47 protein-coding genes, 1 other RNA gene, 8 pseudogenes and 1 riboswitch are annotated in these 52,484 nt (G+C 48.4%); of the genes and pseudogenes, 30 read left to right on the top strand and 26 right to left on the bottom strand.

Annotation, left to right across the window (positions count from 1 at the left end; translation table 11 throughout):
- Positions 1-231 (bottom strand): annotated as a pseudogene (locus ABF86_RS01255) (IS481 family transposase); the annotation flags it as partial.
- Positions 232-425: 194 nt separating this feature from the next.
- On the opposite strand from ABF86_RS01255, the gene ABF86_RS01250 reads away from it, so the two are divergent.
- The 15 genes from ABF86_RS01250 (at position 426) to ABF86_RS01185 (ending at position 14,245) form a co-directional block, all read left to right on the top strand.
- Positions 426-728 (top strand): H-NS histone family protein, encoded by a 303-nt coding sequence (locus tag ABF86_RS01250; protein ID WP_011635008.1) that lies wholly within the window; start codon positions 426-428, stop codon positions 726-728.
- 33 nt (positions 729-761) lie between these two features.
- A complete protein-coding gene (locus tag ABF86_RS01245; RefSeq protein WP_011635007.1) occupies positions 762-1,841 on the top strand; it encodes a glycosyltransferase in 1,080 nt (359 codons plus the stop codon).
- 4 nt (positions 1,842-1,845) lie between these two features.
- A complete protein-coding gene (locus tag ABF86_RS01240; protein ID WP_074685260.1) occupies positions 1,846-2,406 on the top strand; it encodes a hypothetical protein in 561 nt (186 codons plus the stop codon).
- Between the two features lie 3 nt (positions 2,407-2,409).
- Positions 2,410-2,994 (top strand): hypothetical protein, encoded by a 585-nt coding sequence (locus tag ABF86_RS12515; protein ID WP_204987551.1) that lies wholly within the window; start codon positions 2,410-2,412, stop codon positions 2,992-2,994.
- Positions 2,955-3,395, top strand: coding sequence for a hypothetical protein (locus ABF86_RS12510; RefSeq protein ID WP_204987550.1), 441 nt, complete (start codon positions 2,955-2,957; stop codon positions 3,393-3,395). Before ABF86_RS12515 ends, ABF86_RS12510 begins: the two co-directional genes overlap by 40 nt.
- Before the next feature lie 2 nt (positions 3,396-3,397).
- A complete protein-coding gene (locus ABF86_RS01230; protein ID WP_074685258.1) occupies positions 3,398-4,705 on the top strand; it encodes a glycosyltransferase in 1,308 nt (435 codons plus the stop codon).
- A 32-nt stretch (positions 4,706-4,737) separates the two neighbouring features.
- Positions 4,738-5,823 (top strand): glycosyltransferase, encoded by a 1,086-nt coding sequence (locus ABF86_RS01225; protein WP_074685256.1) that lies wholly within the window; start codon positions 4,738-4,740, stop codon positions 5,821-5,823.
- A gap of 7 nt (positions 5,824-5,830) precedes the next feature.
- Positions 5,831-7,303 (top strand): glycosyltransferase, encoded by a 1,473-nt coding sequence (locus ABF86_RS01220; protein ID WP_240142180.1) that lies wholly within the window; start codon positions 5,831-5,833, stop codon positions 7,301-7,303.
- Positions 7,304-8,122: an SDR family NAD(P)-dependent oxidoreductase gene (locus tag ABF86_RS01215; RefSeq protein ID WP_011635003.1), complete on the top strand. Its 819-nt coding sequence runs from the start codon at positions 7,304-7,306 to the stop codon at positions 8,120-8,122.
- Positions 8,112-9,641 carry an LTA synthase family protein gene (locus tag ABF86_RS01210; RefSeq protein ID WP_074685252.1) on the top strand — a complete coding sequence of 510 codons (1,530 nt, stop codon included), beginning with the start codon at positions 8,112-8,114 and terminating at the stop codon, positions 9,639-9,641. Before ABF86_RS01215 ends, ABF86_RS01210 begins: the two co-directional genes overlap by 11 nt.
- A 180-nt stretch (positions 9,642-9,821) precedes the next feature.
- Positions 9,822-10,001: non-coding RNA, 6S RNA (ssrS, locus tag ABF86_RS01205), on the top strand.
- Between the two features lie 45 nt (positions 10,002-10,046).
- Positions 10,047-10,502, top strand: coding sequence for an EVE domain-containing protein (locus ABF86_RS01200; RefSeq protein ID WP_074685250.1), 456 nt, complete (start codon positions 10,047-10,049; stop codon positions 10,500-10,502).
- A gap of 77 nt (positions 10,503-10,579) precedes the next feature.
- Positions 10,580-11,380 (top strand): sulfite exporter TauE/SafE family protein, encoded by an 801-nt coding sequence (locus ABF86_RS01195; RefSeq protein WP_074685248.1) that lies wholly within the window; start codon positions 10,580-10,582, stop codon positions 11,378-11,380.
- A gap of 34 nt (positions 11,381-11,414) precedes the next feature.
- Positions 11,415-12,761, top strand: coding sequence for a DUF3422 domain-containing protein (locus ABF86_RS01190; protein WP_074455792.1), 1,347 nt, complete (start codon positions 11,415-11,417; stop codon positions 12,759-12,761).
- Positions 12,762-12,787: 26 nt separating this feature from the next.
- A complete protein-coding gene (locus tag ABF86_RS01185) occupies positions 12,788-14,245 on the top strand; it encodes a catalase (protein ID WP_074685246.1) in 1,458 nt (485 codons plus the stop codon).
- Positions 14,246-14,291: 46 nt separating this feature from the next.
- On the opposite strand, the gene ABF86_RS01180 is transcribed toward ABF86_RS01185, so the two are convergent.
- From ABF86_RS01180 to ABF86_RS01165, 4 genes are read right to left on the bottom strand one after another with little or no spacing between them, the layout of a single operon-like run.
- Positions 14,292-14,666, bottom strand: coding sequence for a DUF202 domain-containing protein (locus ABF86_RS01180; protein ID WP_011634998.1), 375 nt, complete (start codon positions 14,664-14,666; stop codon positions 14,292-14,294).
- A gap of 49 nt (positions 14,667-14,715) precedes the next feature.
- The gene (locus ABF86_RS01175) at positions 14,716-15,417 is read right to left on the bottom strand and encodes an RNA ligase family protein (protein WP_074685244.1); all 702 of its coding nucleotides are present in this window, start codon (positions 15,415-15,417) and stop codon (positions 14,716-14,718) included.
- A gap of 2 nt (positions 15,418-15,419) precedes the next feature.
- Complete coding sequence (locus ABF86_RS01170; protein WP_074685242.1) at positions 15,420-15,950, bottom strand: hypothetical protein; 531 nt, start codon at positions 15,948-15,950, stop codon at positions 15,420-15,422.
- A gap of 3 nt (positions 15,951-15,953) precedes the next feature.
- A complete protein-coding gene (locus ABF86_RS01165) occupies positions 15,954-17,237 on the bottom strand; it encodes a DUF3696 domain-containing protein (protein ID WP_074455797.1) in 1,284 nt (427 codons plus the stop codon).
- 167 nt (positions 17,238-17,404) lie between these two features.
- Between ABF86_RS01165 and ABF86_RS01160 the strand changes: the two genes are divergently transcribed.
- Positions 17,405-18,061 carry an epoxyqueuosine reductase QueH gene (locus ABF86_RS01160; RefSeq protein ID WP_074685240.1) on the top strand — a complete coding sequence of 219 codons (657 nt, stop codon included), beginning with the start codon at positions 17,405-17,407 and terminating at the stop codon, positions 18,059-18,061.
- An 88-nt stretch (positions 18,062-18,149) separates the two neighbouring features.
- On the opposite strand, the pseudogene ABF86_RS01155 reads toward ABF86_RS01160, so the two are convergent.
- Positions 18,150-18,344: pseudogene (locus ABF86_RS01155) on the bottom strand (IS5/IS1182 family transposase); the annotation flags it as partial.
- A 340-nt stretch (positions 18,345-18,684) separates the two neighbouring features.
- Between ABF86_RS01155 and ABF86_RS01150 the strand changes: the two are divergent.
- From ABF86_RS01150 to ABF86_RS01140, 3 genes are read left to right on the top strand one after another with little or no spacing between them, the layout of a single operon-like run.
- The gene (locus ABF86_RS01150; RefSeq protein WP_160803422.1) at positions 18,685-18,849 is read left to right on the top strand and encodes a hypothetical protein; all 165 of its coding nucleotides are present in this window, start codon (positions 18,685-18,687) and stop codon (positions 18,847-18,849) included.
- The gene (locus tag ABF86_RS01145) at positions 18,846-19,025 is read left to right on the top strand and encodes a hypothetical protein (protein ID WP_143032857.1); all 180 of its coding nucleotides are present in this window, start codon (positions 18,846-18,848) and stop codon (positions 19,023-19,025) included. Before ABF86_RS01150 ends, ABF86_RS01145 begins: the two co-directional genes overlap by 4 nt.
- Positions 19,026-19,078: 53 nt before the next feature.
- Positions 19,079-21,184 carry a TonB-dependent siderophore receptor gene (locus ABF86_RS01140; protein ID WP_074685238.1) on the top strand — a complete coding sequence of 702 codons (2,106 nt, stop codon included), beginning with the start codon at positions 19,079-19,081 and terminating at the stop codon, positions 21,182-21,184.
- A 58-nt stretch (positions 21,185-21,242) separates the two neighbouring features.
- On the opposite strand, the pseudogene ABF86_RS01135 reads toward ABF86_RS01140, so the two are convergent.
- From ABF86_RS01135 to aroC, 6 genes and pseudogenes are all read right to left on the bottom strand, one after another.
- A pseudogene (locus ABF86_RS01135) lies at positions 21,243-21,472 on the bottom strand (IS5/IS1182 family transposase); the annotation flags it as partial.
- A 123-nt stretch (positions 21,473-21,595) separates the two neighbouring features.
- A complete protein-coding gene (locus tag ABF86_RS01130; protein WP_074685236.1) occupies positions 21,596-21,877 on the bottom strand; it encodes a transposase in 282 nt (93 codons plus the stop codon).
- A 193-nt stretch (positions 21,878-22,070) separates the two neighbouring features.
- Positions 22,071-22,397, bottom strand: a complete 327-nt coding sequence (locus tag ABF86_RS01125) for a hypothetical protein (protein WP_074685234.1) — start codon at positions 22,395-22,397, stop codon at positions 22,071-22,073.
- 57 nt (positions 22,398-22,454) lie between these two features.
- Positions 22,455-23,228 (bottom strand): complement resistance protein TraT, encoded by a 774-nt coding sequence (locus ABF86_RS01120; protein WP_074685232.1) that lies wholly within the window; start codon positions 23,226-23,228, stop codon positions 22,455-22,457.
- Between the two features lie 120 nt (positions 23,229-23,348).
- On the bottom strand, positions 23,349-23,702 hold the full coding sequence (locus tag ABF86_RS01115; protein ID WP_074685230.1) for a hypothetical protein: 354 nt from the start codon (positions 23,700-23,702) through the stop codon (positions 23,349-23,351).
- A 214-nt stretch (positions 23,703-23,916) separates the two neighbouring features.
- On the bottom strand, positions 23,917-25,089 hold the full coding sequence (gene aroC / locus ABF86_RS01110; RefSeq protein WP_011634988.1) for a chorismate synthase: 1,173 nt from the start codon (positions 25,087-25,089) through the stop codon (positions 23,917-23,919).
- Between the two features lie 173 nt (positions 25,090-25,262).
- On the opposite strand from aroC, the gene hemF reads away from it, so the two are divergent.
- The 7 genes from hemF (at position 25,263) to ABF86_RS01075 (ending at position 33,385) form a co-directional block, all read left to right on the top strand.
- Positions 25,263-26,168: an oxygen-dependent coproporphyrinogen oxidase gene (hemF, locus tag ABF86_RS01105; RefSeq protein ID WP_074685262.1), complete on the top strand. Its 906-nt coding sequence runs from the start codon at positions 25,263-25,265 to the stop codon at positions 26,166-26,168.
- Positions 26,169-26,713: 545 nt separating this feature from the next.
- A riboswitch (glycine riboswitch) is annotated at positions 26,714-26,812 on the top strand.
- A gap of 93 nt (positions 26,813-26,905) precedes the next feature.
- Entirely contained in the window at positions 26,906-27,997 is a 1,092-nt protein-coding gene (gene gcvT, locus ABF86_RS01100) for a glycine cleavage system aminomethyltransferase GcvT (RefSeq protein ID WP_074455800.1), read from the top strand.
- A gap of 70 nt (positions 27,998-28,067) precedes the next feature.
- Positions 28,068-28,457, top strand: coding sequence for a glycine cleavage system protein GcvH (gcvH, locus tag ABF86_RS01095; RefSeq protein WP_011634985.1), 390 nt, complete (start codon positions 28,068-28,070; stop codon positions 28,455-28,457).
- A 209-nt stretch (positions 28,458-28,666) separates the two neighbouring features.
- A complete protein-coding gene (gcvPA, locus tag ABF86_RS01090) occupies positions 28,667-30,022 on the top strand; it encodes an aminomethyl-transferring glycine dehydrogenase subunit GcvPA (RefSeq protein WP_011634984.1) in 1,356 nt (451 codons plus the stop codon).
- A 74-nt stretch (positions 30,023-30,096) separates the two neighbouring features.
- On the top strand, positions 30,097-31,548 hold the full coding sequence (gene gcvPB, locus ABF86_RS01085; RefSeq protein ID WP_011634983.1) for an aminomethyl-transferring glycine dehydrogenase subunit GcvPB: 1,452 nt from the start codon (positions 30,097-30,099) through the stop codon (positions 31,546-31,548).
- Between the two features lie 31 nt (positions 31,549-31,579).
- The gene (locus tag ABF86_RS01080; protein ID WP_011634982.1) at positions 31,580-32,515 is read left to right on the top strand and encodes a carbohydrate kinase family protein; all 936 of its coding nucleotides are present in this window, start codon (positions 31,580-31,582) and stop codon (positions 32,513-32,515) included.
- A 198-nt stretch (positions 32,516-32,713) separates the two neighbouring features.
- Positions 32,714-33,385: a lysophospholipid acyltransferase family protein gene (locus ABF86_RS01075; protein WP_240142179.1), complete on the top strand. Its 672-nt coding sequence runs from the start codon at positions 32,714-32,716 to the stop codon at positions 33,383-33,385.
- Here the strand turns inward: ABF86_RS01075 and ABF86_RS01070 are convergent.
- The 7 genes and pseudogenes from ABF86_RS01070 to ABF86_RS13060 all read right to left on the bottom strand — a co-directional run.
- Positions 33,339-34,139, bottom strand: coding sequence for a symmetrical bis(5'-nucleosyl)-tetraphosphatase (locus tag ABF86_RS01070; protein WP_011634980.1), 801 nt, complete (start codon positions 34,137-34,139; stop codon positions 33,339-33,341). The genes ABF86_RS01075 and ABF86_RS01070 overlap by 47 nt on opposite strands.
- Positions 34,140-34,334: 195 nt before the next feature.
- Positions 34,335-37,448: a multidrug efflux RND transporter permease subunit gene (locus ABF86_RS01065; protein WP_074685228.1), complete on the bottom strand. Its 3,114-nt coding sequence runs from the start codon at positions 37,446-37,448 to the stop codon at positions 34,335-34,337.
- 3 nt (positions 37,449-37,451) lie between these two features.
- Positions 37,452-38,636: an efflux RND transporter periplasmic adaptor subunit gene (locus ABF86_RS01060; protein ID WP_041353551.1), complete on the bottom strand. Its 1,185-nt coding sequence runs from the start codon at positions 38,634-38,636 to the stop codon at positions 37,452-37,454.
- A gap of 43 nt (positions 38,637-38,679) precedes the next feature.
- Positions 38,680-40,161 carry an efflux transporter outer membrane subunit gene (locus tag ABF86_RS01055; protein WP_074685226.1) on the bottom strand — a complete coding sequence of 494 codons (1,482 nt, stop codon included), beginning with the start codon at positions 40,159-40,161 and terminating at the stop codon, positions 38,680-38,682.
- A 26-nt stretch (positions 40,162-40,187) separates the two neighbouring features.
- A pseudogene (locus ABF86_RS01050) lies at positions 40,188-40,669 on the bottom strand (IS5 family transposase); the annotation flags it as partial.
- Positions 40,650-40,972, bottom strand: a pseudogene (locus ABF86_RS12505) (Fic family protein); the annotation flags it as partial. The pseudogenes ABF86_RS01050 and ABF86_RS12505, both read right to left, overlap by 20 nt.
- A 12-nt stretch (positions 40,973-40,984) precedes the next feature.
- Positions 40,985-41,209 (bottom strand): annotated as a pseudogene (locus ABF86_RS13060) (N-6 DNA methylase); the annotation flags it as partial.
- A 252-nt stretch (positions 41,210-41,461) separates the two neighbouring features.
- Between ABF86_RS13060 and ABF86_RS01035 the strand changes: the two are divergent.
- Positions 41,462-42,970 carry a helicase HerA-like domain-containing protein gene (locus ABF86_RS01035; RefSeq protein WP_074685222.1) on the top strand — a complete coding sequence of 503 codons (1,509 nt, stop codon included), beginning with the start codon at positions 41,462-41,464 and terminating at the stop codon, positions 42,968-42,970.
- Between the two features lie 213 nt (positions 42,971-43,183).
- Here the strand turns inward: ABF86_RS01035 and dapB are convergent, their stop codons facing one another.
- Both dapB and ABF86_RS01025 read right to left on the bottom strand, forming a co-directional pair.
- The gene (dapB, locus tag ABF86_RS01030; RefSeq protein WP_074685220.1) at positions 43,184-43,990 is read right to left on the bottom strand and encodes a 4-hydroxy-tetrahydrodipicolinate reductase; all 807 of its coding nucleotides are present in this window, start codon (positions 43,988-43,990) and stop codon (positions 43,184-43,186) included.
- Positions 43,987-44,469 carry an outer membrane protein assembly factor BamE gene (locus ABF86_RS01025; RefSeq protein ID WP_011634971.1) on the bottom strand — a complete coding sequence of 161 codons (483 nt, stop codon included), beginning with the start codon at positions 44,467-44,469 and terminating at the stop codon, positions 43,987-43,989. Before ABF86_RS01025 ends, dapB begins: the two co-directional genes overlap by 4 nt.
- A 210-nt stretch (positions 44,470-44,679) precedes the next feature.
- Between ABF86_RS01025 and fur the strand changes: the two genes are divergently transcribed.
- A complete protein-coding gene (fur, locus tag ABF86_RS01020; RefSeq protein WP_011634970.1) occupies positions 44,680-45,129 on the top strand; it encodes a ferric iron uptake transcriptional regulator in 450 nt (149 codons plus the stop codon).
- A 72-nt stretch (positions 45,130-45,201) separates the two neighbouring features.
- Positions 45,202-45,768 (top strand): hypothetical protein, encoded by a 567-nt coding sequence (locus tag ABF86_RS01015; RefSeq protein ID WP_011634969.1) that lies wholly within the window; start codon positions 45,202-45,204, stop codon positions 45,766-45,768.
- 77 nt (positions 45,769-45,845) lie between these two features.
- On the opposite strand, the pseudogene ABF86_RS01010 reads toward ABF86_RS01015, so the two are convergent.
- The 4 genes and pseudogenes from ABF86_RS01010 to ABF86_RS00995 all read right to left on the bottom strand — a co-directional run.
- Positions 45,846-46,553 (bottom strand): annotated as a pseudogene (locus ABF86_RS01010) (ABC transporter ATP-binding protein); the annotation flags it as partial.
- A gap of 7 nt (positions 46,554-46,560) precedes the next feature.
- Entirely contained in the window at positions 46,561-47,760 is a 1,200-nt protein-coding gene (locus tag ABF86_RS01005; protein ID WP_011634967.1) for an ABC transporter permease, read from the bottom strand.
- A complete protein-coding gene (locus tag ABF86_RS01000) occupies positions 47,757-48,908 on the bottom strand; it encodes an efflux RND transporter periplasmic adaptor subunit (RefSeq protein WP_011634966.1) in 1,152 nt (383 codons plus the stop codon). The genes ABF86_RS01005 and ABF86_RS01000 overlap by 4 nt, the downstream gene beginning before the upstream one ends.
- A complete protein-coding gene (locus ABF86_RS00995; RefSeq protein WP_011634965.1) occupies positions 48,905-49,513 on the bottom strand; it encodes a TetR/AcrR family transcriptional regulator in 609 nt (202 codons plus the stop codon). Before ABF86_RS00995 ends, ABF86_RS01000 begins: the two co-directional genes overlap by 4 nt.
- 192 nt (positions 49,514-49,705) lie before the next feature.
- Here ABF86_RS00995 and ABF86_RS00990 point away from each other — a divergent pair, with 192 nt between their 5' ends.
- Positions 49,706-51,892 (top strand): TonB-dependent receptor, encoded by a 2,187-nt coding sequence (locus tag ABF86_RS00990; RefSeq protein ID WP_011634964.1) that lies wholly within the window; start codon positions 49,706-49,708, stop codon positions 51,890-51,892.
- A 165-nt stretch (positions 51,893-52,057) separates the two neighbouring features.
- On the opposite strand, the pseudogene ABF86_RS00985 reads toward ABF86_RS00990, so the two are convergent.
- Positions 52,058-52,468: pseudogene (locus ABF86_RS00985) on the bottom strand (integrase core domain-containing protein); the annotation flags it as partial.
- Positions 52,469-52,484: the final 16 nt, after the last annotated feature.

Genomic DNA, 52,484 nt, shown 5'->3' with positions numbered 1-52,484 from the left:
TTTGCGAAACGCCACAACAGCGGCTTCTTCTTCCAGACTTAAAACAGTCGAGTGCGACTCTTTGGGGCCCATCGGTGCATCGTGGGTGAATTCCCGCTTCCGCCACTTCGCTACCGTTTTTGGATTAATCCCATGCCGCTTGGCCAGAACATTCAGACTCTCTTGACTATTTTGTATCGCTCGACGCACCGCCGCTGTCGTGCGGGCGCTTCCGTGTAATATCTGTCCCATAAATCATCCCTCCGTAGCTGGTTATATGTTACACCAGCACACCGTGGGACTAAACATCTAAGAATGGTAGTGAGGCAGTTCAGGATGGCTGGACTGGTTGGTATGAGGGTAGGCAAAAGAACATTTCTTTCAGATCTTATCTGTAGTAGTGTTTTTGTGCCGATATGATGATGGAGTAAAGTGATGGAAGTCAAATGAATAATCTGGAGGAAGTTCAGGGTATTGATGAACAGATTGCAGCGCTGCAAGCTAGGAAAAAGGAGCTGCTCGAAAATAAGCGTAAAGAGGTGCTTAAAGAAATCAAACGGGCTATTCAGATTTACGGTTTTACCGTGAATGAATTGGGCTTGTCGGGTAGCAGCAAAAAACGTCAGCCGAGGTATGCCAATCCGAATGATCCAGATCAAACCTGGGGTGGTGGCGCCAGGCCAAAGTGGTTGAAGGAATATATGGCCAGAGGCGGCAAGCTGGAAGATTGTCTGATCAAGAAAAATTGAGTGCTTCATGCATGAATTGCGGTGAAGTGGCGGATGGATAAATCTGGATCAGCTTTTCTGCCCCGCATTCTTTTTTTTAATGTGAACGGTTCCGGTATGGGGCATTTGAACCGTTGTCTCGCCTATGCTCGTCAGTTGCGTGAACAGGTTTGTCCTGTTTTCTTTTCTTTGAGTTCTGCTATTGAAATCATCGAAGAGATGGGATTCAAAGCAGATTATTTTGTTTCACACAATTGGTCTCGTGCAAGTTCGTCAGAATGGAATCGTGAGCTGTGTCTTCGCCTTGGCCTGATGCTGGAGCGTGTTCGTCCAGCAGCTGTTGTTTTTGATGGTACTTGGCCCTATCAGGGATTTATTCACGCTTGTAGAGAATACGGTAAAGCAAAAATTATCTGGTCGTATCGGGGGTTACACCAGGCCGATAAGATTAAGCCATTTTTGTATCCAGACATGTTTAGCATGATTATTCGGCCGGGCGAGGTGGGTGATGAATTCAGTTTTGAGGATGGTGATTTTGGCTGTCCACAAGTGCGTGTCCCGCCAGTTTGTGTATTAAAAGATGATGAGCTGCTGGATAAAGTGCAGGCCAGAGAAGCCATGGGGTTAAGCGAGAATGGACGCTACGCCTTATTTTCCCTGGGTGCCGGTAACATCAACGATGTTGAAGGTGTTGGGGTCGGTTTGATACAGCAGTTACAGAATGCGGGTTTTGAAGTTATTTGGGCGAATAATCCCATATCGGTTAAGGATGTTGTACTGCCGGAGGGTGTGCGGCCGGTTTCAGCATATCCTCTGGTTCGCTATTTACGCGCTTTCGATGTATTTATCGGGGCATCGGGTTATAACACGTGCTGCGAGATTGTTCAGGCTCAAGTACCTGCACTGTTGGTGCCGAATACAGATACGAAGCTGGATGATCAGAATCGGCGTGCGTATTTGGTGGCCAGGCATGCACCTATTATTGTTTCCAGGTGTGGAAACGAAAGTGAGAGGGAGGCTTCCGTTAGGGAGCTGCTGCAACTGGCAGGTATGCATATAGATCGCAAGTACTTGGTTCCAATGAATGGTGCTGCACTCGCGGCGGATACGATTCTTGCATTGGCGAATCGTTAAGATTATGTATGCGCTCATTGAAGAAACCCGGAGATTGAGACGCCAGTTGGCGGAGCTGGCTGATAACCCGGAATGGGCATTACTGGTGCGCTACGAACTATTGCCACAAAAGCCTTCCCCGGTGTGGCACCGGCGATTTAGCCAGCGAATGGGGCGATTGCTGCGCGTATCGGGATTGAGCCGTTCTTACTATCTTCGGCAGCGGTGGCGTACGGATTTGAAATATACAGGCGATTTGTCAGATGCCCGGACTTTGTTGATATGGGCCGAGGGCGCTGATCCTCAGCAAATACGCGAGTATTGCAATGGGTTTCAGCACTTGCTGACGGGGCGTGAAGATTTGTCGCCAGTATTAGTGACAGATGTAACCGATTTTGCTTTTTATTCACGCTTGGGGTGGCTGGTGGAATACCTCTCAGAACTGAGTGGTGAAGGAGCATCTTATCGGGAAAGAAAACGCCGTCACCTGGCCTGGCGGTATCGGGATGCTTTAGTAGTACCAGTAGCTGCGGGGTTATTGAATCCGCAGGAATGGCAGGAAATACTACATTTGAATTTTGGATAATGAATGCTTGGTAAAAATCGCTATCTGATGCTGACGGTGGATACGGAGGCTCTTCCCAGGCGAGCTTCGCAGGATCACGTCAAACGGTTGATGTGGGGTGAGCATGAGAATGGTACGGCAGGGATCCGTGAAATGGCGGCCATCGGTGATGAATTCGGTGCTAAACATATCTATTTCGTAGATTTGTGTGGGGCCTATTCCTATCTGGGCGAAACTCTGGAGGTGGTTCGTTGGCTGGATGCGATGGGGCAGGATGTGCAGCTGCATACGCATCCGGAATACTTGCCCAAGAGTTTCTGGGATGAGTATGGCTATGACAGCAAACCCCAGTACATGAATCAGTACCGGGATGATGCACGCGCGGAATTCGTGATACAGCATTTTGGGGGGCTGATTTTTCCAAGATTACCAGCAAGCCTGTACTGGCTCACCGGGCTGGTTCTTTTCGCTGGAATGCTCATGCAATCCGCGCCTTACACTCGGCGGGTATCCCGTTGTCCTTTAATAACTCCATGTGTGCTGTACGTGCTGGACAGTGTGTGTATAGCGTGCCGACCAATCAGCCATTTGCCTGGTCCAATGGTGTGATTGAAATTCCCATGACGGAGAAGGCCATTTTCCCCAAGGTGGGCAAGGATCAGTGGTGGGCGCGCTTGACGTACCCCGAATCCAGCTATTTTCATTTCAGCCCTTGGTGGGGGCGGTTATTGTTCAATATGTTCAGTAATAACCCGGATTTTGCTGTGTTGCTATTACATTCCTGGTCTTTATTGTATTGGGATGAAAATGGTCACGGGGTGTACAAGGATGATGCGCGCATTGAAGGGTACCGCAAACTATTGAAACGATTGAGTAAGGACTACGAAATTATCACTACGGCAGACTTTCTGGATTTGTATGCGCGTGGGATAATCACGACACCTGATGAGGTGGATTTGTCTTTAGCAGAATGGCTGCCGCCGCTATCTGTAAAAAAGAAAGCTGGTTAGGCATGACGCCAAACTTGTTGCAATCCTGTGTTGTTGAGCCCTGGTTGGCATTCAGTCGGCAAGTAACTTGTCGCTCCCTTGGTTGGCGGTTACATGCGGCGGCAGCCCGGCCGAGTTATGCAGCGGAGCAAGGTAGTCTATTGTATGTTGCTGCCAGTGCCAGGCCTTATCACATCAGCGGTTATACCACCCGTACCCACGAGGTGATGCGTGCGCTGCGTGATGTTGGTGTTCGGGTCCATGCATACACAAGGCCAGGTTATCCGTGGGATCGTAAGGATCGTCTGTGTGATGCGATGGGCAATGAGATAGTGATAGACGATATACGTTATGGCCATGCAACAACCCCCGCGAATAATCGACCCGTGCTGCTGTACGCTCTGCAAGGTGCAAAAACAGTGGTAAAACTGGCCAGGCAGCATCGGGTGGCTGTGATTCATGCTGCCTCCAATCATGTCAGTGCTTTGCCGGCATTACTGGCTGCCCGGCAATTGGGTATTCCCTTTCACTACGAAATGCGCGGATTGTGGGAGCTGACTCGTATATCACGCCAACCTGATTTTAAGGGTTCGCAGGCTTATCGGCAGGGATTGGCACTGGAGGAGCTGGTGGCCTGTCATGCGGATCAGCTTTTTGTTATTTCAGAGCAACTTGGCCACTATGTTCAGAAAAACTGGGATGTTTCACCGGAGCGAATCAGGTTGTTACCTAATTGTGTGGATCCGAAAAAATTTCAGATGGCTGATCCGGTATTGGTGGAGCCGGATACGATTGGTTATGCCGGTTCGTTGATCGGCTATGAGGGCCTGGATATCTTGCTGGAAGCCACAGCCGATCTGCTGAAACAGGGTAGAGCGATCCAGGTGCGCATCGCTGGCGATGGTGAGGCGCGCCAGGATCTGGAAGTGCTGGCGCAACGCTTGAGACTGAGACAGCAGGTGCAATTTCTTGGTCGTATGTCACCCGATAAAGTAAGGGAGATGATTGCCCGCTGTGCCTTGGTCTGTATCCCGCGCAAACCTTACGAGGTGTGTGAAATCGTGCCACCGATCAAGCTGGTGGAAGCGCTGGCCATGGGTAAACCGGTGATTGTGCCGGATTTGCCGGTATTTCGGGATGAAATGGGGGCTGATCTGACGGGTTGGTTTTTCCGATCGGGTGATGTAAAAGATTTGGCGCGAGTGATCCATGAAGCCTTGGCCCGGCCGGATCACTTGAAAAAATTGGGTGTGCGAGCGCGTGACTACGCTGTATCGCAGCGCAACTGGGAGAGATTTATGCCTCTCATTGTTGCATCGCTACCGAGGTGATTGTTGTTGAATAACTTCAGGATTGAAGCATCATGATTGGCCGTGTCATTCGCGGGATTGGTTCGCTTTATTACAATCATCCGGTGGCGCCAGAGGATGCTGAACTGGAGGGGCCTTTCGCAAAACTCAAGATTGCGCTGGTAGCAGATCATTTCACGACAGACTGTCTCTCCGTGGAATGCCGGGTGATGAGTCTGACGCCATCAAATTATCAGGAAATACTTGATACCTGGCAGCCTGATCTGGTGTTTGTAGAATCCGCCTTTCATGGTGCGAAGGGTAGCTGGCGTTATGAGTTGGCAAAGCAGCCGCGTTGGTTGCGATTGAAACAGCCACAAGCTATTTTTAAACTGGTGGAACATGCCCGTTCCCGGGGTATCCCTACGGTATTCTGGAACAAGGATGATGGTGCTTTCTTCGATGCCTTCATCCATGTGGCCAGTGCGTTTGATTTTGTGTTTACAACAGATGAAGCATGCCTTGCGCGCTATCGCCGTGCATTGCCGGCGGGGGTGCCCGTAAATGTACTGATGATGCCGTATCAGCCACGCCTCCATGCTTTCGATGGTTTTCATTTTAATCATCATACAGCGTGTTTTATGGGTAGTTATTACCGTCGTATCCTGAATGAGCGCCGCCGTTTTCTGGACATGATGTTCGGTGCAACAGAGCAAGCCGGGATGAAGATGCATATATTCGATCGTAATCATGGCCGGTTATCAAGTTTTATGGAATTCCGTTTTCCAAGGTATAAACATCTGGAGCTGCATCCTCATGTGATTCATAGTGAGACAGCCCGTGTTTATAAGAGCCATGTGATCTCGCTGAATGTGAATTCAGTAACCGATTCAGATACCATGGTGTCGCGCCGCCTGCTGGAGATTCTGGCTTGTGGTGGAATTGCAGTCACCAACCCCAGTGGATCGATTGATCGGTATTTTCGCGATTTTTGTCATGTAGTCAGTACGCTGGAACAGGCATGTGAGCTGTTTACACGTCTGCGCCATGGCCCATCGACAGATGACATGGCGCGTGCGGAAGCAGGTGCACGCTATGTACGCAAACATCATACCTGGGCGCATCGGCTGGGTGAGCTTGGCAGTGTCGTGAAGTTTTAGGATGCTGATGCTGACTGTGCTTTCCTATGCAGCCCAGGCTGTTTTCTTTCTGGTGGTGGTTTGTTTTATCTTGTATGTACTGCTGGAATTGCGCGTACTGGGGATTTCACGTCGGGTTGAGCGTCACAAACTGACGGAGCTGGTTTCCCAATTACCTGGTATGTTGGCATTGCCCGTCTGGCCACGGGTCAGCGTGCTGCTGCCTATCTACAATGAAGCAGCAGTGATAGTGCGTCTGATTGATGCAGTTTGTCGGCTGCAATATCCAACTTCCTCTCTTGAAATTCTGGTGCTGGATGATTCAACAGATAATACTTCAACGCTTGCCCAGGCACGGATTGACTATCATGCGGATTTAGGAGTTTCGATTCGTTACGTCCGGCGTGCGAGCAATGAGGGCTACAAGGCAGGCAATCTGCTCAATGGTATTCGCCAGTCATCCGGTGAGTTTTATGTAATTTTTGATGCTGATTTTATACCCCAGGAAGATTTTCTGCTCAGGACTGTTCCTTATTTTCAGGATCCACAGTTGGGGTTTTTGCAAACCGGGATCGGCTATGAAAATCGTGACGCTTCTTTTTTGACCCGCTTTCAGGCCATGGAAATGGGGCACCAGCAGTATGTTACGGTGGGTTTGAGCGAAGATGGAGACATGGCTTCTCTTTCCGGCAGTTCCTGTGTGTGGCGCAGAGCCTGTGTTGAATCCCTGGGAGGATGGAATGCATCCACAGTGACCGAGGATGTGGATTTAGGCTATCGGGCTCAGTTTGGAAACTGGAAATATGCTTATATGCGTGACGTGGTGTCAATGTCGGTGTTGCCTGAAACGACCAGTGCCTTCCGGGTTCAGCGGAAGCGCTGGGGCAGGGGATTGATTCACGGCGCTTTCAAGCACGCGCGGCAGATGTTCCGGCAACGTATGCCATTGATGCAACGTTTGCATGCGATCGCCATGATGTTTTCATCACTGTTGCTGGCATCCATTTATATATTGCTGCTGTTGTGTTTACCACTGAGTTATCTGGTTGATTTTGAAGGATTGGGAATCCATTGGGTAGCTTGGCTTTTTTTTGGTTTTGTAGCGATATGGGGGCTGAATAATGTATTTGCCGCACGTAAGGGAGCTCACATTGGGGAACAACGGGGTATTTTGCGCACTTTGTGGGAAACCTATCTTTACGTTGCTATGTTTTTGCCCATGGCGTGGTATTACTTTGCTGGTGGAATGCGTGCGTTGTTTGGAGTGCATGGTGATTTTCATCGTACGCTCAAGGGGGGAAGCAAAAAAAGTGTTATCAGACCACCCGTCCATAAAATTTTGTGGATGGGAGATGGGTTTTCATTTGGTTATTCTGCAATAACTTTGTGGGTGGCAATCCAGAAGGCAAATTACTTTCTGATTCCGATCAGCGTGACGGCTTGTCTGGGTTTTGGCATGATGCTGGTTGGTTTTTGGCAAGAAGAACGTTCAATCAAATAAATGACTGAGATTAAAAATGATACCGGGATGCCGCAGGAATTCAGGAGAACAATTAACCTGGAGCAGTGTGATAAACGGGTATTGATTACGGGAGCGACCAGTGCAATTGGCGCTGCTCTGGCACAGACCTATGCTCGCCCTGGTGTTGTTTTGTATCTGCACGGCCGCCGACAGGATCGTCTGATTCAGGTTGCAGCTGATTGCGCCGCATGTGGTGCCCAGGTGATTACGCAATCACTGGATTTGTGTGATTTGTCAGCTTTGCATGACTGGCTGAAGAATCTGGGTGCACTGGATGTGGTGATCATTAATGCTGGCATGAATACGCATGTTGGCAGCCAAGGCGAACCCGAACCTTGGGGTGAGGTGGAAGCTTTGCTAGATGTGAATCTGAAAGCTTCCATGCTGATTGCTCAATCTGTTTTGCCTGCGATGCGGGAGCGTGGTACGGGTCAGATCGCGTTCATGAGCTCCCTGGCGGGATATTTCGGGTTGCCCATGATCCCTGCCTACAGCGCCAGCAAGGCGGGCATCAAGGCTTATGGAGAAGCGTTGCGTGGCTGGTTGTCCCCCGAGGGTATTCATATCAATGTCATTATGCCCGGATATGTGGAATCCTCCATGTGCGATGCCATGCCGGGGCCTAAACCCTGGGTATGGTCACCGCAACAGGCGGCTTTGGCAATTCAGCGTGGGCTGGCGCGTGACCAGGCACGCATCAGCTTCCCGTTTCCATTGAACTGGGGTACCTGGTGGCTGGCCGTGCTGCCGGCAGCGTTATCGCACCGGATTGTACGCTGGCTGGGCTATGGTGCCTGAGTCGGAATTTATTTCGATATTAGCGGCTTTGCTGACGGGCCTGATGTTGTCGGTGGGGATAGAACAATTCATGATACCCCGTCCGCCATTGCGGCGACACTGGGCTGCCTGGGCATTACATGGCGGCTTGTGGTTATTGGCTTATGCTCTGATAGTTTTGCTGCTGGGGCGCCCCTGGTTTTCAGCGGCGGTGGTATCGGCATTCCTGCTGATGCTGGTACTGGTGAACAATGCCAAGGTTAATGCACTGTATGAGCCTTTTGTTTTCCAGGATTACGAATATTTCACTGATGCGATTCGTCACCCGCGTCTCTATATCCCGTTTCTGGGCTGGGGCAAGTTTCTCGGTTCAGCTACTGGTTTTGTTCTGGCCGTGGCTATCGGATTCTGGGGTGAATCAACCCCGGCTCAGCGATGGATGTTGTCCGGGCAATTGGGGGCAATTGTTGTAATTTTTTTTCTTGGCTTGTTGCTCTTGCTGGCGGGAAGGCAGAAGAAACTTCCGGTCAGCTTTAATCCGGAGCGGGATGTCTGTGCACTGGGTCTGCTGGCAAGTCTTTGGCGTTATGCTGAAGAGGAGCGCGCACCTTTGGCTGCGGTATCTCCTTTTGGTTTTCATGTGCACAGAAAATCCGATAATGACTTGCCGCATCTGGTAGCAGTTCAGAGCGAATCTTTCTTTGATCCGAGGTCACTTTATCCGGGAATTTTTTCTGGAATGCTTGCCGAATTTGATCGCCTTAAGGGTGATGCTATGGCCTATGGAAAATTGAAGGTTCCCGCCTGGGGAGCCAATACGGTACGTACCGAGTTTGCCTTTCTTTCCGGAATTGGCGATGACAAGCTGGGCGTTCATCGTTTTAACCCTTATCGAGCGATTGCGGCTGCCAGTGATGTGTCATCACTGGCAGCATATCTGAAATGTCTGGGTTATCGCACAATTTGTATACATCCTTATCCGGCAAGTTTTTATCGGCGCAATCGAGTGTATCCGCGCCTGGATTTTGACGAATTTATGGATATACGTACCTTTGACAGGATGCAGCGCTATGGCCCTTATATTAGCGACGCTGCCGTGACTGCAAAGATCATGGATGTGCTGACAAAGGCTCGGGAGCCGGTGTTCATTTTTGCCATCACTATGGAAAATCATGGACCACTACATCTTGAGCGCGTGGCGCCTTCCGATATCAACGAGTTGTATTCCGTGCCGCCGCCACCTGGTTGCGACGATTTGACGATCTACCTGCGCCATATACGTAACGCTGATCGAATGGTCGCCGACTTGCGCCGAGGGTTAGAACAATGCGAGCACCCGGCTAGTTTGTGTTGGTATGGCGATCATGTCCCAATCATGCCCGTTGTATATAAAATCTTCGGCAAACCTGGCCGAGATGTGGAGTACGTATGCTGGAGCAACCAGCACAAGATGCAATCCCGGCACCATAATCTTGATGCAAATGATTTGGCGGTGCATTGGCTTCGGGCAATTGACCTTATCAAATCCGATCATCACTGATCTGATAATTTTCAATTTATGTTTTTCACTGCTATCTGTAGATAAGGTGGAAGAAGCATGATTTTGACATGCCGGGATTTAAGCGTAAAATCAAGTTATTGAAGTTTAATTGTACGGGATGGACAAATTCTGAAAACAAAATTAAATGATTTGTTTATACCGGAGCAGTTGCAACAAGTTTATTCCCTGCGGTGTTTGTTAAGGCTTGCGTTCTTTGAACCAATTCTTTGTATCTGGCTGCTAGCCAATGGTTGCTGTTGTGCGCACTCTGTTTACAGAGCGCGCCTGATGCGGCCGGCGGGCGGCCACTCTTGAACCTGTGGTTCAAGATAGCAGCCTGACGGCACTCGCGGGGATCCTCTTAGTCAGAAGTTTTGATTCTCTTTAAGTTTTATCTGTAAAAGCATGCGTTTCTGGCTGATGAAATCCGAACCATCGGAAATGAGTATCGATGGATTAGCTGCGAGACCGGAACAAACCGTTGCCTGGGATGGCGTACGCAATTATCAGGCACGTAATTTCATGCGTAACCAGATGCAGGTGGGTGATCTGGTTCTTTTCTATCACTCAAGCTGCCCCGAGCCGGGGATTGCTGGTGTTGCGGAAGTTTCCCGGCTTGCCTACCCTGATGAAACACAGTTCGATCCCGTCAGTAAATATTTCGATCCGAAAGCTACACGCGAAAATCCGCGCTGGTTCAATGTTGAAATCCGGTTTGTCAGAAAAACCCGGCTGCTTTCCCTAAAAGAGTTAAGAAGCTACCCTGAACTGGCAGGGATGCGCATCCTGCAAAAGGGCAATCGGCTGTCCATTACCCCTGTTGATCCGGCGGAATGGAAGTTCATCGAGGCAAAGCTGTGAGCAGTGATGCTGCCGTATATTTGCCTGTTCCCAACATTTCTAGGCTTGCTTAAAACTACCGACGAGGTATCCCTGGCATGGAAGCATGGCTGGTTTACCTGCTGACAGGTGGAATAGTCGGTTTTCTTGCCGGGTTGCTGGGTATTGGCGGTGGCCTGGTGATGGTGCCGGTGCTGGCTTCCATTTTCATATCTTTGGGCTTCCCGGATGACCGTGTTTTGCACATGGCGCTGGGAACGACAACAGCAATTATTACCCTGACCTCAATTTCCAGTTTGCGTGCACATCATGCCCATGGTGCAGTGAACTGGTGGGTTGTGCGCTACATTTCTCCCGGAATTGTCGCTGGCGCACTGGCCGGTTCAACTTTAGCCAGCCATCTTTCAAGCCAAATATTGAGTATTATTCTCGTCTTGTTTATCAGTTTTGCAGCCACACGGATGTGGTTTAACCTCAAACCAGGAAAAAATTATACGTTGCCGGGAAAAATCGGCATGTTTGCTGCAGGCGGTGTAATTGGCGCAATATCCGGCCTGGTGTCTATCGGGGGCGGGATGCTGACGGTACCTTTTCTTGTGGCTTGTCAGATAAGGTTACATCATGCCATTGGAACGGCTGCTGCAGTCGGGTTTCCAGTAGCGTTAGCCAGTGCGGCAGGTTATGCTGCCAATGGTTTGTTGCAAAATCAGCAACTGCCGGATTATTCATTAGGATATATTTATCTGCCCGCGCTGATTATAGTGGCGCTGACGAGTATAGTAACTGCGCCGCTGGGAGCCAGAACAGCATATATTCTTCCGGCAGCATCACTCCGGAAAATTTTTGCAGGTCTGCTTTATTTGCTGGGGGTTAAACTTTTACTGGATTTCTGGAATTAACAGATTTTCAATCATCAGAAAATTTTTTCAGATTATGACTGACACTTTGTTGAAAAGCGGGCTAACGGATATTCCGGAATATTTCGAGCGGAAGATGCTGCATGATGAACTGAATGCAGATGTCTATGAGCTGGTTAATATTCCGTTGCAGCTTTCTCATCTGGTCTTGCTCTCTGATAGGCAGTGGGTGAACAGGGAGCGCGGGCTGGTTATTGAGTTGTGCAAACATTTCGATATCCGGATTCTCAATGGCGCTTTTGATCAATTAAGTGTTGAGTTGGGTGATTTTCATCTGCGCTGGGAACGGCATACAGAATACTCTACCTATACGTTCTACAGGGAAGGCCCGTTTGATGAGCCCTTTGCCCAGCCAGCCATTGCGTATGTTCCGCAGGAATGGCTGGCGAAATTACCTGGAGAATTGCTGGTTGCAACGCATATTGTGTTGGAAGATCGCAGGCGCCCCGGCCGCAGTATGAGTGAACTGGCTACCTTGTTTTCATCCAATACCGTCATCGGCTCTAAAGTCTCGGCAGGCAGCGCCAGTGTCTGGAGTGATAACCAGATCCATCCGGACGGGTTTACCCGTTTTCTGGTGCACGATGATAACTTGCGCAGTCGCCAGGTTGGCAGGCTGGTACAGCGGTTGCTGGAGATTGAAACTTATCGCATGCTTACCATCTTGCCATTGTCCATGACGCGCGAAATCATTCCTCAGTTGGAGCAATACGGAGACCAGCTGATAGAGTTGATGACGACCAACGCCACACCCAATTCGATTGAGGATGAACAGCAGTCGTTGGTGAAGCTGACTGCGCTGGCCACAGAAATCGAAAGAATATCAGCTCAATCCAGTCATCGTTTCAGTGCATCACATACCTATCACATCATCATGCAGCAGCGGATTACCGAGCTGCGTGAGGAACGAATTGAAGGCCTGCAAATGCTGTATGAATTCAGAAAGCAGCGGGTCACCTCTGCCATGAGCACCTTTGATCTGGTGCGATCTAAACTTGATACGCTGTCATTGCGTGTGGAGCGGGCCACTTCCATGCTGCGTACACGGGTGGATATTTCGATGGAATCACAGATTCGTGATTTGCTCAAATCGATGGATGCCCGGGCCTACCTGCAACTGCGGCTGCAGGAAACTGTGGAAGGACTGTCAGTGGTTGTGTTGAGCTACTATCTGCTTGGCATCACGGGATATGGTCTGCGAGCCGCCAAAGCAGCAGGATTGGATATTGACATAGAGCTGATGACCGGTATTGCGATTCCAATTGTCTTGACAATCGTGTTTTTTGCTATCCGGAGATTTCGCCGGATAGTGAGTAAAGCTACCTCAAGATCTGCTTCCAGTAGCGGAAAAAAAGGTGCCTGATGTAAAACTTACGGAAGGAGAGAAAAATGGATGATAGCAAAAGGAAATTGACGACCAGTGCCGGTGCACCGGTGCCGGATAATCAGAATGTCATGACTGCCGGGCCGCGTGGCCCGATGTTACTGCAGGATGTCTGGTTTCTGGAAAAACTTGCGCATTTTGATCGTGAAGTGATTCCCGAGCGCCGGATGCATGCCAAGGGCTCCGGTGCTTACGGCACCTTCACCGTGACACACGATATTACCCGTTACACGCAGGCAAAAATCTTTTCGCAAATCGGTAAAAAAACTGAATTGTTCGTCCGCTTTTCCACGGTGGCGGGGGAGCGTGGCGCTGCTGATGCAGAGCGGGATATTCGCGGTTTTGCCATCAAGTTCTATACTGAAGAAGGCAATTGGGATTTAGTGGGGAACAATACACCAGTATTTTTTCTGCGTGATCCGCTGAAGTTTCCGGATCTCAACCATGCCGTGAAACGGGATCCTCGTACTAATCTGCGCAGTGCACGCAATAACTGGGATTTTTGGACATTACTGCCGGAAGCTCTGCACCAGATTACCATTGTCATGAGCGATCGCGGTATTCCTGCGACGTATCGGCATATGCATGGTTTTGGCAGCCATACTTTCAGCTTCCTCAATGCCCAGCGAGAACGATACTGGGTGAAGTTTCATTTCAGAACACAGCAGGGTATCAAGAATCTGACTGATGCCGAGGCGGAAACACTGATTGGCGAGGATCGGGAAAGTCATCAGCGTGATCTGTACGAAAGCATTGAACGCGGCGAATTTCCACGCTGGACCTTATTTGTGCAAATCATGCCGGAAAGTGATGTGGCCGATCTTTCTTATAACCCGTTTGATCTGACCAAAGTCTGGCCACACAAGGATTACCCATTGATTGAGGTTGGTGTGATGGAGTTGAATCGTAATCCGGAAAATTATTTTGCCGAAGTTGAACAAGCGGCATTCAATCCGGCGAATGTCATACCAGGAATCAGTTTTTCACCAGACAAAATGTTGCAGGGACGACTGTTTTCCTATGGTGATGCGCAGCGCTATCGCTTGGGTGTCAATCATCACCAGATTCCGGTCAATGCACCACGTTGCCCTTTTCATAACTACCATCGTGATGGCACTATGCGCGTTGATGGTAATCACGACAGTACGCTGGGATATGAACCGAACAGTTATCAGGAGTGGCAGCAACAGCCCGGGTATGCAGAACCCCCTCTGGCACTAGAAGGCTCAGCCGCTCACTGGAATCATCGTGAGGATGGAGATTATTATACCCAGCCGGGTAATCTGTTCCGGCTCATGAGCCCCGCGCAACAGCAGATACTGTTCGACAATACTGCGCGTGCTATCGGTGAAGCCTCCCGTGAAAGCCAGCTCCGGCATATTATCCATTGTCTGAATGCAGATAGAGCTTATGCTGAAGGAATTGCCAGGGCGTTGGAAATTCCAATGGGTGAAGTGGGGTAGATCTGAAATAGATTTACGATTGGCGCTGCGAGGATGCTCGTGCTGCTCAATATAAATGCCACAGCCAGAGCGCCAATGCCAGTATCAGTCCGAGTAGGGCGACTGCCAGATTCACCAGAAGCCCCCATTTCGCCGTATAACCCGGCGGGAACTCATCCGGCGTAAGCGTTTGAAGGACAATTGCATACTGGCGGGCAGCATGGGCGGAGGTAATTGCACCCAGAACAATGAAAGCCAGGCCCAGCCATAACATACCTGTCAGCTGGCCTGGGCTGATAATTCCTGGTGAAATGGCGAGCGTAAGCTTGCCTGCGCGTTCCACCACGAAACCAAACGCAATCAGTGACAGGCTGGTACGGTTCCAGGCAAGTAAAGTGCGCTCAGCAGCAAATAATACTCTTGGGTCTTTCAGATTTGACATGATTTTCTCCCCGGTAGCTTGATTCTGTTACCGGTTATCACATAGCTATTCATGATGTGTATTTCGCTGATCCGGTATTCACCAGGTTCCATTCGATTGCCCGGCTGCGCCAGTGATCTTCGATTGTCTGGACAAATTCCCGGTTGACCAGTTTGGCCCGGTTTTCACACCAAAGGGGCGAATCACAGCGAATGACAATACCTTCAACTTTACCGTTACGGTAGCGGCTTTCTGCATCATTCAGTAATTGAATCAGCTGATCGAGTGTTACTTTTGTGCGTTTCAGCAATGGCACAGTAGTGAGATTCAACTGTCGAGCCAATTGATTGCGTCGTTCAACGCTCCAGAATTTTCCTGCTTCTCGATCATAAACATCAAACAGCAGGAACCAGTCCGACAGCTTGTTGTAATCGAGTGAATGCCGGGCCGCACACCATTCCCCAAACAGGATCAGTTTCGGTGTCAGAGTTTGTCTGAGAGCTTCTCCATGCTGACCAAGCCAGCTGTTCAGACGAGAAAATTGGCCGGCGAAAGGTTGTGGCAGATATTGACCTCGGTTTTGCGCGCGCAGCTCACCATGTTCATCCAGAGAAATACCCAGATTAGCACCATCCAGTTTTTCCTCAATCAGCACTTCATCCTGCAGCAGCATGGCAATTTCGGAATCGGATAACAGCTTGTCATCTCTCGGCTGGCCTTTTCCCAACCAAAGCAGGTGAGGGGTATTAGGGAAACGGAAGAATTCGGTCATGGTTATCTCCTGTTGGCCTTTTCCGCGTGTTTGGCGCGAGACCAGTCTTCAATGATAGGTTCCAGTGATAACCCCGCTTGTAGCAATGCTTGTTCCCAGTCATGCCAATCGGTATCACCGGCGAAGGCGATAGCGCTTTCTCCATAGTGCTTCATAGCTTCCAGTGCGGCGGCGACCATTTTTCGATCAGCCAGATCGTGTACCACTAAATCCAGCGGTGCTTGTAATATGGCATGGCCGTCAGCATTGTATTGAATCTCCACATTATCCACGGCCAAAGTGCTCCATTTATGGATGACAACCTGAATCCCGTAATCGTTGAATCCGAGCTTGTTGTCATATTCTTCCTTGATCTTTCCGGCTGAATCCAGCACCAGCCTTGCCGGGCTATTTTCAAATTCAACTAGCCATTGCCATACCTGGAACTGCAGTGCGGGGTCTTCCGGTGTTGTGTCGATATCTTTCGGCATAACGGGATTCACCACACTGGCAAGGATCAAGATATTGGTATCGACCACATATCGTTGCTTCACTGATTAATTTTGTTCTTGCTGGCGGGCAAGCATTAGCCGGGCTTGTTCGCGTGTTTCGCCCAGTGCGTCGCCAAAGAAGTGTTGTGGCCAATTGTTTACTCGGCCAAATTCATCCACTTTTAGTTTCCGTAATATTGCGTTATCTGCCACTCTTTCCACAAACAACATGGCAATCTGTTCTGCCGATGTTTCTTTCCGTGCAATCAGTGTTTGCATTCGACGAAACAGATGTTCTGAGTGTGTTTCCACGATGAATTGAATATGGCGTGACCGACTCAGCCTTACAAAGAATTCTGCTAGCACTGATTGTGCCAGCGGGTGCAGGTGGACTTCAGGCTCTTCCAGAATCACGGTGCTACCTGGAGGTGCAAAATAACCTGCAGTCAGCACAGGCAGGATTAGCGGGATGCCAATGCCGACATCGCGCAGATTGGCGGCAATGCCATCCTTATGCACTATAATTTCGTAACGGGACGAACGGCCAAGCTGTTTGATGGTCAGTTTTTCTGCCACTTTCATCCGTGCCAGCCAGTAAGAAATCCCATCCAGAATTTCATTCTGTTTCCCATCTTTGCTCAATGCACCGGACAGTAGGACATCGATAGTGCGATAGCCATCACTTCCAATTTGGCCGGGTGTGGTTTTGTTCCAGACGTAATCCCGTTCTGGTTTGCGCCGGAACGGGCCAAGATAGCAGATATTTTCCAGCTCACGCCGGATGACAAGGCTCAGATCTTCAGCGATAGCACCATTGCTGCCCAGTGTGGCGATCGCCTCGGCAGGAAGTGCAATGGAGCGTTCAGGTGCGAGATTCCTGTCTTTAGCGCATGGCCGGGTTTCATCAGCAATAAAGATGGCATAGTTTTCTTTTTCCCTCCGTACCGCACGAAAACGGTGCGCGCCGGTGGAGAGTGCCAGCTCTTGAATGACGGCGGCACCCACTGCAGTTTGTCGATAGCTGCAGGAAAATCGCCCTTCGTTTACCCGTGACTGTTCATATGCCTCAAAAGCAAATGTAATTGAAAATTCGCGTGGAGATTGTGTGCCACGTTTCAATACATCATCGAAGCTGCCAAAATTAAACAAATCATTAGTTTCATCGCCCCCCAGGTTGAGGTGAATCAAGCGATCCGGGGACTGCACCGTTTGCTTCAATAGCAGCAGACTCTGAATAAGTGAAGATTTTCCGGATGAATTGGTGCCCAGTAATACAGTCACCGGTTTTAGTGCGATCGTCCCGGTATCTTCCCAGGCTTTGAAATTGATTAACCTTAAAGAAGTGAACATAGATTGGATTTATTTCCTGTCGTCATATTCTGTTGATTCTATCGGATCCTGCAAAGCCTGTTTATGGTACTGTTTTTGAAGTTTATAAAACTGTCGAGTGATTCAGTAAAGTATTAGCCGGGTCTATAATGCAACAATTGAATAACAGCGTACAGGTGAATTGAAAAATGGAACGTAGAAAACTGGAATTGCCGGAAAATGGTAAAAAATTGCTGCTGCATTCCTGCTGTGCACCCTGTTCGGGTGAGGTGATGGAGGCCATCATGGCTTCCGGGATTGATTTTTCCATCTTTTTTTATAATCCAAACATCCATCCGCGCAAAGAATACGATTTACGCAAGGATGAGAATATCCGTTTTGCGGAAGAGCATAGCATCCCGTTTATCGATGTTGATTACGACAGGGATGAGTGGTTCAAGCGAGCAAAAGGTATGGAAATGGAACCGGAGCGGGGCATCCGCTGCACTATGTGTTTTGACATGCGGTTTGTACGCACAGCGCTGTATGCCTATGAAAATGGATTTGATGTTATTTCCAGTTCACTGGGTATTTCCCGCTGGAAGAATATGGAGCAGATTAACGACAGCGGCGTAAGGGCCGCTGCGCAGTATCCCGGCGTTACCTACTGGACTTATAACTGGCGCAAGCAAGGAGGCTCCGCACGCATGCTGGAAATTAGTAAACGGGAGAAATTTTACATGCAGGAATACTGTGGCTGTGCTTATTCACTGCGCGATACTAATAGCTGGCGGGAAAAAAATGGCAGGGAACGCATCCGGATTGGAGAGAAATATTATGGGAACACGGCTAAACCGGGTGAATAGATTTGTATTCTGGGCCGGGATGACGAAAGATTTCTTATGTGCTCACTCTATGTTGCTATCTCAGCAATCGTTCTTTGTAAGAACCTGTTTATGCTCTTCTGGGCGATAGCGTTAAAAGTGCCAGGTGGATAAATTGCAGGCTGGTATTGAGTTTGTGCTCGCAGCGCTTCCATAATCGCCGGCATTTTCCCAGCCATTAAAAAGTTCGTTTCATAATCCAACGCTTGGGAATGGCCGCAAAAGTGTGCAGTTCATTTCTCCTGGCGATCTGCGCCGTGATCACCTCATCACCCCAACCTTCTCACACTTCCTGAGACTTTGAACAGATTCTTAAAACAACTTAGGATAATTCAATACGGGTAACTGATAAAAACTTGTATTATTGTATTTTAATAAATACAATAAGAATCATTCTTACTATTGATTGCAAAAACTACTGCTGGTAAGTAATAGCCTATCTGCCAGACGGTTAATTTATGAGAGCGATACATTTATTTCTCTTCGCTGGCAGCAGAGGTCTGAATGGTTTTCCAGGTATTCTTCCGCATTAACAATTCTATAGCTCGCCAGCCCGTCTTGGGCAAGCCAGCCAACTTTTACCCGATATATCGGGAATATTGGCTATGAGCAATATCAATTATAGTATTCCAAGTATCGTTGCGTCCCAACTGGATTGCGCAGTGCTGTCGCGAAGTGGCGGATATTCTGCTTCGCGTGAATCTGACTCATATGGCGCAAGAGGCAACATACTCATCACCACGCCAAGGCTATTTGGTCAATCCGCATGAAATCGTACGTTGCGCCAGGAGCGGAGAGTTATATCCGTCGAAAACCACTCATCACCGGTTCCCATTTGCAACATATCGGTGTCGATGTTACAGGGCGAGACAATCATATCTGCTTTGTCTGTACCCGCCATGTGTTTAATCCCCAACATGAAACCATGTACGGCAACAACTGGTAAGCAATATTTAGACTATGAATAAGGATTTAACGTGAAGAGAGCTATTGGTAATTATGAAAATTAATTTATGCTCAGTAATCGCTGCATCTTTATTGATATTCTGGATTCAGCTGGCGGAAGCTGAAACTGAAACTGAAGCCGATCAAGCTGAGGCAGGACAAAAACTCCCCGCTGTAACGGTGACTGGCGAACGGATAGGAAGTTTCAACTCCGATTTTGTCCAGGTTGGAACATTTCGGGATATGGCACCAATCGATGTACCACAGACCAGTAATGTGATCACACGAGAAGTGCTTGACGCACAGGCCACAACCGGCATATTTGGTGCATTACGTAATACGGCGGGGGTTACACGTTCGCAATTAAACGGTTCGACTTACGACAATATTGCGATTCGCGGCATTCTTGTGGAAAACCGCAGTAATTATCGGCTCAACGGATCTTTGCCGATCATTAACCTGATTGATATCCCGATGGAGAACAAGGAGCGTGTTGAAGTACTCAAAGGCGCTTCATCACTATATTATGGTTTCGTCCCACCATCCGGTATCGTCAACCTGGTAACTAAACGCGCGAGTAAGGATCCTGTTTCAAACGTTTCGTTGATGGTGAATATGTATGGTGGCGCCAATTCGCATATTGATCTGGGGCGGCGCTTCGGCAGCGAACAACAGTTCGGGGCACGCATCAATCTTCTTGCCGGGCGCGAGGATATCGGCATCCGCAACTTTTCCGGTCACCGCGCCCTTGTTTCGGGCGCTTTTGACTGGCGGGTCACGGATAAACTTTCCCTTAAATTGGATGTAGAGCATTACCGTAAGGAGGTTTCTGAACAGGCAGCAATTCGAGCTCCTGCAGCAATCAACGGCGTCATAACCTTACCACCTGTTCCGGATGCCCGCCGCAATCTCGCTGGAAAATGGCAGAAGTATGATGCCGAGGCAACTAACCTGCTGCTTCGTGCAGATTATGCCATAAGCGACAATTGGGGATTGCTATTCGAGATCGGTAGGGCGGAAACCAGGCGGGATCGCAATTTCTCCCAGTTTCAGGATTACAATCTTGTTACCGGCGCGGGTACCTTGCGTACCTTCTTCAACCGTGGCCAAAATTGGGATAATCAGAACATTCGCACCGAAGTATTTGGACGATTTCCTGGTCAATTCATTACCCATGAGGTTTCTGTGGGGTTTACCGGCAACGAACGTAGACAGAATCCTCGCACTTCATCCACATTCGATACCGCGCAGAATCTATACAATCCCATTGATATTGCACGTCAATCTCCTACCACTCCATTTAGTGCAAACCGATCAAAAATAACGGATTTAGGCTTGTATATATCCGATCGGATCTTGATTGGTAGCAAGTTGCAAATCATGCTGGGGGCACGCGGTAGTTTCTATAAGAGTGTTGCCAAGACTACTCATTATAAGGCCGACAGGATTAATCCGTCGTTATCCTTGATGTATAAGCCCATTCCCAACGTATCAATGTACGCAAGCTATATTGAAGGCGTAGAGGAAAGCGGACAAGCGCCCGCCAATCGCGCCAATAACGGGGAAATCCTGGCGCCAGCAGTATCAAAGCAAAAGGAAGTGGGTGTCAAGGCACTTGTCGCGCAAGGTATATTGCTCCAAGTTGCATACTTTGACATCAAACGCGCTTCGACAACCGTAGATGCGGCCAATCGTTTCGTTCTTAACGGCATGGCCCAATACAGCGGCTTTGAGTTATCAGCCTCTGGCGAGGTGACGAAACAATTGTCGCTCATCGGATCCGCGCTGTTTATGGAATCGGAACAATTGAACAAAGCCAATGCCGAGACATTTGGCAAAATACCGGATAACACACCGAAACGTACTGCCAGCCTCTTCGCAGAATACCGTCCGACCAGCATACCTGGATTAGCGCTCAGCAGTGGCGTGTATTACGTAGGGAGGCGGCCCGTGAACAGTGCCAATCAGGCCTTTGTAGATGATTATGCAATACTTTCTCTGGGCGCACGTTACACGACCCGCATTGCAGGCAAGCGCGCCACGATTCAGGCAGTCGTGGATAACGTAACCAACAGTAATTATTGGAGTACTGCAGGTAACGGATTACTAGGCGTTGGCGCACCTGTTATGTTCAAAATTGCGTCTCGGGTCGAATTCTGATTGCCAGGCGCAAGAGAGTGTATTCAGGAGGCCAGACAAAATGTATCCATCGGCATCTTCTTTTGAGTAGTAGAGCCAGGAAGGCCAGGTGGATAAATTGCAGGTTGGTATTGAGTTTACGCTCACAGTTCTTCCATAATCGCCGGCATTTTTCCTGCCATTAAAAAGTTCGTTTCACAATCCAACGCCTGGGAATGGCAGGAAAAATGTGCGGTTCATTTCTCCTGGCGATCTGCACCGTGAGATCACCTCACCCAAACACAATCTGACTGCCTCAGTAAATGGTTGGGCTGTGTAGCTAGCTAGACGGCAAGCATACTTAATACGCGGGACAGTCGGGATGCTACTGGCGTCAATGCAGCAATATGTCTCGTTTGATTCCGGACATTTTATTACCCGTATGCAGCTCTTTTATATCTGATTTTTTAATGCGCACTCCAACGCACTCATGCCACCGACGTCAGGTTTTTTCCATTTGGAGAAATATGCGCAAACCATTTCCCGTTTGGGGTAGTCACCGAGAAGCACTCGCCATTGGCAGTCCGTTTTAAGCATGTACACCACTGTGTAAAATACATCGAACAGGTCAACAATGCGCGGTTTGGTGACGCAGATTGGTGACTTTGCGAACTCTTTCCAGGATCGGCTGAATGGCAGCAAATTGGATAGAGCGCCTGGATAACTTTTTCTCATAACCTGTTCAATATCTCACTGAAGGGCGCATTACGGCGTTGAAATTGAACTCAAAATGCTCACATACTTCAAGTATGCTCCGCTTTCTCGTTCAATTTTGCCTTGCACTGCATCCCTTGATCGAGATCTTGAACAGGTTCTCATGCCCCAACATGATCACTAATTTTATAAGATCACAAACAGGTTCTAAAATCTATTTTCTGCCAGAGCTGCTTTTCTGGCGCATTTTTCTATCCAGTTTCTGCATTTGCTCAGGCGTGAGCACCGCTTGCAAGTTGGTATGGGTTTCTTCCTGAATTGCCTGTAATTTCATCTTCTCCTCGTTGAACACTGCTTCAACTTTCTTTTTCTCATTGTTGAGAATAGTTTCAACCTGGGAGCGCTGCGTGTCACTGAGCCCCAGCTCTTTTGCCATACGATTGACCACTGAATGGCTGTCAGCGGGCTGTGTTGCCAATATAGTTGTGGATGATAACAAAGCCACTGAAGCGAGCGTGATGATCATGGTGTTTATGGTCATTGTGGATCCCCTTTGATGAGTCGCTCCCAGATGTTGTGCCAGGCGGCAGGCAGAATGTCAGAATAATCCGGAAATAGTGCGTGCCAGGCCATTCGTTAATTCAGGTGCGGCTTCTTCATATTCAAGATTGGCCTTGTTGGCGATGCTGACGACGCGGGTGCGATACTTGTTCATTTCGCTGACTTTGGAAGAAGTCTGTCTTTTAGAGCCTCCAACCCCCTGTTTCAGATCCTGTTGACGATCTTCGCGCACGATGATGCCATCTTCAGCACGCTCAGCGATCTCAACATCGGTGATGGCCATAAAGGTAACATCTTTTACTGCAGCCCCGGCGATGGTATCCACCAGGCCAAATGCCGCCGCGCCGGCGAGCCCACCAATCCCGGCGCCGCTCCAGCCACTAATAGCTGCGCCAGTTGCCGAGCCTACTGCAGCGCCCATTGCTGCACTGCCCAGCCCACCATAACCCGCTCTCAAAGCGGATTCGGCTGCGGTCGGGCTGGCTTTCTCAACGCTTAGCACGTTGACTTGCAACCAGTAATGCGCCGCTTTCGGGTTTTCTGTAATGCGGTAACCTTTGCTTTGTAATGAATTGATGACAGACGGGGAAATATCGAAATTGGTTTTGTCAGAAGCATTGCGAATGTTCAGGTAGACAACTTTTTGCCCTGGCTCAACTGGATCCAGAAAAATAGTGTCACTCATCTTGGTTTGCACATCCAAATCCTTTTTTGCAATGGATGTATGAACTGCAGCACAACCGCCCAATGTCAAAGAGAGAACTATGATCCCGGCCAGAGCCCGGGCTGGTTTACTGATGGAATAACCCATTTCACCTCCTGGTATTTAGTTTTAGTATTTGTGTGAAAAATTAAAGATCAAACGAATAAACTGTTTTTATATAGCTGAGATATGTGATTGCCGCTTGCATATACTTTGCAATTGAACAATTTACCAGCCGTAATAAAAGGGAAGGTAGCGATTAAGGCCGTAATAGCCGCCATAATAGGGTCGGGCGTATCCTCCAAAGTAGCTTCCGTAACCGTAATTTCCACCTGTCGTACACCCAGGTCCGACGCAAGCCGGTGTATGGCTGGGCGCGATGCTGGATTTGCCCTTTAGTGTGGCCTCTTTCAATGCGGAGGTCAGTTCTGCATCGCTGGGAACACTAAATGGCTTATTGAGAATTTCAGTGTTGAATTGTCGTTGAATTTCACTGATGTCCTGCGCCCATCCTGCAGTACTGCTGGTCAAGAGAAACAGCAATCCCGCGTAAACAGCAAAATTTGATCGTCTTGTGCCCACTCTGCTATCTCCTTACATAAAGTTGTCCTTAAAACGGAACCTGTTTCAGGTTCTTAAACGATTCTGACTTTCTGGCATATCGAATATGGATTTTTCAAGTACGAATTATGCAGTTGTTGTTGCTTGATCAGTGGTTTTTTTAGTTCTCAACGACGAGCTGATGTGAGAGAGGCAGAGTTGAGAATTACCTGTTTTTCTGGGGTAAATAATCTATTTACGAATTTTCATCCGGTTCCGGATCTTCAGCCCGGCGTACGTCGGGTTGTGTTGTTACCGGATTTGTCGGGTTGATGATATTTCCGGGAACTTTGGGAGTGGTACAAACCACATCTTCATTCTGTCCTCGATGACGCAGGGCATGATCCATCAAGACGATAGCCAGCATCGCTTCCACGATAGGTGTTGCCCGGATGCCGACGCAGGGGTCGTGTCTGCCGTGGGTTTCAACAATCACGGGATTGCCGGCCTTGTCGATAGAACGTCGCCCGAGCCGGATGCTCGAGGTGGGCTTGATCGCTACGCTGACGGTAATCGGCTGGCTGCTGGAAATACCTCCCAGAATTCCACCGGCATTGTTGCTCAGAAATCCTTCGGGTGTGATTTCATCCGAGTGTTCTGTTCCTTTTTGCGTCACACTATTGAATCCTGCACCGATTTCTACCCCCTTGGCTGCGTTGATACTCATCATGGCGTAAGCAATATCAGCATCCAGCCGGTCGTAAACCGGTTCACCCCAGCCAACGGGCACACCTTCCGCTATTACATTGATCCGGGCACCCGCTGAATCGCCTGATTTGCGCAAGGCATCCATAAATGCTTCCAGTTTGGGAACGTAGTCATCATCCGCGACAAAAAAAGGATTCTGGTTGATGACTTCCCAGTTTTTAAAGGGAATGGCGATTGGGCCAAGCTGCGCCATATAGCCCCGAATGACAATGCCATAGCGTTCATGCAGCCATTTTTTGGCAATAGCGCCAGCTGCTACCCGCACAGCCGTTTCCCGTGCGGATGAACGACCGCCACCACGATAATCGCGAATGCCGTATTTTTGCCAGTAGGTGTAATCTGCATGGCCAGGACGGAACACATCCATGATCTTACTGTAATCCTTGCTGCGCTGATCTTCATTACGAATCAGCAGAGCAATTGGTGTCCCCGTTGTGATGTTGTCAAATACGCCCGAGAGTATTTCCACCCGATCTCCCTCATGCCGTTGGGTGACATGTCGGGAAGTGCCAGGTTTGCGTCGATCGAGCTCCAGCTGAATATCCATGGCAGATAACACTAGCCCCGGGGGGCATCCGTCCACGATACAGCCGATCGCCGGGCCGTGGGATTCACCAAATGAAGTGACGCAAAACAGCTTTCCGATGGTATTGCCAGACATTACAGATCCTTGGTTAAACGAGGAAATCATGGAGTCTAACACAAGCCAAAACGGAGAGATGGGATGACAATTGAGTGGTGGCGTGGTATCAGCGTGCTAATTTGAATGTGTGAAGGTAGAATTGCCCGAAAAGGCCGATTGACGAATATCAGCATCACATATTGGGAGAGGATATGGACTTTGCACAAGTCAAGGATTATCTGGTTAATTTACAGAATAATATTGTGGCCGGATTGGAGCAGGCTGATGGTGGTTCATTTCGTCGCGATTCATGGGATCGCCCGGAAGGTGGGGGAGGAACCAGTTGTGTGATCGAAGAAGGCAATGTATTGGAGCGCGGTGGTGTCAATTTTTCCCATGTATATGGGAAAGGTTTGCCTGCCTCGGCTACAGCAGCCCGGCCAGAACTTGCAGGCAGGGCGTTTGAAGCAGCAGGGGTTTCACTGGTGCTGCATCCGCGCAATCCCTATGCACCGACTGTTCACATGAATGTCCGTTTTTTTGCCGCCATCAAAGAAGGAGCCGAACCAGTCTGGTGGTTTGGCGGGGGTATGGATCTTACGCCTTACTATGGTTTCGAAGAGGATGCTATTCATTTCCATCAGATCTGCAAGCATGCACTTCAGCCTTCGGGTAGTGAATATTACCCACGTTTCAAGAAATGGTGTGATGAATACTTTTACCTGAAACACCGCAAAGAGCCGCGTGGAATAGGTGGTGTATTTTTTGACGACCTCAACCAGCCGGATTTTGTCACCTGTTTCAACCTGACCAAAAGTGTAGGGGATCAGTTTCTGGCGGCGTATGTCCCCATCCTGCAAAAACGCTGCAATCTTCCTTATGGCGAACGTGAACGGGATTTTCAAGCCTATCGCCGCGGTCGTTATGTGGAATTTAACCTGGTATGGGATCGCGGAACGCTGTTTGGCCTACAGTCAGGGGGGCGTACCGAATCTATCCTGATGTCACTGCCGCCTATCGTCAAATGGCGTTACGATTGGTCACCCGCAGCGGGTAGCCCGGAAGCAAAGCTCTATACTGATTTCCTGATTGGCAAGGACTGGCTGCCGCTTGATTGATGAGACAACTTCAAAAATAGCAGATCTGAGTACAAGCTGGATTTGTTATTGATGTGCGCTTGGCACGAGCGCACTCTTTGAATCTCCTCGGACGGTTAGGCTGTTTGGGAGAGAAATTTCTGTTCAGCTTGTTGTCAGCAACAGGCTGATTGTGTTTGCTGTCTGTTATCACCTGTTCAGTCCCGGATAATTGCATAGACAAAATTTGTTATCCGCTGCTCATGGCGCGAACTGTCATGAGAGCGCTGATAGAATCCATCAAGCTAGCCGGGAGAACCATGAAATGATAATAGCTTTACATATATGCTCGTGCTACATCAGCGATACGGGCTGAAATTGCCGCAAGCGTTGATTCTGCTGTGGTGCTGGCGCAACGCTGCGGTCTCACCTTGTCTTAATATCCCAAGCTAGAGTATAGTTCGACCTGCTAACATTTCATCCAGGCAGGAGAGTGCGCTGTGTCTGAATAAAACACAGCGTCACCGAAGGCGTAACCCCCCGGAATCGCTCAGGTGTGGCTGTGTAAAGCTTGAATAACTGCTTGTGATCGGCAATCTGGAGAGCGCTGAAACAATTTCAGCCACCGAAGGGGCATGCGGAAAGTTATCCGTAAAACTCTCAGGTAAAAGGACAGAGGGGGTAGTTGATATCTGTTGGCCGCTGCGATCATGAGTAGTATTGCGTGGATGCAGAAATAGCACAGATAAAACTTTCCTTTTACTTTTGAGAGAGAATAAATGCTGAAGACAACCCCTCTGAATGCGGCACACCGTGGCATGCACGCAAAAATGGTGGATTTTGGTGGTTGGGATATGCCCTTACACTATGGTTCCCAGTTGGATGAGCATCATGCTGTCAGACGTGATGCCGGCATGTTTGATGTCTCCCATATGCTGACAGTCGATCTTCACGGCGAAAATGTTCGTCAATTTCTGCGAGGATTGGTAGCAAATAATATCGATAAGCTTACCGTTCCTGGTAAGGCGCTCTATACCTGTATGTTGAATCCTGCTGGTGGGATTATCGATGATCTGATCATTTATTTCCTGTCCGAATCCTGGTTTCGTCTGGTGGTGAATGCCGGTACGGCGGATAAGGATATTGACTGGATTACCTTGCAATCCAGTCAACATGCACCTGATTTAACCATCACTCCACGTCGTGACCTTGCCATGATCGCTGTGCAAGGGCCGAATGCTCGTGCAAAAGTATGGGCTGTTATTCCAGATTCCAAAGCAGCTTCAGAAGACCTGAAGCCATTCCAGTCAGTAGCATTTGGCAACTATTTCATTGCGCGTACCGGCTATACCGGTGAGGATGGCTTTGAAATTACATTACCAGCCGATGAGGCTGCAGCTTTTTGGCAAAAGCTGCATGCGGCGGGTGTGGCCCCGGCTGGCCTGGGTTCACGCGACACCCTGCGTCTGGAAGCAGGTATGAATCTTTATGGTCAGGATATGGACGAAACCGCCAATCCGCTCGAATCCGGATTGGCGTGGACCGTAGACCTAAAAAGCGAGCGGGATTTTATTGGCAAACAGGCCTTGCTTGAAAAGCCGGTTAATCAACAATTGGTAGGACTGGTTCTGCTGGATAAGGGCGTATTACGCAACCATCAAAAAATTATTACACAGCATGAGGGTATCGCTGGTGAGGGAGAAATCACCAGTGGTGGATTTTCGCCCACTTTAAATCAGTCGATTGCACTGGCTCGTATTCCGGTGGGAATCGCTGCAGGAGAGCAGGTACATGTTGTCGTGCGGGATAAACAGCTTGCGGCAAGGGTTGTTAAATACCCGTTTGTACGCAATGGCCAGGCACTGATCTGATTTTTGTAAAAGTATCAGCAGATAAAGCATTTTGAATTTTTAAACCTAAATTTAGGGGAGTGACGGATAAATGAGCGTTCCAGCAGAGCTGAAATATGCAAAATCACACGAATGGATCAAGTTGGAGGCAGATGGTACGGTAACAGTAGGTATCACTCAACATGCCCAGGAATTACTGGGAGATATGGTGTTCGTTGAATTGCCCAAGGTAGGGCGCATCCTGGCGCAGCAGGAAGATTGTGCGGTAGTGGAATCTGTCAAGGCGGCTTCAGATATTTATGCTCCACTCAGCGGAGAAGTTATTGCTATCAATGCTGAGGTGGAATCATCCCCGGAAAAAATAAATGAAGATAGTTATTCAGCCTGGTTGTTTAAACTGAAGCCGGCCAATACGGCTGAAATTGATGGATTACTTGATGCCAACGGATATGAAAAGCTGCTGGAAAGTGATGCACATTAACAGGATGGTGAGAAACATTGATGAAGATGCCGTCGGAGCAAGGCAAAACAGGCAAAAAAGCGCAGTTTATGTATGCGGTAAATGAGCTTTGAGCCTGTTGTTAACACAACGATGGCAACGCAGAAGTTTTTCACCGCTTTGTTAAAGCTGTTTGCAGTAAATAGACAAGCAGACATAACCTTTAAGTTTTTTGGATAATACAGTTAATCATGCCATTTATTCCCCATACAGAAGAAGATGTAACAGAAATGCTTGCCAGCATTGGCGCTACATCTATCGATGAATTATTCGACGAAATTCCCGCCGAGCTAAAAAACGGGAAATTAACCCAGGTACCGACTGGCATGAGCGAAATGGAAATTTCGCGCCTCATGTACGAACGTGCGCAGAAAGATGGGTTCTATCTCAGCTTTATCGGCGCAGGTGCTTATGAACATCATATTCCAGCAGCAGTCTGGCAAATAACAACCCGGGGAGAATTTTATTCTTCCTACACACCTTATCAGGCAGAGGCCAGCCAGGGGACATTGCAATTGTTGTACGAATACCAGACTATGATGGCGTCGTTGGCCGGAATGGATGTGTCCAATGCCAGTTTGTATGATGGGGCATCTGCTCTGGCCGAGGCTGCTCTGATGGCTGTGCGCCAGCACAAATCATCCAGACGTATTCTGGTTCCGCAGACTGTGCACCCAATTTATCGCAGTGTGGTTCGTACCATTGTCAGAAATCAGGCGATCGAGGTGGTTGAGGTTCCATACGATCCTGCCACTGGGCAGGTGTCCATTGATCAGCTTGACCAGTTTGCACAGGAAGAATTTGCTGCGCTGATTATTCCTCAACCCAATTTTTTTGGTGTGCTCGAACAGGTCGATACGCTGGCTGATTGGGCACACGACAAGCAATCTCTGGCTATTGCAGTGGTTAACCCGACTGCACTTGCCATGTTGAAACCACCAGGAGAATGGGGGCGTCAGGGAGCAGATATCGCTGTCGGAGAAGGACAACCTCTGGGAATTCCACTTTCCAGTGGCGGGCCATACTTTGGCTTCATGGCCTGCAAACAAGAACTGGTTCGGCAAATGCCGGGGCGGATCATTGGACGGACTACCGATCTGGAAGGCAAAGAAGGTTTTGCCTTGACATTGCAGGCAAGGGAGCAACATATCCGTCGTTCGAAAGCAACTTCCAATATTTGTACCAATCAGGGATTGATGGTAACAGCAGCGACAATTTACATGTCGTTACTGGGGCCTGAAGGATTGTATCGGGTTGCCGCCCAATCTCATGCAAACACTTTGGCGCTGGTGGAACAACTGGAAACACTTCCCGGCGTGAAGAAAGCATTCCACAGCCCGTTCTTTCACGAAGCAGTGCTTCAGCTATCTGTTCCGGCTGATGAAGTCTTGAACAAGCTCAAAGCGCAAGGCGTACTTGGAGGTGTACTACTTGAGAATTACTACCCGGATCTGAAGAACACGCTACTGGTCTGCGCAACAGAAACCAAAATAGCAGAAGATCTGGATAAATATACTGAAATGTTGCGGCAGATACTGAAAGCCTGAAATCAGGAGTAAACCGGAAGAGAGCCGCGTTACTTGTTCTGTATTGAATCAATCTCACCAACCTAAGATAAAACATGCTGATATTTGAACATTCCCGCAAAAATCGCCTGAATTATTCCCAGGCTCCGGCAACCCGGCCAGCCAAGAACAATATTCCGGATAATCTGAAGCGCAAATCGGCTCCCTTGTTGCCTGAGGTTTCCGAAATGGATACGGTGCGTCACTATACTCGGCTATCCCAGAAAAATTTCTCGATAGATACGGAGTTTTACCCACTTGGTTCCTGCACCATGAAATACAACCCGCGTGCCTGTAATGCACTGGCCATGTTGCCACAATTTTTATCACGCCACCCGCTGGCGCCAGAAGATACGGGTCAAGGCTTCTTGGCTTGTATGTATGAGCTGCAGGAAATCCTGAAAGACGTTACGGGTATGTCTGCGGTTAGCCTGACTTCCATGGCGGGTGCACAGGGCGAACTGATCGGTATTACGATGATTCGTGCCTATCATGAAGCGCGTGGAGATACCGAGCGCACCGAGATCATCATCCCGGATGCTGCGCATGGTACCAACCCGGCGACCGCTGTCATGTGCGGTTATAAGGTGATCGAGATTCCTACGGATCGCGATGGTGACGTGGATATGGAAGCCTTGAAAGCGGCAGTTAGTCCCAGAACAGCTGGTTTAATGCTGACTAACCCTTCCACTCTGGGCGTATTCGAGAAAAAAGTGGCAGAAATGAGCCGAGTCGTGCATGAGGCCGGTGGTTTGCTGTACTACGATGGGGCCAATCTTAATGCAGTACTGGGTAAAGTCAAACCGGGTGACATGGGATTTGATGTGATCCACATGAATCTGCATAAAACTTTCTCGACCCCTCATGGCGGTGGTGGGCCGGGTGCGGCTCCGGTAGGCGTGGCAGACTGTTTGTTGCCTTATTTGCCGATCCCTATCGTGGCGCATGAACAGGGTGTTTATCGCTGGTTGACGGAGAAAGATCGTCCTCAATCTATCGGACGCTTATCCGCGCACATGGGTAATGCAGGAGTACTGTTGCGTGCTTACATCTATGTCAGATTGCTGGGTGCAGAAGGAATGTTCCGGATTGCAGAATATGCAACACTCAATGCTAATTATCTGCTGGCCGAGTTACGCAAACTGGGCTTTGAGATTGCCTATCCCAGCCGGCGAGCCAGTCACGAATTCATTGTCACTATGAAGGAAATCAAGGATAAAACCGGAGTGACTGCAATGCACCTGGCCAAGCGCCTGCTGGACAAGGGTTTTCACGCGCCAACCGTCTATTTTCCGCTGCTGGTGCCGGAATGTTTGCTGATCGAGCCGGCTGAAACCGAATCCAAAGAAACGCTGGATCGCTTTGTTGTTGCGATGAAGGAGATTCTGGATGAGATAGACACGCAACCGGAAATGGTCAAGACGGCGCCTCATAACATGCCGTTGCGGAAAATAGATGATGTCAAGGCTGCTCGTGAACTTGATCTGGTATGGAATCCAGCGGGCTGATTCACCTCATGCACACGATATTTGAGCTGATATGCATACACTGATCTGTGGCTCCATCGCCTATGACACAATCATGGTGTTTGAAGACCGTTTCAAACGCCATATTCTTCCGGACAAAATCCATGTTTTGAATGTAGCATTCCTGGTGCCCGAGATGCGTCGGGAGTTTGGCGGATGTGCGACAAACATTGCCTATAACCTGCAGATGCTGGATGGCAAAATGCTGATCATGGCAACGGTTGGAGATGATTTTCAACCCTACGCCTACAGGCTGGAAAAGCTTGGATTGGCGCAAACCCATATCCGCCAGGTGCAGGATACTTTTACAGCGCAGGCGTTCATTACCACTGACCTGGATGATAATCAGATTACGGCCTTTCATCCGGGAGCAATGAATTTTTCACACCGGAACAGTGTGAAGGACGCTGCGGATATAAGTCTGGGTATTGTCGCTCCGGATGGCCGAGAAGGAATGTTGACTCATGCCCGAGAGTTTCATGAGGCTGGTATTCCATTCATGTTTGATCCCGGCCAGGGGATGCCGATGTTCAATGGAGATGAGTTGCTCGATTTCATTGAAAAGGCGGATTACATTGCGGTTAATGATTATGAAGCTCAGCTGCTGCAATCACTTACTGGTTATACATTGAATAAGCTGGCTACCCGGGTCAACGCACTTATCGAGACAAAAGGAGCAGAAGGCTCGGTGATTTATGCGCAGGGCAAGCAATTCCAGATACCGGCTGTTCGACCGGAAAAAGTGGTTGATCCAACGGGCTGTGGGGATGCCTATCGCGCCGGGCTGCTCTACGGCATTGCTCAGGGCATGGATTGGCAGGAAACCGGGCAACTTGCCTCACTCATGGGCACGCTGAAAATCGCTTATCGTGGCGGCCAGAATCATCGTTATGAGCGGGATGAGATCGGTCAGCGCTATTTTGAATCTTTTGGCAGTCGTATATTTTAGTGGCCTGCCCAAGGCTGAAAAATACATTTATCAACCTGGTTCTTCCCTGATCACTTTGACTTGCTGTTCGCCATGGCCGTAACCAGGGTAAACAAGCTGGTCAAAAGCATCCGGTTTATCAGGTTGATGTTGCATATTGCTTCCGGATTACTGCAATCGCTATTGCTTCCGTATACCAGTACAGCCCGGCAGAATCACATGATCTGTAAATGGGCACAGAAATTTCTTCATATCCTTAATGTGAAGTTGTCTTCCGGTGGTTCTCTGCCTGCCTGCAATCAGCAAGGGGTGCTCTTTGTGGCGAATCACACCTCGTGGCTGGATATCATCGTTATTCTGGCTTTGTATCCTGTGCGCTTCGTTGCAAAGGCAGAAATCAGCACCTGGCCAGTGCTGGGCTGGTTATGCCGGAGTGCCGGGACACTGTTTATTGAACGTAAAAAACGGGGGGATACGTTACGGGTCAATCAGAAAATAGACGGTATGCTGAAGGCTGGATGCTCTGTGGCTATATTTCCTGAAGGTGCGACCTGTAACGGCGATGTGCTCCTGCACTTTCACGCCTCCTTGTTGCAGCCAGTTGTAACAGCAAAAGCACTGCTTTGTCCGATTGCGATTCGTTACAGCAACCGCGATGGTTCGCGGAATACAAGTGTGGTCTATGTTACCGTAACGATATTGCAATCTCTGATGTTGATATTGAATGAACCGGAAATTCAGGCAGAATTAAATTTCATGAGCCCCATTCCCGGAGATGATAAAAACCGCCGCGAACTTGCACGTCTGGCGGAAAAGGCCATTGCTCAAGCGTTATCACTGAAGATTATGCACACGGTACCTGAAATACCTTCCTGTCTTCCAGTCGAATAGCTGTCAGGCAGCCTTGCCAGACGCATCCCGTATCCAGAGCAATCAGATTGGGCGTCAGATGTAATCCCAGCGCAGACCAATGCCCAAATACAATCGTTGCATCTTTGCTGGCACGCCAGGGAATCTCGAACCAGGGCAGCAATCCCTGGGGAATAGCGGACAATCCTTCCTTGTAGGAAAAATTCATTCTGCCTTTGGGTGAACAGACGCGCATGCGTGTCATAGCGTTAATGATGACTCGCCAGCGGCTTTCTCCCCGTAATGTATCCTGCCAGCAATCAGGTGCATTGCCATACATTGATTGAGAAAACATTTGAAATTGATCACTGTGGATGATTGCTTCAACCTCTTGTGCCAGCATCGCCGCTTGTTCAGTGTGCCAGGCGGGTAATAGCCCGGCATGGACTAGGGCGTATTCATCTTCGTGATAGAACAATCGCTGGCACTTCAGCCAGTCAAGCAGAACTTTGCTATCCTGAGCATCCAGAAGTGGTTGCAAGGTGTCCCCGTGTTTCAGTTGGGCAGAACCGGCAGCGACTGCCAAAAGATGAAGATCATGGTTGCCGAGTACCATTGTGACGGTATCTCCCAGTGCCATCAAAGTACGCAATAATGAGAGGGAGTCAGGGCCGCGGTTAACGATATCGCCCACCAGCCACAACCTATCCCGCGTGGAATTGAAGCCAGTCAGGTCAAGCAGGTCAAGAAAATGTCGGTGACAGCCTTGTAGGTCACCAATTGCATAAGTTGCCATTAAGATCAGGAAAATATAGATTAATTAGCAGTGCTGTATTGTACTTGATTAAAATTAAGCTAAATTTTTCCACCTGCGCCTTTAAACTTCTCTACAAACGCCGCAATTTTCTGAAACACGCTTTGCTTTTTACTCGGGTATTCAGTCCTATTTTAAGAAGACAATTGCCAGTTGCCATTTTGCAAATTAATATGCTTAAAGGCGAGTTTTTGGTTGCCGCATGTTTTCCGTCATAGATTGAATGATCACGTAAAAAGCCGGAATTAAAATTGTTCCAATGATTGCTGAAACCAGCATTCCTCCAAAAACAACGGTTCCAAGTGATTGACGACTTGCTGCGCCTGCGCCTGATGCGACGACTAATGGGAGCACACCGAGAATGAAGGAAATCGCAGTCATCATGACTGCTCTAAAACGGAGTTGGGCGGATTTGATGGCTGCTTCAACTATCGACAACCCACTCTCTCTTTGCACTTTAGCAAATTCGACGATAAGGATTGCGTTTTTTGAAGCCATACCGACCAACATGACGAGACCAATCTGGGCGTAAATATCCAAAACATTCCCCATCCCCCACATCATAATGAGCGCGCCTGCCAAGGCGATTGGAACGGAAAGTATGACTCCCCAAGGGATAGACCAGCTTTCATATTGGGCTACTAAAAACAAGAAAACAAATATTAAAGCCAGGCCAAATATGATGGGTAATTGAGAGCCTGTCTGAACTTCTTGAAATGACATACCAGACCATTCAAACTCTGTTCCATCTGGAAGCACTCGCTTTGCAAGTTGTTCCATTGCGGATATGCCCTGCCCGGAACTTAATCCAGGGGCAGGGCTTCCATTGATTTGTGCGGAACGATACATATTAAAACGTGTGAGGCTATCAGAACCCAACATCGAGGATGTTTTTGTTAATGTCCGAAGAGGAACCATAATGCCTTCTGAACTTCGTACATAGATTTTCCCAATATCATCAGCATTGTCCCGATAAGGTGCTTCGGCCTGTAGGATTACCCGATAAACCCGACCAAACTTACTAAAATCGTTGACATAGAGAGAGCCCAGTTGTGTCTGTAAGCTTGAAAATATCTCTCGCACGGGGATGCCCAGCGCTTTTGCTTGCAGGCGGTCTATTTCCAGTTTTATCTGTGGAACATCCGCGCGAAACGTACTGTACACATTTTGCAAATGAGCATCTTGATTGGCTTCCATTAAAAAGCCACGCATTGCTGCAGAAAGATCTTGAGGGTCGCCGCCTCTTTTATCCTGGAGTTGAAATTCAAACCCCCCGGTACTGCCTAACCCACTGATAGGTGGGGGAGTGAAGGCGATCAAATTGGCACCGGGAATTTGTGCCATCATGCCCCATATTTGTGCAATAAGTGCATCACTGGATAACTCGGGTGATGTGCGTTCATCCCAAGGCTTGAGAATACTGATCACCATTCCTGAGTTTGATTTGACACCACTCAGCAATCCAATCCCTGCTAAAGAAACGATATCCTCTACGCCTGGAAGGTTGGAGAGTAACGCATCGACTTGTTTAACCACGTTGTCGGTTCTGTTCAAAGAAGCGCCATCAGGCAGCTGAATGTCGACAAAAATAATGCCCTGATCTTCCTGAGGAATAAATCCTGTTGGCGTGTTTTTGAATACCCAATATGCACCGCCTGTAATGATTAGTAAAAGTAGTGCTGTCAGTACTAATCGCCTTACAACAATTTTTACGCAAAATAGATAACCTTCGGAGACTTTTCCAAAAATCTTTTCAAACCAACGTAGCGCAAACCACGGACGTGCCTGTTGCTTTCTAAGCATCATGGCGCATAAAGCGGGACTCAAGGTTAAAGCTGTGAGCGATGAAATAGAAACCGCTATGGCAATTGTTACAGAAAACTGCCGATAGAGCTGGCCTGAAATACCTTCTAGAAAAGCGATTGGCACGAATACCGCTAATAAAACCAATGTAGTGGCAATAACAGGACCAGTGACTTCGGTCATTGTTTTTTTGGTTGCATCCCCGGGGGGTAATCCTTCCTGTAGATGACGCTGGACATTTTCTACCACTACAATTGCATCATCTACGACGATACCAATCGCCAACACCAATGCAAACAATGACAAAGTGTTGATGGAATAACCCATCACCAGCAAAACAGCAAAGGTTCCGATCAGTGATACAGGAATTGCCAGTGCTGAGATCAAGGTGGCACGCCAGTCTTGAATAAAAGCGTAAACCACCAATATGACTAAACTCAAAGCAATAAACAGCGTTTGAACGAGCTCTGTCAAAGAGTTATTGATAAATCGAGTGGAATCGTAAGGCAAGGCATACTCAACATCTTCAGGGAATCGTTCTGCCAGCTGTTTCAGAGTCGTCTCGATACCCTGTGCAACTTCCAGTGCGTTGGCTTCTGGCAGCTGATATACAGCGAAATTAACAGCTGGGGATCCATTCAAACGAGAAAGAACATTAAACGTTTGGGAGCCCAGCTCTACGCGTGCGATGTCTTCCATTTTTACAGTAGAGCCATCTGCTTGTGCCCGGATAATAATATCTTGAAATTCTGATACTTCAGAAAGCCGTCCTTTGGCTTGAATGGTGTATTGGAATTGTTGATCGGGAGCCAAGGGTGGTTGCCCAACTTGCCCGGCTGCAGCTTGTATATTTTGATCGCGGATAGCAGCGGTCACATCTTCAGTGGTGATGGCTAAATCCACCATTTTGTCTGGATTTAGCCAAATCCGGATCGAATAATCTTGGGCGCCAAAAATAGAAACCTGGCTGACACCTGGGACCCTGGAAAGTACATCGTTTACATTTAAACTGATGAAATTGCTAAGAAACAATTGATCGTAGGTTCCATTTGGCGATGTAAAAGATACCATTTGTAAAAATTCAGGAGATTGCTTTCGTACTGTAATTCCTGAGCGAGTGACATCCTCGGGCAATCTTGGCGTGGCCAGAGACAATCGGTTCTGGACATTTACCATTGCCATATCAACGTCAGTTCCGATTTCAAAGGTTATGTCTAGCGTGTATGTCCCATTATTGGCACTTTCTGAAGACATATAAAGCATGCCCTCGACACCATTAACTACAGATTCAATTGGTGCAGCAACGGTTTCTTCTACAACTTGGGCATTCGCGCCTGGGTATGAGGCACTGACTTGTATTTGCGGTGGTGTGATTTGGGGAAATAGAGAAACAGGCAGTTTTAACAGGGATATCAGGCCAGCAAGTACAATGACAATAGAAATGACGAAAGCGAAGCGGGGACGCTCGATAAAAAAATTACTAAACACTGGTTATTTCTCGATCGGTTGAGAAGGAACCGCTATGGTAGTTTGTACAGTAATGCCGGGGCGAACCTTTTGCGCACCCTCAGATATCACTAATTCGCCCACCTGCAAACCTCGCTTAATGATCCAATTTACGCCGATTTTGTCACCGACTGTCACTGAGCGTTTTTGCACGCGGTTGTCAGCATCAACAACCAGCACATATTTCCCACTTTGATCTTCCTGCATAGCCGACTGGGGAATAACATGTTCTTCCTCTACATCATCTCGTCTTACCAAAACTTTAACAAATTGTCCCGGCATCAGTAAGCGGCGGCTTTGTGGCGTATTTGTCTGACCGAGTAATTCTTTTGTATCGGGGTTTGGGAAAATTGCTCGAATCGTGATAGTTCCAGTCTTTTCATCCACGATGGGGCTGATAAAATCCGATTTTCCTTCAAAAGGATAAATGGTTCCATTGGCAAGTTGAATTTTAGGAACAAATATAGTCGACTCTCCCTTCTCCAGCTGGTTTTGAAGCTCGGTAAGGAAATCAACTTCGCTCACCGTAAAAAGTACATACAGGGGGTCGATTAGCACAATTGTTGCTAAAATGCCGGAGTTTGGTGAGACAAGGTTTCCCGTGCTGATAGAATTACGACCGATGCGCCCATTGATCGGAGAACGTATTTCAGTGTAACTGAGATTCAATTTAGCTCGGTCCAACATGGCCTGGGCACTGGTTAACAGCGCTTGTGCGCTAAGAAAATCACTGCTGGCTTTATCAAGGTCCATTTGTGACACTCCGCCTTGGCGCACCGTTTTTAATCGTTGCAAATAAGATTTAGCATTCTGTAGAGTAGCTTTAGCTTCGGCTACTTTCGCTTGTGCAGCCTTAACTTCGATTTGATAAGGCGCTTGCTCTATCACGTATAAAATATCACCCTCTTTAACGCTATCTCCTTCTATGAAATTCCGTCTTTCCAGAAAGCCTTGCACACGAGCCACTAGATTTACCGTTCTGAGTGCGGCGGTACGACCCACCAGTTCATGAATTTTAGCGACTTTTTCCTGAATAACCGGCGTAACCATTACTGCCGGGGCAGGCTGTTTTAGTTGGCTTGCAGAATTACTATCATCATTTTGACAGCCAGAAACAATGACCAACAAAGAAAGACCTAGAAGAGAAGTAAGCAGTTTTACTTTTTTCAAGTCAACGTTCCTCAAATTGTGTTTGCTGTTGACCTAGAACTGCCTACGGTGCATCTTGCATCAGTGGTTTCCATCCGCCGCCCAATGATTTATACAGACGAATCAAATTGGAAGTAACCTTTCCTTCACTCACTGCCAGCTGATCTTGAAAGGAAAATAAGGCTCTCTCTGCATCCAGCACACCAATAAAATCAGTTAGGCCCGCAGTGTACAATTCACGCGACAGGCTAACTGCTGATTTTGCTGATTGTGTGGATTTTATCAAAGCTTGTCTGCGAACTTGTTCATTCGCAAAATCGATTAAAGCATTTTCTACATCTTTAACTGCGGTTAATACCGAAGCCTCGTATTGAATCAGCGCCTGACTTTGTCGCTCATCTTCTATTTTTATATTTTGTCGGATACGACCAGCATTAAAAACTGGCCATCTGATTTGCGGTCCAATTTGGAAGGCGGCTGCGGGTCCTGTAAAAAAGCTGGCAGCAGAAATGTATTCCAGTCCTACAGAACCAAATAAGAAGAGTCTTGGATAAAGGTCTGCAGTAGCCACACCAACCCGTGCCGTTTGCGCTGCTAATTCGCGCTCCGCACGTCGGACGTCCGGCCTGCGACGCAACAAATCAGCGGGAACGCCAACAACCACTTCAACTGACACCGTTGGGACTTTTTGGTACTGCTCCAATTCTTCTGCCAATGACCCAGGGAACTCTCCAAGCAGCACTACAAGACCATTTTTACCTTGTTCGATACCGGTTTGTAACATTGGAATTTCTGATTTACTATTTTCCAGATTATATTTCGCCTGCTCTAGTGACAGTGTCGTTGTCAGGCCGGCATCTAACCGATCCTGAACAATTTGTAACGTCCCTTCTTGAGATTCCAGGTTGTTAACAGCCGCTTCAAGCCGGGCTTGAAAGGCACGAATTTCAATATAATTGATAGCGACTTCAGCCACCAAAATCACCAGCGTGTCGTTTAATTCTTCTTGACGTGCTTCAACGGAGGCTTGTGCCGATTCAATTGAGCGCCTGATGCCGCCAAACATATCAATTTCCCAACTAGCATCAAAGCTCAAGGAATAGAGGTCAATTTCACTGATGCCACCTGATTGTAGATTGGTTTTTCTTCGCGTAAATGCTGCATCTCCCTCTATGGTTGGAAACAGGCCTGATCTGGCAATTCCCCGCGAAGCGCGTTCTTCTCTCAGTCGTGACTGCGCAAGCTGAAGATCAAGATTGCCCCTGATGGCCCATTCAATTAAGCGCGTTAATAATGGATCTTCCAGAGTGTTCCACCAGTCAACCAACATTGCAGGGGTTACTTGTTTGGTGAATTCCGTTTTGGCCTCATCTGCTTCTTGCCCAGTTTCAGGAAGCGATAATTTAGCTTTCTGATCTTCGCTCAGTGCGGCATTAAATTTTTCGGGAGTGATTTTTTCTGGTGGCACATAATCTGGCCCAACGGCAGCGCAACCAGTAAGAAATAGCACCAGTAATCTGAAAGTAAAAATCAAGTGCCAGCGCACAATAAATAGTTTCTTTTAGAATTTGTTCAAAATCTTTTAAGCAAAAGAGCCAAGAATACCAGATGAATGAGTTGCAAGTTGGTATTGAGTTTACGCTCGCAGTTTTTCCGCAGCCGTCGATTTTTCTCCAGCCAGGCAAAGCTGCGCTCGACGATCTAGCGTTTAGGTATGACTGCAAAAGTGTGTGGTTCGCTGCGCTTGGCAATCTGTACTTGTACATGCGCGCCCAGAATTTCTCGCACGTCTTCGGCAAATGGTTCTCCGATATAGCCGCTATCGCACAGCAGACTTTGGACTTTCCCCAGGCTCGGCCTGCAGTGCTCTCAGGCTTGCAACGCACCTTTGCGATCAGTCACACTTCCGCCGTCGTCACCGCAATGGCATGCGGCAGGCCCTGGGTATCGACTGCGATTGGCGATTGACGTTTGATGCCCAATATCTTCTTGCCTGCGTCATAACCCTTCTGGCCCGCCGTGTCCGTATTTTTCACGCTCTGCGCGTCCATTACCTTCGCGAAAGGGGTGGACAATATTCATTTCGATATATTTTTCGACAATTTCATCAAACGTGCTTTGCGGCATGGCATCGATGTTTTTTAACGATGGCTTTAGATGCATGATCCGCGCAAAAGCGGTTGTGCCTTTGGCGATATTCACGTCGCGAATTTTGCCAAGCCGGCGAATGTACCCACCGCTACCTTGTGAATATCGCCAGAATCAAACAGTTGCCTGGCTTTTTGTTTGCTGATCTTTTCTTCGGCTTTGGCCAATTCGATTTGATCGGTGATATTGAGCTTGGCAATGCCCACCACTTCGCGGTTGTCTTTGGCGTCAACGTAGCTGCATACTGGCAGGTTATAGTCGTCGTCGGCAACCTTCTCAAACGGTACCGACTGGGCAACATGCTCTACATTCGCTTTGCTGCCAAATACCTGCATGATCTGTTCGATGTGCGCGTCGGTGAGGGTATTGTTATTGGTTTCTTTTTTAAACAGGCCGTTGGCATCCATAAACTGGGTGGTGGTGTCAGTTTTGTGTTTGGACAGCATCCGAATATACAATCAGGGTAAGAGCATGTATTACACTGATTGTATATTCGGATGCTGTTAAATCATTTGATGCTGATTAATTCGTGGTTTTGCTACCAACTAATAGCACTCTCAGCATAGGCTATTTGTAGATTATCTGTGGTTTTTATCAAGATTGTGTGATGACGTTATCTTAATTCTCGGCTTGGTATTTGATTATTTCACCCATTGATATAATTGATCTGCTGTTTTTAAATCCATTTTTTATATTTTATGACTGATCCGCTTCTAATAGCGCAACGTGACGCTACGCAATGCCAATTATTGCCTGAGTTTGCTAATCGTCACGGGCTTATTACTGGCGCTACTGGTACGGGTAAGACTGTTACGCTGCAGCTATTAGCTGAGCAATTCTCGCGTATTGGTGTGTCGGTTTTTATGGCTGACGTCAAGGGTGACCTGACTGGAATTAGCCAAAAAAGACAAATCAATAATAAATTGGCTGCTGTGCTCAAAGAACGCGGTTTGCCGTTGCCGGAGCCGATAGCTTGTCCTGCCACACTGTGGGATGTGTTTGGTAAACAGGGCCATCCGATACGGGTAACCATTTCCGATATGGGGCCGCTGCTGCTGGCACGCATGCTTGATCTCAATGTCACCCAGGCAGGGGTGCTCAACCTGGTGTTTAAAATTGCGGATGATAACGGTCTGCTGTTGCTTGATCTAAAAGATTTGCGTGCCATGTTGCAATACGTAGGTGACAACGCAAAGAGCTTTACTACACAGTATGGCAACATTAGCACCGCCAGTATTGGCGTGATCCAGCGCGAGTTGATCCAACTGGAGACGCAAGGGGGAACTCAGTTTTTTGGTGAACCCGTGCTCGATATTGAAGATTTCATGCAAACGGTGAGCGGTCAGGGAGTCATCAATATTCTGGTTGCTGATCAGTTGATGACTGCCCCACGCTTGTACGCTAGCTTTCTATTATGGATGCTTTCGGATTTGTTTGAGCGTTTACCCGAAATTGGTGATCCGGAAAAACCCAAGTTGGTATTCTTTTTCGATGAAGCACATCTGTTGTTTTCTGGTGCACCTAAGGCGCTGATTGAGCGCATTGAATTAGTAGTGCGCCTGATACGCTCCAAGGGAGTCGGTGTCTATTTTGTCACGCAAAATCCATTGGATATTCCTGATTCGGTATTGGCACAGCTAGGTAACCGTGTGCAGCATGCATTGCGCGCATTTACCCCGCGCGATCAGAAGGCCGTGAAAGCTGCGGCCAGCACCATGCGACCTAAAACAGGGTTGAATATCGAAACTGCGATTACTGAATTGGCCGTAGGCGAAGCACTGGTCAGTTTTCTGGATGCCAAGGGACGCCCCAGTGAAACGGAACGTGTGTATGTGTTGTTACCGGGGAGTCAGCTTGGACCCATTGCCGATAAACAACGCTATGCGTTAATCAAAGATTCGCTGGTGGCTGATTCCTACGACATATCAGTAGATCGTGAATCCGCCCATGAGTTGTTAGTTGCTCAGCATCATGAGCAATCATCGACTGATATTCGTGCCAAGTCTGGTTCGCAGGGCGCAGATAATAGCTTGCTTGGGGAGGTAGGTTCGGTAGTTAAAGAAGTGCTCTTTGGTCGTACTGGTCCACGAGGTGGGCTGTACGATGGTTTGGTGCAAAATGTCGTTAAAAGTGAGGTGCGTCGTATAGGGCGGGAATTATTGCGTGGTGCACTGGGCAGTTTGCTGGGTGGCAGTAAGCGTCGCTGATACTTGTGCCTTGAACGGACTGCGCCTTGCTGATGTTTTAGGAACCTCTGAAAAACTATCCGCGTTGCCTTTCCCCGTTAAAAGTCGGCTGAAAATGCTCATTTATCACGTATAAACGCTGCCTTTTTGCCAACTTCTACCTCGTTGACGTTTTTCAGAGGTTCCTTAGCGATTCCTTGGACGCAAACTATCAATATATGAGGCTGGTATAAATCAGCGTAGCCCCAGCACATCCTGCATATCAAATAATCCGGATTTTTTAGTAGCAAGAAAACGCGCGGCATGCAATGCACCTGTTGCAAATGTTTTGCGGCTGCTGGCTTTATGTGTAATTTCCAGCCGCTCGCCGATTCCGGCAAATAACGCCGTGTGGTCGCCCACAATATCTCCACCACGTATGGTTGAAAATCCAATAGTATCTACCGCACGTTCCCCGGTGTGGCCTTCACGTCCATAAATTGCTACTTTCTCAAGATTTTTTCCCTGAGTCTGGGCAATCACTTCTCCCATACGCAGAGCGGTTCCAGAAGGTGCGTCCACTTTGTGGCGGTGATGTGCCTCAATGATTTCCACATCGTAACCAGCAGGTAACGCCTTTGCGGCGACTTCAAGCAACCTGAACAGTATATTAACACCCACGCTCATATTGGGAGCGAACACGATGGCGATGTCTTTTGCTGCATCATGAATGATTTCTTTTTCTTCTGCTGAAAATCCGGTAGTGCCGATCACCATGTGGATGCCTGATTGACGACACACGGCAAGATGCGTCAGTGTTCCGGCGGGGCGAGTAAAGTCGATCAGCACATCGCTGCCTGTCAGTGCGGAGGCATAATCACTGTTAATGATAACTCCGCAGGGTGTTCCGGTTAAACCGCCTGCATCTTGCGACAGATATGGGCTGTCGGGTTGTTCAAGTGCTGCAGATAACCGCAGATCTTGCGCATCAGCAATAGTTTCCATGATAGTCCGACCCATACGGCCGGCACTTCCGGCAACGGCTATATTTAACAGTGTCATTGATTATCCCTGTAAAAATTTGTCTGATTTTCTTTGAGGAAATCGATTGTTTTGTCAGATCCCTCGTTTTCAGTGCCATCAACACCAGGAGGGGATCCAGATGTTTTTTCGGGAACGGGAAAAACCGGAGAAGACTCGCTGAAGGCAGGGGGTTGCGGAAAATCTCCCTGAATATGGGATAGCCGGTCATTCTTAAAAAAAACAATCAGTTTCCGTTCTTCGGTTATGCGGCCACCTGGCGCGAGACGATAGATGTAATCCCAACGATCACTATGAAATACATCTACTACCAGCGGCGTACCCAATATGAACCGAACCTGTGAACGGGTCATCCCTGGTTTTAGTCTGGCTACCATTTCCTCGGTGATAACATTACCTTGCTGAATATCAATTTTGTAAGGGAATGAAGGAAGATAAGTGCAGTGTGGCAGGAAGGGAAGCAATAATAACAATAACAGTCGTGGGAATAATGCGTACATACCAGGCCAATATTTTTCAATCCATCCGGGATAGGATACTATGAACAGTTAGCTCTTCCGGGGCAACGTAAAGTGTAAACAAAAAGTGACTGCAATATGTATTTTTGTAGCGCGTCAGGGAATTAGTCCTGACTAAAAAGAAATTATTATGAAGGTTTACGCTTTTCAATTGTCTCATAAATGCAGTAATTTCTTGAGGTAAATAACTTAATGAGTAAATCAGAAAATTTGAAAAGTATAGATCTTAAGACGATGGGATTGAAGACAACACTCCCGCGTTTGAAGATATTAAATTTGTTTGAGAACAGCTCGATTCGGCATCTCTCGGCAGAAGACGTCTATAAAGAATTGCTAGGTGAGGGAGAGGATATCGGTCTGGCAACGGTTTATCGTGTTCTGACTCAGTTTGAGCAAGCCGGATTGCTTGAGCGTCACCATTTTGAAAGTGGTAAGGCAGTTTTTGAGCTAGCCAGTGGTAATCATCATGACCACCTGGTATGCCTGCAATGTGGTCACGTTGAGGAATTCTTCGATCCAGAAATCGAAAAGCGTCAGGTGAAAATTGCCAAGGAGCGGGGGTTTGTGTTGCAGGATCATTCTTTGTCATTGTATGCGGATTGCATAAAAAAAGACTGCCCAGACCGCATACGTAGTAAATAGACAGCAACGCTGCTTGATGTATTCCTGAATCTGTAAACCAATGTAACGGGTAATCGCTCGCTGATCGTTGACATGCAACCGACGACAAAAAACATTCGTAGTATATTGGTTTACACGACTGTTATTTTGCTGATGTCTGTGGTGTATTACATTTATGCCTACACTACACAGGAGATTCCCGAAGAGCGTGAAACGTTTCTTGCAGAGATTGGGGAAGACTTTGGGGAAGTAGGCATGGGATTACTAATCTTCATTTATAGCCGTACGCTACTCAAGCTGACATTAGGTCAGGGAAAACTGGCGCAGCGCTTGTTACCAGACTATGTTTCTCCAATTGGATCTTCTGTTTTGAATCAATTGCTGGCCTGGCTAAACCGTACGCACATTTACTTTGGTATTGCAGCGGTTGCCGTGATTTTGCTACATATCGTCATGGTGGATTACTCTCACTACAGCCATATTCTTTTCTTTCCTGCCTTGCTAGGTTTGGTAATCTGGCAGGGTGTTTTTGGATTATTCCTCACACTGCGCTATTCGCCCACAAAACTTAAGAAATTTTCATATCTAGTACATGCCCAGTTCGTCACCGGCATAGCAATCGGTATTTTTGCCTGGTTTGGTCATATGCTGATTGATTGATTCACGGTACAGAAAATCCATTTGCGTACTTTTTTGGCAAGACAACTGCACATCATATTTTTAATATGTGAAGGGTTGTCAGTACTGCGCCCTTCTCCTGCTTCCTCATGGGTCACGCCGTCACGAATATGGTAGATACGCTTGAAGGTCGGGATAATTTTTTCATCGTGTGTCACAACAATGATGGCAGTTTCAAATTGCCTAGCCATTGTGTTAAGTATACGGATTACTGCTAGTGCACGTTGTGAATCCAGGGGAGCGGTGGGCTCGTCAGCTAGAATGACAGGAGGGCGATTGACCAGTCCTCGTGCAATGGCTACGCGCTGTTGCTCACCACCGGACAGTTGTGCTGGCATGGCACGAGCACGATGCTGCACATCCAGTGCAGCGAGCAGTTCCAGTGCGCGTTTACGTGCCTCGTCATCGCTCACACCAGCTAGCATCGGCAAAAGCGCGACATTGTCAGTCGCATCCAGAAACGGGATCAGATAGGGTGCCTGGAACACGAAGCCAATTTTGTCACGACGCAAAGCGCGCAAATCACGTAGTTTCCAACCATTATCGAAGATGGTTTCATTATCCAGGGTCATGCGTCCGGATGTAGGGTCAATCACCGCGCCGAGACATTTAAGCAGCGTACTTTTGCCTGAGCCGGACGGACCAATCAGTCCGACCACTTCGCCGGGGGCGACTTGCATGTTGACGTTCTTGAGTGTGAATACAGCGGCTTCACCTTTACCAAAGCGCTTGCTCAAATTTTCGATGCGGATTCCTCTATTGCTCATGTCAGGTTTACCCGATTGCTTCTGCCGGATCAATCTTAAGTGCCATGCGGATGGCAATGATACTGGAAAGGATACAAATCACCAGTACAGCGAGGAATCCCAGCATGGAGTCAATTGGTATCAGCAGCACATATTTGGGAAATAAGGGGGCGGCGAAGGTGGCTGAAATTTTGCCAACGACAAACCCGATCACACCCAGCATCAGGGATTGTTGCAGAATCATACCGGCGATGGTGCGATTGCGTGTACCGATCAGCTTGAGTACAGCGATTTCGCGGATTTTATCCATGGTCAGGGTATAAATGATGAAGGCTACGATAGCCGCACTGACGATGGCCAGGATGATCAGAAATAAACCGATCTGTTCGGCAGAGGTGGCAATCAGCTTGCCGACCAGAATATCTTCCATTTGTACCCGGTCGTATACCGTCAGCCGTTTCCAGCGTCGGATTGGTTCAGCTACTTCTTCCAGTGTGAACTCCGGTCTAATGCGTATTAGTATTGCATTGACGTAGTTATTGGCAGTTTGCAAGGTAATAATTGCATCCGGCAAATCCGGTTTTCCGGGAAAGGAAAACGTCGGATTGGCTCTGGTACGGCGCTTTTGCATCAGGATGGCATCGTTATCTTTGAGAAATTGTGCTTCCTGTGCGTCCTTGAGCGGAATGAAAACCATCGGATCACCACTGGATGAGACCATTCGGCGTGTCAGGCCAACTACGGTGTAGTGGTTGCGACGGATTTTAAGGCGATCCCCCAGCCTGAAGCCGGTAGCAATATCTGCCACGGCCTCATAATGGCTGCGTGTAATCTGCCTGCCCGCAACAAGATGAGGTGGCCACCCTGGTGTTCCGGGGCCGCCTGCTGCGATGCCTGCAACCATTACTCTGACATCTTCATCCTCTTTTCTGACTTGCATGGTCAGATATGTGACATTGGCTGCCTGTGCCACACCAGGAATGGTACGGACACTGCGCCATAAATCATCGGGGACACTGGAAGGCTCGGCATAGGGGCCCAGGGTATCCTGCTGTACCACCCACAGATCTGCACCACTGGTGTCGATCAAAACTCTGCCATCATCCACCAAGCCACGATATACACCTGCCATGGTCAGTGTTACACCGATGAGGAGGCCGAGGCCAATGCCGGTAAAAATGAACTTGCCCCAATTGTGCAGAATATCGCGTACAGCCAGATTGATCATGGCGATACACCGGGAATCCGTTTTGCTATGCTGACCCGGCTGAAAGCGGTGAGTGTTTTTTCACTGTAGACGATAAATTGATCGCCTGCCGCCAATCCGTGTTTGATCTGGACATGGCCATTGAGATCAGCGCGTCCCAGTTTTATCCGGGTAAACTCAGGTTTACCATCAACCAGCTTCCAGACACCTGGTACGCCATCCTCGTTGCGAATGGCAGCATTGGGGATTGTTGGTGTGATGGGCAGTTTCGGCAGGTAGACCGTCACCTCAGCCAATTCGCCCACTGGCGGCAATTGCGAGGGTGGCATGGCGAAGGTGATCTTTGCCAGTGTTTCTTCTGTGACCGTATCAGCCAGCGGTTCAACCCGCAGTACCTGTCCCGTAATGCTTCCAGTTTGCTGCGAACGCAGTATGAATTGAGCGGGCAGTCCCGGGGTTAATCCTTCGGCGTTGATCTGATCGAAGCGGGTATCAATCCACAAGTGTGCAGTATCAATGATTTCAACCGCAGGCTGGCCTGTCACCAGCGTAGTACCGGGATCTACGGCACGTATGGTTACCAGACCTGTCACAGGCGCTATCAGCTTGAGATCGTTGCGTTGTGTGTGCAGTGCCTGCAAATTGGCACGTGTACGACCAAGATTTTCGCGTGCTGCCACGGTTGCTGCTTTGGTGACTGCCAGTTCTTCCCGTTTGATGGCAACACTTTCCTCGCTGGTGCCATGAGCGGGTAACAGTTTTTCATAGCGTTTGAGCTGCGCTTGTGCATGGTGTTGTCTGGCTTGTGCCTGATGCAAATCAGCTTCGGCGCTTTTGATGGCGGCCTCCTGTGCATGGATACGATCATTCAGATCAACCGGATCCATCTCACCCAAAACCTGTCCAGCCTTGACTACATCTCCCACGTCTACATTCAGATGTTTAACACGCCCTGGCAAAATCGGTCCGATCTTGTAAGTGTAGCGTGCCTGCACCGTTCCAATACCGGACAGGGCAGGGACGATACTTCGTGATTCCACCGTGGTTACAGTGACCACAATGGGGGCCAGTGGCCCGGATTGCAGGGCAATATATGTAAACAGCGTCAGGAGTAATGTGATGACTGCGAGCAATGCTAGCGTGCGCCGCTGCAAGTGTGGGAATTTCATAGAGCCTTCCTGATGCCACGGCAATAGATGGCGAAAACACCCGGGGCATCACGGCGGATTCGTGCAACTTCACCCGCCAGCATGGATTGTATGACAAGTCCCTGGATTGTTCCGATGAACAGCATGGTTGCAGCCTCACTCTCCAGGGAGGGTGATAATTCACCGCAGGCCTTACCGTTTTCAATCAGCCGTTGCAAACGTTCTCTGTACCGTTTGATCAGGAGTTGTACAAGCTGTTTGGCTGGAGTCGCTTCTGCACGTTGTAGCTCGCCAAACATCATCCTTGGAACCCCGGGATACTCTGCCACAAACTCAATATGACTCATGAACATGGCTTCCATGGCGGCCAGAGGTGATGTAATGCTCTGAATAGAGTGATCAATCCGTTTTAACAGTCGCTCGACAACCCACTTCATGACTGCTTCCCAGATAGCTTCCTTGTTTGGGAAATGCCGGAACAATGCTCCTTGCGTCAGGTTCATGTGTTTGGCGATTGCTGCAGTAGTGATCTCACTGGGATTTTGCGAGCTTGCAAGCTCAACGACAGCTTCTACAGTAACTTCCCGTCGTTCATCAGCTGAGAGATATTTGGGATGAGGATTCATAAATATATAACCACATAAAAGATAGTAACTAATTACTATCTTAAATTGAGGCGTGAAAAAGTCAACCTGCTTTTGATCTGCATATTTCGATCATCCAGGGCTGCTGCGACAATTTGCCACATTTCCTTCATTTACTGAAACTGGCAGAATCCGCGTTCAATTACACACCAGAACAGGAGATTCGGAAGAGTTATGAACTATCGTGTCACTCCATTCGCATCAGCTATAGCTGTTGCTTTATCTTCCTTTGTTGTACAACAAGCACTGGCACAGACTACCTTGAATGAAGTTGTCGTTAAAACCGGCAAGATTCGTGATGCTGCTGCGTCAGTTGAAATCGGTTCAACCGAAATTGCTGCGCAGCATGCCGTTACCCGTGATACCGCTTCTTTGTTGCGGGATGTACCGGGTGTGCATCTCTATGGAGCGGGGGGTGTTTCCAGCTTGCCGGTGATTCATGGCCTGGCAGATGATCGTCTGCGTATCACAATTGATGGTATGGATTTCATTTCTTCCTGTGCCAATCATATGAATCCGCCACTGTCCTACCTTGATCCGGGTAACGTTGCAAAAATTCGGGTGTATGCCGGCATCTCGCCAGTCAGCGTGGGAGGTGACAGTATTGGCGGAACGATTGTCGCGGAAACAGCCGCGCCGCAATTTGCTGCACCCGGCCAGCGCTCACTCATCAAGGGTGAAGTTGGCTCTTTTTATCGCAGCAACAACAATGCCTTTGGAGGCAATCTGTCTGCAACACTGGCCAATGAATTTTTCAGCATCAATTATTCAGGCGCAATTACCACAGCAGATAACTACAAGGCAGGCGGCAATTTCAAGACAACAACGGCCACAGGGCGGCCAGGGCACACGCTTCCACTGGATGAGGTCGGCTCCACCGCCTACAAAAGCTTGACGCATACTTTGGGACTTGCATTGCGGGCAGATAATCATCTGCTGGAGGCGAAATTCGGTTATCAGAATGTGCCGTACCAGTTCTACCCCAATCAGCGCATGGATATGCTGGACAATGAACAAAAACGGATCAACGCGCGCTACCTGGGCGAGTACAACTGGGGAACGCTCGATGGTCGTGTTTATTACGAAGCAGTTGATCATTACATGAATTTCAGCGATGACAAGCAACTGGTTTACGGTACAGCATTGAACGGTATGCCGATGTCCAGCCGTGGCCGTACCCTTGGCCTCAACCTGAAAGGAGATGTTTACCTCACCGATGACGATTTGCTGCGTGTCGGCGCACTGTATCAGCACTACACTCTGCGTGACTGGTGGCCGCCATCCGGAACCGGTGCCATGTCACCTCTGAATTTTCAGAATATTAATCATGGCAAGCGTGATCGGCTGGGATTCTTTGCTGAATGGGAACGGCATTTCAATCCACAATGGACCACGTTGCTGGGTGCTCGTTACGAGCATCTGGAAACGGATGCGGACAATGTTCATGGCTACGGGAACATGATGGGTAACCAGATTCCCGATTCAGCTGCCTTTAATGCGCGTGGCCATAAACGTAATGACAACAACGTTGATTTGACAGCGCTGGCGCGTTACACACCGGGCAATATGGTTGATCTTGAGTTGGGCCTGGCGCGCAAGGTGCGCACACCGAATCTGTATGAGCGCTACACCTGGTCTACCTGGAGCATGGCCGCTATCATGAATAATTTTGTCGGCGATGGTAACGGTTACGTTGGCAACATGGACCTCAAGCCGGAGAAAGCCTATACCGCCTCCCTTACCATAGATCTGCACGCGGCTGATCGAGAATGGGAAATCAAGGCCACACCTTACTTCACTTATGTAAATAATTACGTTGATGCAATCCGGATTCCGGCAGTCACCACGAATAATCAATTCGTCGTCCTGCAATATGCCAATCACTCCGCCCATCTTTATGGAGTGGATCTTTCCGGCCGCACGGTATTGGTAAAAACCAGTCTCGGCGAGTTTGGTCTGCGCGGCCTGATGAACTACACGCGGGGAGAAAACAAGAAAACGGGTGACGATCTCTACAATATCATGCCGCTCAACGGCAAGCTGACGCTTACCCATCAGTACAGTAACTGGAGCAACGCCATCGAACTGGTTGGCGCCACTCGCAAAAATGATGTTTCCTCGGTACGCAACGAAATTCATACCAAAGGCTATTTTCTGACAAATCTGCGTACCAGTTACACATGGAAAAACGTCCGTGTTGATTTGGGCGTGGAAAATCTGTTTGACCGCCTCTACTATCTGCCGCTGGGCGGAGCGTATACCGGGCAGGGAATGACCATGGGAATTAATGGTATCCCTTACGGTATTGCTGTTCCCGGCATGGGGCGCTCAGTTTATGCAGGGCTTAACATCAAGTTCTGATTATATTTTCAGAGGTTCCAGGAAATATACATAATAAGCTGATTGCTGTGTCTGCTCTATGATCAAGTTTCTGGGGTTTGTTCCGTAGAAGAAAAGGAAATAATTACTTTTATGGAGAAAATAATATGGATTTGATTGATCAACTCAAAGAGCTATCAATTCGCGTTAGATGTTTAGTCCCACGGTGTGCTGGAATGGGTCAAAGATAAAACGATCTGGCTCATTTTTCCAGATTTTGCAGATGTATTCATAGGGTGTTAGGCCTTTGAGAGCTTTTAGTCTTTTGGCGAAGTTATAAGCCATCACAAAGCGATGGAGATGGGCCTTCAACTGATCGTGTGAGTCGTAATAATACCGTTTTACAGTCGCATCCTTGATGGTTCGATTCATGCGTTCAACCTGACCATTGGTCCAGGGATGGTTGGGTTTGGTGAGACGGTGCTCGATGCCGTTGATCTGACAACACCTATCGAACATATGCGTTACATACTGAGCCGTTGGCCCATTCCGATAACGCGCCGGGAACGTAAACTGGATACCGTTATCAGTCAGGATTGTATGGATCTTGTAGGGAACAGTCTCTGTTTCTTAT

Origin of the sequence: Nitrosomonas sp. GH22 (genome assembly GCF_009833115.1) — a bacterium.
GTDB lineage: Bacteria > Pseudomonadota > Gammaproteobacteria > Burkholderiales > Nitrosomonadaceae > Nitrosomonas > Nitrosomonas eutropha.
Note: the sequence above shows the minus strand (reverse complement) of the source record. Positions and strands in the feature narration are given on the sequence as shown.

What these genes read in the sequence shown, in the direction of transcription:
- ABF86_RS01250 (WP_011635008.1), top strand. Translation starts at nt 426, where the DNA reads ATGAATAATCTGGAGGAAGTTCAGGGTATTGATGAACAGATTGCAGCG.
- ABF86_RS01245 (WP_011635007.1), top strand. Translation starts at nt 762, where the DNA reads ATGGATAAATCTGGATCAGCTTTTCTGCCCCGCATTCTTTTTTTTAAT.
- ABF86_RS01240 (WP_074685260.1), top strand. Translation starts at nt 1,846, where the DNA reads ATGTATGCGCTCATTGAAGAAACCCGGAGATTGAGACGCCAGTTGGCG.
- ABF86_RS12515 (WP_204987551.1), top strand. Translation starts at nt 2,410, where the DNA reads ATGCTTGGTAAAAATCGCTATCTGATGCTGACGGTGGATACGGAGGCT.
- ABF86_RS01230 (WP_074685258.1), top strand. Translation starts at nt 3,398, where the DNA reads ATGACGCCAAACTTGTTGCAATCCTGTGTTGTTGAGCCCTGGTTGGCA.
- ABF86_RS01225 (WP_074685256.1), top strand. Translation starts at nt 4,738, where the DNA reads ATGATTGGCCGTGTCATTCGCGGGATTGGTTCGCTTTATTACAATCAT.
- ABF86_RS01220 (WP_240142180.1), top strand. Translation starts at nt 5,831, where the DNA reads ATGCTGACTGTGCTTTCCTATGCAGCCCAGGCTGTTTTCTTTCTGGTG.
- ABF86_RS01215 (WP_011635003.1), top strand. Translation starts at nt 7,304, where the DNA reads ATGACTGAGATTAAAAATGATACCGGGATGCCGCAGGAATTCAGGAGA.
- ABF86_RS01210 (WP_074685252.1), top strand. Translation starts at nt 8,112, where the DNA reads ATGGTGCCTGAGTCGGAATTTATTTCGATATTAGCGGCTTTGCTGACG.
- ABF86_RS01200 (WP_074685250.1), top strand. Translation starts at nt 10,047, where the DNA reads ATGCGTTTCTGGCTGATGAAATCCGAACCATCGGAAATGAGTATCGAT.
- ABF86_RS01195 (WP_074685248.1), top strand. Translation starts at nt 10,580, where the DNA reads ATGGAAGCATGGCTGGTTTACCTGCTGACAGGTGGAATAGTCGGTTTT.
- ABF86_RS01190 (WP_074455792.1), top strand. Translation starts at nt 11,415, where the DNA reads ATGACTGACACTTTGTTGAAAAGCGGGCTAACGGATATTCCGGAATAT.
- ABF86_RS01185 (WP_074685246.1), top strand. Translation starts at nt 12,788, where the DNA reads ATGGATGATAGCAAAAGGAAATTGACGACCAGTGCCGGTGCACCGGTG.
- ABF86_RS01180 (WP_011634998.1), bottom strand. Translation starts at nt 14,666, where the DNA reads ATGTCAAATCTGAAAGACCCAAGAGTATTATTTGCTGCTGAGCGCACT.
- ABF86_RS01175 (WP_074685244.1), bottom strand. Translation starts at nt 15,417, where the DNA reads ATGACCGAATTCTTCCGTTTCCCTAATACCCCTCACCTGCTTTGGTTG.
- ABF86_RS01165 (WP_074455797.1), bottom strand. Translation starts at nt 17,237, where the DNA reads ATGTTCACTTCTTTAAGGTTAATCAATTTCAAAGCCTGGGAAGATACC.
- ABF86_RS01160 (WP_074685240.1), top strand. Translation starts at nt 17,405, where the DNA reads ATGGAACGTAGAAAACTGGAATTGCCGGAAAATGGTAAAAAATTGCTG.
- ABF86_RS01150 (WP_160803422.1), top strand. Translation starts at nt 18,685, where the DNA reads ATGAGCAATATCAATTATAGTATTCCAAGTATCGTTGCGTCCCAACTG.
- ABF86_RS01145 (WP_143032857.1), top strand. Translation starts at nt 18,846, where the DNA reads ATGAAATCGTACGTTGCGCCAGGAGCGGAGAGTTATATCCGTCGAAAA.
- ABF86_RS01140 (WP_074685238.1), top strand. Translation starts at nt 19,079, where the DNA reads ATGAAAATTAATTTATGCTCAGTAATCGCTGCATCTTTATTGATATTC.
- ABF86_RS01130 (WP_074685236.1), bottom strand. Translation starts at nt 21,877, where the DNA reads ATGAGAAAAAGTTATCCAGGCGCTCTATCCAATTTGCTGCCATTCAGC.
- ABF86_RS01125 (WP_074685234.1), bottom strand. Translation starts at nt 22,397, where the DNA reads ATGACCATAAACACCATGATCATCACGCTCGCTTCAGTGGCTTTGTTA.
- ABF86_RS01120 (WP_074685232.1), bottom strand. Translation starts at nt 23,228, where the DNA reads ATGGGTTATTCCATCAGTAAACCAGCCCGGGCTCTGGCCGGGATCATA.
- aroC (WP_011634988.1), bottom strand. Translation starts at nt 25,089, where the DNA reads ATGTCTGGCAATACCATCGGAAAGCTGTTTTGCGTCACTTCATTTGGT.
- hemF (WP_074685262.1), top strand. Translation starts at nt 25,263, where the DNA reads ATGGACTTTGCACAAGTCAAGGATTATCTGGTTAATTTACAGAATAAT.
- gcvT (WP_074455800.1), top strand. Translation starts at nt 26,906, where the DNA reads ATGCTGAAGACAACCCCTCTGAATGCGGCACACCGTGGCATGCACGCA.
- gcvH (WP_011634985.1), top strand. Translation starts at nt 28,068, where the DNA reads ATGAGCGTTCCAGCAGAGCTGAAATATGCAAAATCACACGAATGGATC.
- gcvPA (WP_011634984.1), top strand. Translation starts at nt 28,667, where the DNA reads ATGCCATTTATTCCCCATACAGAAGAAGATGTAACAGAAATGCTTGCC.
- gcvPB (WP_011634983.1), top strand. Translation starts at nt 30,097, where the DNA reads ATGCTGATATTTGAACATTCCCGCAAAAATCGCCTGAATTATTCCCAG.
- ABF86_RS01080 (WP_011634982.1), top strand. Translation starts at nt 31,580, where the DNA reads ATGCATACACTGATCTGTGGCTCCATCGCCTATGACACAATCATGGTG.
- ABF86_RS01075 (WP_240142179.1), top strand. Translation starts at nt 32,714, where the DNA reads ATGATCTGTAAATGGGCACAGAAATTTCTTCATATCCTTAATGTGAAG.
- ABF86_RS01070 (WP_011634980.1), bottom strand. Translation starts at nt 34,139, where the DNA reads ATGGCAACTTATGCAATTGGTGACCTACAAGGCTGTCACCGACATTTT.
- ABF86_RS01035 (WP_074685222.1), top strand. Translation starts at nt 41,462, where the DNA reads ATGACTGATCCGCTTCTAATAGCGCAACGTGACGCTACGCAATGCCAA.
- dapB (WP_074685220.1), bottom strand. Translation starts at nt 43,990, where the DNA reads ATGACACTGTTAAATATAGCCGTTGCCGGAAGTGCCGGCCGTATGGGT.
- ABF86_RS01025 (WP_011634971.1), bottom strand. Translation starts at nt 44,469, where the DNA reads ATGTACGCATTATTCCCACGACTGTTATTGTTATTATTGCTTCCCTTC.
- fur (WP_011634970.1), top strand. Translation starts at nt 44,680, where the DNA reads ATGAGTAAATCAGAAAATTTGAAAAGTATAGATCTTAAGACGATGGGA.
- ABF86_RS01015 (WP_011634969.1), top strand. Translation starts at nt 45,202, where the DNA reads ATGCAACCGACGACAAAAAACATTCGTAGTATATTGGTTTACACGACT.
- ABF86_RS01005 (WP_011634967.1), bottom strand. Translation starts at nt 47,760, where the DNA reads ATGATCAATCTGGCTGTACGCGATATTCTGCACAATTGGGGCAAGTTC.
- ABF86_RS01000 (WP_011634966.1), bottom strand. Translation starts at nt 48,908, where the DNA reads ATGAAATTCCCACACTTGCAGCGGCGCACGCTAGCATTGCTCGCAGTC.
- ABF86_RS00995 (WP_011634965.1), bottom strand. Translation starts at nt 49,513, where the DNA reads ATGAATCCTCATCCCAAATATCTCTCAGCTGATGAACGACGGGAAGTT.
- ABF86_RS00990 (WP_011634964.1), top strand. Translation starts at nt 49,706, where the DNA reads ATGAACTATCGTGTCACTCCATTCGCATCAGCTATAGCTGTTGCTTTA.